This is a genomic window from Paraburkholderia sp. USG1 (assembly GCF_031570135.1).
GTDB classification, from domain to species: Bacteria; Pseudomonadota; Gammaproteobacteria; order Burkholderiales; family Burkholderiaceae; genus Paraburkholderia; species Paraburkholderia dioscoreae.
On the sequence record NZ_JAMWXW010000034.1, the window covers coordinates 57,672 to 98,678 of the forward strand.

The 41,007-nt window shown below is 64.7% G+C and carries 35 protein-coding genes (1 of these 35 cut by a window edge); 15 read left to right on the top strand and 20 right to left on the bottom strand.

Annotated features, from left to right (window positions below; all coding sequences use genetic code 11):
* The 3 genes from NE850_RS32745 to NE850_RS32755 form a co-directional block, all read right to left on the bottom strand.
* A protein-coding gene (locus NE850_RS32745; RefSeq protein ID WP_165187451.1) for an ImpA family type VI secretion system protein crosses the window boundary here: on the bottom strand, positions 1-348 show its 5' end (the start). The gene continues 681 nt to the left of window position 1, outside the view; 348 of the gene's 1,029 nt are visible here — the first part of the coding sequence; its start codon is at positions 346-348; its stop codon lies off the left edge, out of view.
* Positions 349-479: 131 nt separating this feature from the next.
* On the bottom strand, positions 480-1,025 hold the full coding sequence (tssE, locus tag NE850_RS32750) for a type VI secretion system baseplate subunit TssE (RefSeq protein WP_051059016.1): 546 nt from the start codon (positions 1,023-1,025) through the stop codon (positions 480-482).
* An 81-nt stretch (positions 1,026-1,106) separates the two neighbouring features.
* Positions 1,107-1,754 carry a TagK domain-containing protein gene (locus NE850_RS32755; protein WP_310699875.1) on the bottom strand — a complete coding sequence of 216 codons (648 nt, stop codon included), beginning with the start codon at positions 1,752-1,754 and terminating at the stop codon, positions 1,107-1,109.
* A gap of 572 nt (positions 1,755-2,326) precedes the next feature.
* On the opposite strand from NE850_RS32755, the gene tssH reads away from it, so the two are divergent.
* The 10 genes from tssH (at position 2,327) to tssM (ending at position 16,315) form a co-directional block, all read left to right on the top strand.
* Complete coding sequence (tssH, locus tag NE850_RS32760) at positions 2,327-5,077, top strand: type VI secretion system ATPase TssH (RefSeq protein ID WP_165186049.1); 2,751 nt, start codon at positions 2,327-2,329, stop codon at positions 5,075-5,077.
* 39 nt (positions 5,078-5,116) lie between these two features.
* On the top strand, positions 5,117-5,665 hold the full coding sequence (tssB, locus tag NE850_RS32765; RefSeq protein WP_007181816.1) for a type VI secretion system contractile sheath small subunit: 549 nt from the start codon (positions 5,117-5,119) through the stop codon (positions 5,663-5,665).
* 33 nt (positions 5,666-5,698) lie between these two features.
* On the top strand, positions 5,699-7,192 hold the full coding sequence (gene tssC, locus NE850_RS32770; protein WP_007181815.1) for a type VI secretion system contractile sheath large subunit: 1,494 nt from the start codon (positions 5,699-5,701) through the stop codon (positions 7,190-7,192).
* Between the two features lie 27 nt (positions 7,193-7,219).
* Positions 7,220-7,771, top strand: coding sequence for a hypothetical protein (locus tag NE850_RS32775; protein ID WP_232064168.1), 552 nt, complete (start codon positions 7,220-7,222; stop codon positions 7,769-7,771).
* 50 nt (positions 7,772-7,821) lie between these two features.
* Positions 7,822-8,259 (top strand): DUF3828 domain-containing protein, encoded by a 438-nt coding sequence (locus tag NE850_RS32780; RefSeq protein WP_232064169.1) that lies wholly within the window; start codon positions 7,822-7,824, stop codon positions 8,257-8,259.
* Between the two features lie 43 nt (positions 8,260-8,302).
* Positions 8,303-8,785 carry a type VI secretion system tube protein Hcp gene (locus NE850_RS32785; protein WP_011488490.1) on the top strand — a complete coding sequence of 161 codons (483 nt, stop codon included), beginning with the start codon at positions 8,303-8,305 and terminating at the stop codon, positions 8,783-8,785.
* A gap of 104 nt (positions 8,786-8,889) precedes the next feature.
* Entirely contained in the window at positions 8,890-9,390 is a 501-nt protein-coding gene (gene tssJ, locus NE850_RS32790; RefSeq protein WP_007181811.1) for a type VI secretion system lipoprotein TssJ, read from the top strand.
* A 12-nt stretch (positions 9,391-9,402) separates the two neighbouring features.
* The gene (gene tssK, locus NE850_RS32795; protein ID WP_310699876.1) at positions 9,403-10,749 is read left to right on the top strand and encodes a type VI secretion system baseplate subunit TssK; all 1,347 of its coding nucleotides are present in this window, start codon (positions 9,403-9,405) and stop codon (positions 10,747-10,749) included.
* A gap of 85 nt (positions 10,750-10,834) precedes the next feature.
* Entirely contained in the window at positions 10,835-12,166 is a 1,332-nt protein-coding gene (gene tssL, locus NE850_RS32800; RefSeq protein WP_007181809.1) for a type VI secretion system protein TssL, long form, read from the top strand.
* Positions 12,167-12,268: 102 nt separating this feature from the next.
* Positions 12,269-16,315: a type VI secretion system membrane subunit TssM gene (tssM, locus tag NE850_RS32805; RefSeq protein WP_007181808.1), complete on the top strand. Its 4,047-nt coding sequence runs from the start codon at positions 12,269-12,271 to the stop codon at positions 16,313-16,315.
* Between the two features lie 64 nt (positions 16,316-16,379).
* On the opposite strand, the gene NE850_RS32810 is transcribed toward tssM, so the two are convergent.
* The 3 genes from NE850_RS32810 to NE850_RS32820 all read right to left on the bottom strand — a co-directional run bounded on the left by NE850_RS32810 (position 16,380) and on the right by NE850_RS32820 (position 18,261).
* Positions 16,380-16,778: a copper resistance protein CopC gene (locus NE850_RS32810; protein ID WP_007181807.1), complete on the bottom strand. Its 399-nt coding sequence runs from the start codon at positions 16,776-16,778 to the stop codon at positions 16,380-16,382.
* 16 nt (positions 16,779-16,794) lie between these two features.
* Entirely contained in the window at positions 16,795-17,691 is an 897-nt protein-coding gene (locus NE850_RS32815) for a hypothetical protein (RefSeq protein ID WP_310699877.1), read from the bottom strand.
* A 108-nt stretch (positions 17,692-17,799) separates the two neighbouring features.
* Positions 17,800-18,261 (bottom strand): DUF2946 domain-containing protein, encoded by a 462-nt coding sequence (locus NE850_RS32820; RefSeq protein WP_007181805.1) that lies wholly within the window; start codon positions 18,259-18,261, stop codon positions 17,800-17,802.
* A 301-nt stretch (positions 18,262-18,562) separates the two neighbouring features.
* Between NE850_RS32820 and NE850_RS32825 the strand changes: the two genes are divergently transcribed.
* Positions 18,563-19,915: a TAXI family TRAP transporter solute-binding subunit gene (locus NE850_RS32825; protein WP_007181804.1), complete on the top strand. Its 1,353-nt coding sequence runs from the start codon at positions 18,563-18,565 to the stop codon at positions 19,913-19,915.
* 17 nt (positions 19,916-19,932) lie between these two features.
* On the opposite strand, the gene NE850_RS32830 is transcribed toward NE850_RS32825, so the two are convergent.
* Complete coding sequence (locus tag NE850_RS32830) at positions 19,933-20,754, bottom strand: ProQ/FinO family protein (RefSeq protein ID WP_007181803.1); 822 nt, start codon at positions 20,752-20,754, stop codon at positions 19,933-19,935.
* Between the two features lie 156 nt (positions 20,755-20,910).
* Here NE850_RS32830 and NE850_RS32835 point away from each other — a divergent pair, with 156 nt between their 5' ends.
* The gene (locus NE850_RS32835; RefSeq protein ID WP_007181802.1) at positions 20,911-21,822 is read left to right on the top strand and encodes a LysR family transcriptional regulator; all 912 of its coding nucleotides are present in this window, start codon (positions 20,911-20,913) and stop codon (positions 21,820-21,822) included.
* A 28-nt stretch (positions 21,823-21,850) separates the two neighbouring features.
* Here NE850_RS32835 and NE850_RS32840 read toward each other — a convergent pair whose 3' ends face one another.
* From NE850_RS32840 to NE850_RS32875, 8 genes are all read right to left on the bottom strand, one after another.
* Positions 21,851-23,227 carry an MFS transporter gene (locus NE850_RS32840; protein ID WP_007181801.1) on the bottom strand — a complete coding sequence of 459 codons (1,377 nt, stop codon included), beginning with the start codon at positions 23,225-23,227 and terminating at the stop codon, positions 21,851-21,853.
* A 123-nt stretch (positions 23,228-23,350) separates the two neighbouring features.
* A complete protein-coding gene (locus tag NE850_RS32845) occupies positions 23,351-24,169 on the bottom strand; it encodes an enoyl-CoA hydratase/isomerase family protein (protein ID WP_007181800.1) in 819 nt (272 codons plus the stop codon).
* A 4-nt stretch (positions 24,170-24,173) separates the two neighbouring features.
* Positions 24,174-25,751 carry an AMP-binding protein gene (locus NE850_RS32850; protein WP_165186064.1) on the bottom strand — a complete coding sequence of 526 codons (1,578 nt, stop codon included), beginning with the start codon at positions 25,749-25,751 and terminating at the stop codon, positions 24,174-24,176.
* On the bottom strand, positions 25,744-26,265 hold the full coding sequence (locus NE850_RS32855; protein WP_232064260.1) for a (2Fe-2S)-binding protein: 522 nt from the start codon (positions 26,263-26,265) through the stop codon (positions 25,744-25,746). The genes NE850_RS32850 and NE850_RS32855 overlap by 8 nt, the downstream gene beginning before the upstream one ends.
* A gap of 32 nt (positions 26,266-26,297) precedes the next feature.
* Positions 26,298-27,119 (bottom strand): xanthine dehydrogenase family protein subunit M, encoded by an 822-nt coding sequence (locus NE850_RS32860; RefSeq protein WP_007181797.1) that lies wholly within the window; start codon positions 27,117-27,119, stop codon positions 26,298-26,300.
* Complete coding sequence (locus NE850_RS32865) at positions 27,116-30,154, bottom strand: molybdopterin cofactor-binding domain-containing protein (protein WP_007181796.1); 3,039 nt, start codon at positions 30,152-30,154, stop codon at positions 27,116-27,118. Before NE850_RS32865 ends, NE850_RS32860 begins: the two co-directional genes overlap by 4 nt.
* Positions 30,151-30,795 carry a UbiX family flavin prenyltransferase gene (locus tag NE850_RS32870; RefSeq protein WP_007181795.1) on the bottom strand — a complete coding sequence of 215 codons (645 nt, stop codon included), beginning with the start codon at positions 30,793-30,795 and terminating at the stop codon, positions 30,151-30,153. Before NE850_RS32870 ends, NE850_RS32865 begins: the two co-directional genes overlap by 4 nt.
* Entirely contained in the window at positions 30,788-32,272 is a 1,485-nt protein-coding gene (locus tag NE850_RS32875; protein ID WP_007181794.1) for a UbiD family decarboxylase, read from the bottom strand. Before NE850_RS32875 ends, NE850_RS32870 begins: the two co-directional genes overlap by 8 nt.
* A gap of 305 nt (positions 32,273-32,577) precedes the next feature.
* Between NE850_RS32875 and NE850_RS32880 the strand changes: the two genes are divergently transcribed.
* Positions 32,578-33,564 carry a LysR family transcriptional regulator gene (locus tag NE850_RS32880; protein ID WP_007181793.1) on the top strand — a complete coding sequence of 329 codons (987 nt, stop codon included), beginning with the start codon at positions 32,578-32,580 and terminating at the stop codon, positions 33,562-33,564.
* 91 nt (positions 33,565-33,655) lie between these two features.
* On the opposite strand, the gene hpnK is transcribed toward NE850_RS32880, so the two are convergent.
* Genes hpnK through NE850_RS32895 form a run of 3 tightly spaced genes read right to left on the bottom strand, consistent with a single transcriptional unit; the run spans position 33,656 to position 36,107 of the window.
* Positions 33,656-34,480 (bottom strand): hopanoid biosynthesis-associated protein HpnK, encoded by an 825-nt coding sequence (gene hpnK / locus NE850_RS32885; protein ID WP_310699878.1) that lies wholly within the window; start codon positions 34,478-34,480, stop codon positions 33,656-33,658.
* On the bottom strand, positions 34,470-35,744 hold the full coding sequence (hpnI, locus tag NE850_RS32890) for a bacteriohopanetetrol glucosamine biosynthesis glycosyltransferase HpnI (protein ID WP_007181791.1): 1,275 nt from the start codon (positions 35,742-35,744) through the stop codon (positions 34,470-34,472). Before hpnI (NE850_RS32890) ends, hpnK begins: the two co-directional genes overlap by 11 nt.
* Positions 35,745-35,756: 12 nt before the next feature.
* Positions 35,757-36,107 carry a hypothetical protein gene (locus NE850_RS32895; RefSeq protein ID WP_007181790.1) on the bottom strand — a complete coding sequence of 117 codons (351 nt, stop codon included), beginning with the start codon at positions 36,105-36,107 and terminating at the stop codon, positions 35,757-35,759.
* Between the two features lie 330 nt (positions 36,108-36,437).
* On the opposite strand from NE850_RS32895, the gene NE850_RS32900 reads away from it, so the two are divergent.
* Together NE850_RS32900 and NE850_RS32905 are read left to right on the top strand one after the other, a co-directional pair.
* Entirely contained in the window at positions 36,438-37,097 is a 660-nt protein-coding gene (locus NE850_RS32900) for a response regulator transcription factor (protein WP_007181789.1), read from the top strand.
* A complete protein-coding gene (locus tag NE850_RS32905; RefSeq protein WP_035518604.1) occupies positions 37,094-38,497 on the top strand; it encodes an ATP-binding protein in 1,404 nt (467 codons plus the stop codon). The genes NE850_RS32900 and NE850_RS32905 overlap by 4 nt, the downstream gene beginning before the upstream one ends.
* Positions 38,498-38,625: 128 nt before the next feature.
* Here NE850_RS32905 and NE850_RS32910 read toward each other — a convergent pair whose 3' ends face one another.
* Positions 38,626-39,621: a flippase-like domain-containing protein gene (locus tag NE850_RS32910; protein ID WP_007181787.1), complete on the bottom strand. Its 996-nt coding sequence runs from the start codon at positions 39,619-39,621 to the stop codon at positions 38,626-38,628.
* Between the two features lie 102 nt (positions 39,622-39,723).
* Entirely contained in the window at positions 39,724-40,884 is a 1,161-nt protein-coding gene (gene hpnI / locus NE850_RS32915; protein ID WP_007181786.1) for a bacteriohopanetetrol glucosamine biosynthesis glycosyltransferase HpnI, read from the bottom strand.
* Between the last annotated feature and the right edge of the window lie 123 nt (positions 40,885-41,007).

The window sequence follows — 41,007 nt, forward strand, 5'->3', positions numbered from 1 at the left end:
TTCGAGCGCGGCCTCGCGATCCGCGTCGACGCCGGGTTGCGGGTGAATCTGATCGGGAAACGCAGCCAGCCACGCGGCCAGCAGACCCACGCCCTCGGCAAGACCCGCCGCGCCGCCGAGCCGGGTACGGCAGCGCGCAAACAGCACGGCGAGACGCATGTCCTTGCTGCGCGCCATCAAACGCCGGCAGTCGCGATCGACGTCGCTCCAGTTGACGGGTTCCGGCGACCCCACGAAATCGCCGTATTGCGCGTCCTGCCTGGCGGTCATTTTCGCCGCGAGAACGACGAATTCCGGGTCGTATTCGAGGTCGATCCCGCACGGTGCGGCAGCGTCGACCGGCGTCATCCAGTCCTGCGACGTGGCGGCCTTGATCCGTTCGGGTTTCTGGTGGGAGGGTTTTCTGCTATTGCTCATTGTTGACCTTCATTGACCTTCACACTGCGTGCCATCGGATTTTCCGCGCTACAGGACCGCGCTCAGCCCGCGCGCATTCCGGTGACGTTCAACTGACTCGTTTCCAGATCGAGCGAGCTCTGCACCATGAATTCGAGCGGATAAGGATCCATGCGGATCATGCCGCGCACCTCGAATGCCAGCACGTTGTAGTGAACGGCGGCATCCACGCCGGCAAGCGGCGCAATGCTGAGCGAATCCGATATCAGACGCGGCTCGAACTCCGTAATCGCGGACCGGATGATCTTTTCGATGTCGTCCCACTTGCGCGCCGCAGTGAAAGCGCCGGCAAGCGGCGGCACGCCGAAATTCACAGTTGACGAAGCCGCGTGCGGATGCCGCTTGCGATCGATCAGGTCTTCCATGCTGGTGGTGTTCAGCAGGAATGCCAGGTCGCGCTGAACGATGTCGCGCATCTGCGAACGGGTCACCGTGTATTCACTGGGCGCTTCGGTCAGTCTTTGCGGCGCATCGTCACGCAGACGGTCGAGCAGTGTCGGCAGCAGGTGCGCGTTTGCCCGCCGGGGCGTGGCGCCGCCCTCACGCGTCAAACGCACCTCGCGGCGCATGGCCCTGGACGCTTGGTTAAACCTGTCCATTTGTACCGTCCTGCTGCCATTCGGGTTTGTTGGCGCGGGATAGCTGCACGTTCATCGAGCCCCTTCGTGTATCACGGAATGTTGTGCCGGCAACGGGCTGTCGAGTCCCAGCGTATGGTGTTCGCGCCGCGCCAGCGCCGGCGGCAACACGCGTGCGCGCCGTGCGGCCGCGGCGAGATACTCCTGCGGTGCGAACAGAGCCAGAACTTCGGGGACTGGCTCCGGCGCCGCGAAGTCAGCCTCCTGGCCTGCCGCGAGCGGGCCAAAGAGATCCTCCATGAAACGCGCACCGGACAGGAATGCCTCGATCGAGCCGATATGCGGTGTCTGCGTGCCCGCAGGCGCTTCGTCGGGCGAAGCTGGATGCACGCCGGCCGAAAACTCCGGCTGTCCTTCCCAACCTGCGGCAAGCGAAGCATTGGGGTCGTCGAGCGCACGGCGATACTGCTCGTGCAGCGCCTCGATCAAATCGTCGGCGCCTTTCTCCGCGCCCTCGCGTTCCTGCCGCGACGCGTCGCTATCCGAGGCCCGCGCGGCGCCGATCAGGCCAAATATCGCGTTGCTGCCTCGCAGATCTTCATCAATGCCGTACTCGGGATCGTATTCGCGGACGCTCGGGTGATCGCCAACTGTTTCGCGGCGGTTCGCATTCCGTTTCTGTCGCGCCTGGTTCAATGCGAGCGGACGCCTTGACGTCACGCCTGATAAGTCTGCTTGCCCACATGTCATTACCCATGTCTTCCTGATTGGCGGGAGTCGCATTCTAAACACAACTCACGAGCACTCGCCATTCACTATGAATAAAATTTGATTTCCAATAAAACTCTTATTTTTTGGATAGAAATTTATTAGCGAATTCACGGGAGAGCGCCATTTTTAAAAAATTTCATAACTTTATCCCAATTTTCAGACAGAAAGCAAGTTAACAATTTCACATAAAAACAAGACCTTATTCCACTAGCATATGCAGAATAAGGTCTTGAAATGCGAAATATCCGAGTCTACTCATGAATTTTCCCAATGCTGGTCATTTGCAAGTTTTTTAGACCGACGTCAATTGACGGGCGATCCAGTTCATGTGCTTAATACAATCCTGACGATTTGATTGAATTCGAGAAATACGGTGGGTCATAATTAAAGTCCGATTCCATATTAATTGGGCTGAATAGCTCACGGGACTTATTCCAGGGCGAATTTGCGCAGATCAGCAATGACGTTGCCCAACACAGGTTGAAAGCAGAAAACCAATAACAATGTTTCAGAGAATCCACATGACGATTTCGCGTCAGGCGCTTTTCGGCAAGCTTGGCAACACGCTGTACAGAAGCATCGAGTCCGCCACCGGCTTCTGCAAGCTGCGCGGCAACCCCTATATCGAGCTTGTGCACTGGCTGCATCAGTTGCTGCAACAACCCGACTCGGACCTGCATCGGATCGCGCGGCATTGCGGTATCGAACGCGAAATGCTCGATCGCGACATGGCCCGCGCGTTGGCCGCGCTACCGGCGGGCGCGAGCTCGATCAGCGATTTCTCGCACCACGTCGAACTGGCAATCGAGCGGGCCTGGGTGCTCGCCACGTTGGGCTTCGGCGACCGGCGTATCCGCAGCGCCTGGCTCGTCGCCGCACTCGTACAGACGCCGGAATTGCGGCGCGTGCTGCTTGCCATTTCGTCGGGGTTCGGCAAGCTACCCGTCGAAGGTCTGAACGAGGCGCTTCTGGCATGCATCGACAGTTCGCCCGAAGCCGCTGAACCACCTTACGACAACAGCGAGTTTTCACCCGCCGTGCCAGGCGAGGCCTCTCATGTGCTGCCTGCGCAATCGAAAGCCGTGCCGCTCGAACAGTTCTGCACGGACCTGACTGCGCGTGCGCACAGCGGCGAAATCGATCCGGTGGTCGGCCGCGAACTGGAGATTCGCACCCTGATCGACGTGCTGCTGCGCCGGCGCCAGAACAATCCGTTGCTGACCGGCGAGGCGGGTGTCGGCAAGACCGCTGTCGTCGAAGGGCTGGCGTGCGCCATCGCCGCCGGCAACGTGCCGCCCAGGCTGCTGGGCGTACGGCTCCTGAGTCTCGACGTGGGCGCGCTGCTGGCCGGTGCCAGCATGAAGGGCGAATTCGAGTCGCGTCTGAGAGGCGTGCTGGAAGCCGCGCTGAAATCAGCCGTACCGGTGATCCTGTTCGTCGACGAAATCCACACGCTGATCGGCGCAGGCGGCCAGGCCGGCACCGGCGACGCGGCCAATCTGCTGAAACCCGCACTCGCGCGCGGGGCGATCCGCACGATCGGGGCAACCACATGGGCGGAGTACAAACGGCACATCGAAAAAGACGCTGCGCTCACACGGCGCTTCCAGGTCCTGCAGGTGCCGCAGCCGCAGGAACCGGCGGCGATCGACATGGTGCGCGGCCTCGCGAACACGTTCTCGCGGCATCACGGCGTGGTCGTGCGCGACCAGGCGGTCCGCGCGGCGGTGAGGCTGTCGCATCGCTACATCCCTTCACGTCAGTTGCCGGACAAGGCAATCAGTCTTCTCGACACGGCGTGCGCGCGAGTCGCGCTTTCGCAGCATGCGCCGCCGCGAGAATTGCAGGACGCGCGTCAACGCGTGCTGGCCGCGCGCGTCGAAAGCGAGTTGCTGGTCGCGGAATCGCGCATCGGGCTCGATACCGCGGGCGCACTGGCGGCGGCCCGAACGCGCATCGGCGAACTCGTCGCAGTCGAAGAGCGCATCGAAGCGCGCTGGAAAGCACAACTCGCGGCGGCGCAGGCCTTGCTCGCCGCTCGTGATGCGGCGCTCGGGGCCGCTCACAGCGCGCCGCACACCGGCACGAACGGTGAGGTACGCGCATCGCCTGATTCGCTCAAAGATCTGGAGCGCGCACTCACGCAATTGCAGGGCGATGCGCCGCTGGTGTTTCCGGAGGTGAGCGAAGCAATCGTCGCCGAAGTGGTATCGGATTGGACCGGCATCCCCGTGGGCCGCATGGTCACCGACGAAGTGGCTGCCGTGCAGTCGCTGCCGATCACGCTCGAAGCGCGCGTGATCGGCCAGCCCGATGCATTGCGTCAGATCGGCGAGCGGGTGCAAACCGCACGCGCCGGACTAACGGATCCGAAGAAGCCTCTCGGCGTATTCCTGCTCGCGGGCCCCTCCGGTGTGGGCAAGACCGAGACGGCGCTCGCACTCGCGGAGGCGCTCTACGGCGGCGAGCAGAACCTGATCACCGTCAATATGAGCGAGTACCAGGAGGCTCATACCGTTTCCGGATTGAAAGGCGCCCCGCCCGGCTATGTCGGTTACGGCGAGGGAGGTGTGCTCACGGAGGCGGTGCGGCGGCGCCCCTATTCCGTGGTGCTGCTTGACGAAATCGAGAAAGCCCATCGCGACGTGCACGAAATGTTCTTCCAGGTCTTCGACAAGGGCTATATGGAAGACGGCGACGGCCGCTACATCGATTTCCGCAACACCACGATCCTGCTCACGAGCAACGCCGGCTCGGAACTGACCGCGAGCCTGTGCGCCGACGCGTCGCTCCCGCCCGATACCGACAGCTTGCGCGAAGCCCTCACGCCCGTGTTGCTCAACGTATTTCCCGCGGCATTTCTCGGCCGCGTCACCGTGGTGCCGTACCGGCCGCTCGCCCATGAATCGCTTGCGCGCATCGTGCGGCTGCATCTGGACCGCGTTGTCACACGCATGGCGGACGTTCACGACATTGCTCTTGCCTACAGCGGGCAAGTGGTCGACTACATCGTCGGCAGGTGCCTTGTTCAGGAAACCGGAGCCCGCGTGCTGATCGGCTTCATCGAACAACACGTGCTGCCGCGTCTTTCCGCGTTATGGCTCGACGCATTGGCGTCGAAGCGGCCCATCGCGCGTATCGAAATCGGCGTAGTCGACGCGAGCGCGCCACCCACTGCTGCACTTGCTTTCCCATGCGCGTATGCGCATGCCACGGCAATGCCGGCGGCAGCCGCAACGTCGCCCACCTTTTCCGTCGCGCAGGTTGACTGAACGCTGCCGACTCTTCACCACCCGTTCCCGGAGACCTCCATGTCCGTTCCCAGCAGTTCGCAGAAATTCATCGCGCTCAATCGGGCGCCACGTGTGCAGATCGAGTACGACGTCGAAGTCTACGGCTCCGAGAAGAAGGTCGAATTGCCGTTCGTCATGGGCGTGCTGTCCGACCTCTCCGGCAAGCCCGTCGAAGCGCTGCCGCCGGTCGCCGAGCGCGGTTTCCTCGATATCGATATCGACAATTTCGACGAACGGATGAAGGCAATCGGGCCGCGCGTCGCATTCGCCGTGCCGAACACGCTTTCGGGCGACGGACAGATGGTGGTCGATATGAGCTTCGAGAGCATTGAAGACTTCTCGCCGGCAGCCGTCGCCCGCAAGGTCGATTCGCTGCGGCAACTGCTCGAAGCGCGCACACAGCTCGCCAACCTGCAAACGTATATGGACGGCAAGTCCGGTGCGGAATCGCTCGTCAACAGGCTGCTGCAGGATCCGGCGTTGCTGAAATCGCTGGCGGCCACACCGAAGCCGCAGGTCGCGCACGCCGCCGGCAACGCAGTGGAGCCCGCGGACGCGAACAGCTGATCGAGCGGACAGAACAGATTCAGAGGACACAACATGGCAAAACAGCAAACACACGCGGCCGCGGCTGACGTACATACCCAATCCGACTTCGGCCATCTGCTCAACCAGGAATTCAGGCCGAAAACCGACCAGGCTCGCGAGGCTGTCGAACACGCCGTGCAGACACTTGCGGAACAGGCCTTGCTGCAATCGGCCACGATCAGCGACGACGCGTACAAGAGCATCGAGGCGATCATCGCGCAGATCGACTGCAAGCTCTCCGAGCAGATCAACCTGATTCTGCACCATGACGAATTCCAGAAACTGGAGTCCGCCTGGCGCGGCATGCATCATCTGGTCTCCAACACCGAAACCGACGAGCGCCTGAAGATCCGCTTCATGGATGTGTCGAAAGACGAGTTGCGGCGCACGATGAAACGCTACAAAGGCATCGCGTGGGATCAGAGCCCGCTCTTCAAGCAGATCTACGAAGAAGAGTACGGCCAGCTCGGCGGCGAGCCTTATGGGTGCCTCGTGGCCGACTACTATTTCGACCATACGCCGCCCGACGTCGATCTGCTCGGCTCGATCGCCAAAGTGGCCGCGGCGGCGCACACGCCGTTCATTTCCGGCGCGTCGCCTTCGGTCCTGCAGATGGAATCGTGGCAGGAGCTCGCCAATCCGCGCGACCTGACCAAGATCTTCACGCAGAACCTCGAATACGCTCCTTGGAACTCGTTGCGCAATAGCGAAGACGCGCGCTATGTCGGCCTCGCCATGCCGCGTTTCCTCGCCCGCCTGCCCTACGGCGCGAGAACCAATCCCGTCGAAGAATTCGATTTCGAGGAGCACACCAACGGCTCCGACCACCGCCGCTATGCATGGGCCAACGCGGCCTATGCAATGGGTGTGAATATCAATCGTTCGTTCAAGCTGTATGGCTGGTGCTCGCTGATCCGCGGCGTCGAATCGGGCGGCACGGTCGAGAACCTGCCGTGCCATTCATTCCCCACCGACGACGGCGGCGTCGACATGAAATGCCCGACCGAGATCGCCATCTCGGACCGGCGCGAGGCCGAGTTGTCGAAGAACGGTTTCATCCCGTTGATCCACCGCAAGAACACCGATCACGCCACTTTTATCGGTGCGCAGTCCTTGCAGAAGCCGGCCGAATACTACGACGCGGACGCCACCGCGAACGCGAATCTGTCCGCGCGTCTGCCGTATCTGTTTGCCTGTTCGCGCTTCGCGCATTACCTCAAGTGCATCGTGCGCGACAAGATCGGCGCATTCAAGGAACGCGAGGAAATGCAGCGCTGGCTGAACGAGTGGGTCATGCATTACGTCGACGCGGACCCCGCCAACTCGTCGCAGGAAACCAAGGCACGGCGGCCGCTCGCCGCCGCCGAAGTGGTAGTGGACGAAGTGGAAGGCAACCCCGGCTACTACCAGGCGAAGTTCTTTCTGCGCCCGCACTTCCAGCTCGAAGGGCTGACGGTGTCGTTGCGCCTCGTCGCGAAACTGCCGTCCATCAAGGAAGCCGCCTGACTGACCCGGCCGGGAGCGGGCTCCTGGATGCAGACCCTGCTGGCTTTCCGAAAACAGGTGGCCATTCGGGTGTCGCCCCGCTTTCCGTTCTTGATTTTTCACCGATTGCGATCTAGTTGCAGCCCGGTTGCAATCCCGATCGCAACCCCGATCGCAATCCCGATTCGAGGCGTTGATATGTCCGATGAAAATTACGATGTCGATGCAGCCGTCACGCATCTGAATGCTCACGCACATGCGGATTCCAATGGCCGATGCGCGGCCTACGTGAGGCAGGCGCTGGCGGCCGGCGGAATCGTCATTCCCCAAGGGCCGGCCGTCAATTACGCCAAAAATTACGGCCCGGTTCTGCGCGAGCATGGATTTATCGAGGTATCGGCGAGTGAGCTGATTACGCCGCGCAAAGGGGACACCGCCGTTATCCAGCCTTACCCCGGCGGCAACGTCGCCGGTCATATCACCATGTACAACGGCCAGCGGTGGGTCTCGGATTTTCGCCAGAACGACATGTGGGGCGGTCCGGGCTATCGTCAGAACAAGCCTGCGTACAAGGTGTATCGGTGGCAGGGGGCGCAATGACGCGATGGCGAGCCTGCGCATGCGCGGCGATTGCATGGGCTGTTCTCGGCATGCATCCGGCGCTTGCACAAAACGTCGATTCGGCCAGGCGGTTTCTGCAAGGCGTCTATGGCGCCTATACGTTCAATGGCGATCCTCCCGGTATTGAAGCGTCCGGCTCTCACGCCATTGCCTCGCCGTCGCTCCTGCAGTTGATCAGGAAAGATCGGCGCGCCTTGAAAGGAGAGGCCGGCTATCTGGACATGGATCCGCTGTGCCGTTGCCAGGACTTCGACGTGAAAACGACCGGCATCGAGGTCAGGGTGGAGACGCACCACAAGGCAACGGCCGTCGTGGCGTTTACGAACTTCAAGGAGCCGCGGAAGGTGGAGTTAGATCTGCTTTGGGTTCGTGGCAGATGGCTGATCGACGATATCAGGGGCAGCGACGATCGGCGCAGTCTTCGCGCGGTCCTACAGACAGAGATTGCCGATCTGGCCGGAAAGTAGCGGAAATCAGGCTGTAGATATTTAACATCAAGGAGCTTTCTAGATGGCACAAGATATTTTTCTCAAGATCAACGGTATCGACGGAGAATCGCCGGATGCCGCGCACAAGAACGAGATCGAGGTGAAGAGCTGGGGTTGGCGCGTATCCCAGCAAGCGAACATGCATGCCGGCTCCGGCGGCGGCGCGGGAAAGGCCACCGTCGACGACCTCGAGTTCGAGCATCTCGTGGACCGGGCAAGCCCGAACCTGATGAAATACTGCCTGACGGGCAAGCACGTCGACCAGGCTGTGCTGGTGGTACGCAAAGCCGGCGGCAATCCGCTCGAATTTCTGAAGATCACCATGAGCGACGTGATCGTCACCCAGGTTCATCCGTCCGGCAGCAACGGCGACGACGGTATTCGCGAGCACGTTCGCCTTTCGTTTGCGAAGGTCAGGCAGGAATACGTCGTTCAGAACGCACAAGGCGGTAGCGGCGGCGCCGTGACGGCCGGGTACGACATCAAGGGCAACAAGGAGGCTTAAGCCGACTTGCCGCCCTTCGTCCAGGCAGGCGTCCCGGCCCGCCTGGACCTTTCCGGTTTGCTGCCCTGCTGCCGTTTCTATCGCGCCTCATTTTGCGTTGCCCAATGCGCCTGTTCACCCATGTTATTGCCCTCGCTTTGGCATCCGCGCTGACCGCGTGCGCCAGCAGCGATCCAAAGACAGCGAAGGAACCCATCAAGCTCGAACTGTCCGTTGTGGCGTCCACGGGCGTCAATCCGGACGACCAGAAACGTGCGGCGCCGATCGTCGTACGCGTTTATGAATTGAGAACCGACGGCGCATTCAATTCCGCCGACTTTTTTTCATTGCAGGACAAGGACAAGACCGCCCTCGCGGAGGATCTGGTGACGCGAGCGCAATTCCAGTTGCGGCCGGGCGAGAGCAAATCGATCCGCACGAGAGCCGATCCCGCGACGACCGTCGTCGGGATACTGGCAGCCTACCGGGATCTGCCCAACTCGGTATGGCGCGCGGCCTATCCGCTGCCGCCGGCGCCGGATGCCGCCTGGTATCGCCGCGCGCCCAAACTGAAACTGATCATCAATCTTGAAGCGAACGCAATCAGGATTACCGAGACTAAATAGTGGAATGAACGCATGAGCTGGCACAACAAGGTCGTCTGGAGCGAGGGGCTTTTTCTGCGCCCACAGCTTTTCCAGCAACAGGAGCGATATCTCGAACATTACGCGCATAGACGCGCGGCCACCCTCTCGCCGTTTTTCTTCGGCTTCAGTCATTACAGCCTCGATAGCGAGGCACTGGCGCTCGGCAAGGTGATCGTGAAGTCGGCCAGCGGCGTGTTCGCGGACGGCACGCCGTTCGATACGCCCGGCAGTACGCCACCGTCCGCGCCGCTCACCGTCCGCGCGGAACACCTCGACCAGTTGATCTATCTCGCCGTGCCCGTGCGCGTGCCGAACGGCGAAGAGACGACGTTCGACAACGCCGCCGACTCGCTTGCCCGCAACTTCGTGTTCGACGCCGAGTTGCGCGATACGAATTCGATCGGACAAGGTTCGAAGACCGTGCAGTTGTCGAATCTGCGACTGCGGCTCGTGCCCGAGAAGGAACTGACCGACGCATGGATCGGACTTGCGCTGACGCGCGTCAAGACGATTCACGCGGACAGCAGCATCGTTCTGGACGATACATTGATTCCGCCGGTGGCGGGCTTCGGCGCAAGCGAGCTGCTCACGAGCTGGCTCGCGAAGATTCACGAGCTCACACGCCTGCGTGCAAACTCGCTCGCCACCCGGCTGACCGGCGCCAACGGCAATGCCGGCACCACGGCGGAAGTCTCCGACTATCTGCTGTTGCAAACGCTCAACCGTTACGAGCCTTTGCTTCAGCATCTGCGCCGGGTGCCGACCACCTCGCCGGCCGATCTGTATGCGCTGCTGCTCAGCATGGCGGGAGAACTGTCGACCTATGTGCGCACCGACAGCCGGCGGCCGCTCGACTCCCATCCGGCCTACCAGCACACCACGCCGCATCTTTGTCTGAAGCCCCTGGTGGATGACACGCACATGCTGCTCAATGCGGTACTGGTGCGCAGCGCGCAGCGCATCGAACTGAAGGAGCTGGGGCATGGCATGCGCAACGCGGTGGTCGATCCCGTCGACGTGCGCGGCTTCACCGCAGTGGTGCTAGCGGTGCACGCCGCGATGCCGCCCGACCTGCTCCAGCAACAGTTTGCCGCCCAGGCGAAGGCCGGCCCTTCTGAGCGGCTCCCGGACCTCGTGCGCGGACATCTGCCGGGCATCGCGCTCCAGGCGCTGCCGGTGCCGCCACGACAGATTCCGTTCAACGCGGGCTTCGTCTATTACGAGCTCGCTCGAAACGGTCCGTTGTGGGACGAAGTGGCGCGGCACGGCGGACTCGCCCTGCACGTCGCCGGCGAATTTCCGTCGCTGAAACTCGAACTGTGGGGCGTGCGCGGCTAGCGCATGAGCCGGCAGCAGGCCGCGCGAACTGCGCGTGCCTCGAATCGGCAAGAGCAACGAAAATCCAGAGAATAAAGGTCAGCCAGTGAACTCAGAAGCAGCGAACCGTTCAGGCGAGCTTGACCCGTGGTCCGGCGACCAGGGCGGCATATCGGCTCCCGTCTCGCGTGCCGCGCCCGGTGGAGCGTCTACCCGAAACGCGAAGGCGGCGGCGCCTGCCCCGTCTCCTGATCGGGAGATACCGCCGGGCGAATCGACTGCGGAGCGCCTTGCGGCCATCAGGGCCGCGCGCAACCCGCTGCTCGAAGCAGCTCGCCCTCTGTTGCGAGCGCTGGCGGATCTGCCCGTGCAGTTGAAACAGAACGAGACGGAACAGTTGCGAATCCTGCTGGAGCAGGAAGTGCGCATGTTCCAGAAACTCTGCGACCAGATCGGCATTCGCCGCGATCATATGCTCGGCGCACGCTATTGCCTGTGCACGGCACTCGACGAAGCCGCGATGCAAACGGTATGGGGCAAAGGCGGACAAACCGGCGTCGAATGGAATACCCAAGGACTGGCCACGCTTTTCCACGAAGATCGGCAAGGCGGCACCAAAGTCTATCTGCTGATTGGGCGGCTGATGAGCGATTCGCACGAACATCTCGACCTGCTCGAACTCATTTACCGGATTCTTAGCCTGGGCTTCGAAGGCCGCTACCGCTACGAGGCCGATGGGCGACGCAAACATGAAACCGTGCGTCAGCGGCTCTACAACGAGATCATGACGCGGCGCGGGAGTCTGGCCGTTGCGCTGTCACCGCACTGGCAATCGCAGGTGAAGGGCAAGCGCGTGTCGTTCTTCGACTTCCCGGTGTGGGTCACGCTTGCCGTTCTATCCGTCGTCCTGATCGGTCTGTTCGGCTATTTCAAATACGAGCTGCTGAACCGGAGCGCGGAGGTCCGCAAACAGATCGCCGACATCGGGCGCATGACGCCGCCTGCCACGCGCGCACTGCACCTCAAGGAACTGTTGAAGAACGAGATCGCCGCAGGCACGGTGAGCGTCGACGAAGACGCGCATCACAGCTCGGTGACGTTCCGCGGAGATTCGATGTTCCCGCCGGGAGCCGCGGCGGTGAAGACCTCGATGACGCCGTTGATCACGAAGATCGCAGGCGAAATTGCCAAGGTATCGGGCAAGGTATCGGTGTTGGGGTACACCGATAACGTGCCGATAAAAAGCCGTCAGTTCGCGTCGAACGCCGCGCTCTCCGAAGAGCGCGCCACGCAGATCATGCAGATGCTTCAGACAGCGGGCGTGCCGGCGGTCCGACTCGAAGCGGTGGGCAGGGGCGACGCCGATCCGGTCGGGGATAACACGACCGTGCAGGGCCGTGCGCAGAATCGCCGCGTCGAAATCACGGTCGCGCAATAGCCGCCAAGCAACAGCCGCCACACAATAACCATCAAGCAACGACCGCCACGCAACAACCGTCAAGCAATAGCGGATCAAAAAGGCCACTCGGGAAATTCAAGCATGAAGAAGTTGTCGTTTCTGGTATCGCGCCAGTTCCTCGCTCTCGCCGCGTTGCTGGTTGTCGCGCTGGTGATCTGGTTTGTCGGTCCGCTCGTGGCGTTCGGCGGTCTGAAGCCGCTCGCAACCGTCGGCATGCGTGTGCTGGTGATCGCGCTCATGCTGGGCGGCGTGCTGCTATGGCTGGCCGGTTGGTCCCCCAGTGTGTTCTTCGTGGCGCTACTGTGTCTGCTGATCTGGCAGGCCTCGCCGCTCCTTGCGTTCGGCCATGAACAACCGTTCATGCCCGCGTCGGCGCGTCTGATCGCGATTGCACTCGTACTGGCGATATTCGTCGTGTACTGGGCGTTCCGGCTCTGGCAGAAAATGCGCACCGACGCGCAATTCCTCAAAAGTCTGCTCGAATTCGGCGGCAAGAAGAAGGTCTCGCCCGCGGCGGAGCAACTGGATAACGTGCATGCGATCGTATCGGGCGCGCTGGCACGCCTGAAGGCAATGCGCACGGGAGCGCGTGGAATCGGGCGGCTGTTTCAGGGCAAACGCTACCTGTATGAACTGCCGTGGTACATCACGCTCGGCTCGCGGGGCTCCGGCAAAACAACCGCCCTGCTCAATGCAGGACTGCCGTTTCCCGTCGCGGCGCAGATGCAGCGCACCATCGGCGCTCTCGCCGGCACCGAGTCCGTCGACTGGTGGCTGACCAACGACGCGGTACTGATCGATACCGCGGGCCACTATACGCGGCATGGCACCTCGCAGCACGAGCGGCTATCGTCGGCGCTCGCTACTGCGACGACACAATCCGCCGACAAGGCGAAGCCTGCGTCGAAAAATGAAAACGCGAGCGACAAGGACAAAACGGTGGTGGCTCTCGCCGCGCAACCCGGCGCGGCGACAAGCTCCAGTACCATTCATCCCGACGCGGCCCGGTTGCGCGAGAAAACGGACGCGGATGAATGGTTCGGCTTTCTCGCGATGCTGCGCAAGCACCGGCCTCGCGCGCCGATCAACGGCACGATACTGACCCTCGAACTCGCCGTGCTGACCGGACTGGACGAGAACGCGCGCATGGCCGAAGCGGCCGCGTTGCGCGGACGTCTCGCGGAGCTGCGCGAAACGCTCGGCATCCGCTTTCCCGTCTATCTCGTCGTGACCAAAATGGACCGGCTGAGCGGCTTCAACGAATACTTCGCTTCATTGACGGCCGAGGGGAGGGCCCAGTCCTGGGGTTTTACGCTGCCCTACGGCAAGGAGACCATTGCGGCCCAAGGCGTGCGGACTCGCTGCGACGAGGAACTCAGCCTATTGACGACCCGTCTGGCCGACGGCGTCAACACGCGTTTGCAGGACGAATTCGATGCCACCCGACGCCGCCAGCTCGTCGCGCTATCCGAGGAGTTTGCTGCGCTGTCGCAACCGCTAGGCGAGTTGATCGAACGCGTGTTCCTCGACTCGCGTTACGACGACACGCAGCTTCACGCCACCCTGCGCGGCGTCTATTTCACGAGCGCGATTCAGGCAGGCGAGGCGCTGGTCGCCGAGCGGCGGACAATCGCCCAGCGGCTGTCGGCGTCGCCCGATCGGGCGGCGGGCACGCGTGCGTCCAGACCGGCCGGCAATCAGAGCTACTTCCTGCACGACCTGCTTACCAAAGTCGTGTTCGCCGAATCACAGCTCGTGCGGCCGAACCTGCGCTGGGAATTCCGTTTCCGTCTGCTGCGGTTCGTCGGCCATACTCTCGCCGTGCTCCTTTTCGCATGGCTGGCAATTGGCCTGCGGCTCAGCTTCGGCCACAACGGCGATTATCTTTCCCTGATCGATCGCAAAACGCAGGCGCTGAGCGCAAAGGTCGCGCAACTGTACAAGGAGCCGAAAGCCGAAGCGATCCCCGATACGCTCACCGAGGCGCGCTATCTGCCGACCTTCCCGGGGCTCGACCTGTCGGACCCGGATAGCGCGTACCGCTTCGGTCTTTACACGGCGCCTGACGTCGTCACTGAAAGCAGCCGCACGTACGACATGCTTGAGGACAATCTTCTGCTGCCGCAGATCGTCCGGCGTGTAGAGGACGTCGTCTCGCAGGCGGTGGCAAACAGGGATTCGAAGGCGGCCTACGACGCGCTGCGCGTCTACCTGATGCTTTACGACAAGGCCAAATTCAACGCCGAAGACGTGAAAACCTGGGTGCTCAACGACTGGGCGAACACGGATAGCGCGACGGCTTTCGGCGGCCGCGCCTCGATGATCGGGCACGTTCAGCAGCTCTTTTCAGGCAGTCGTGTGGTCCAGTCACCATTGATCCGCAACGATTCACTGGTGCAGCAGGCACGCTCGTTTCTCGATGGCAGCAACGCCACGGAACGTCTGTACGAACGCGCGAGGACGGCGATGCAAAGAGAAGCGCCCGACGAATTCACGCTGATCCGCGCGGTCGGACCGCAAGCCGGACTCGTCTTCACGCGGGCGAGCGGCGCGCCGCTGTCGCGCGGCGTGCCGGGACTCTTCACCTTCGACGGATACCGGCAGCTGTTCGACAAGCGCCTGCCCGAGTTCGTCGAGGCCGCGCGGGACGACGACGCCTGGGTGATGGGCCGCTCCTATCTCGGCGAGGCTCAAAAAAAAACGGCTGAATTCGCCAGCACGGCGACCGGCGCCGACGACTCTTTGACCGACGCCATCCGCCGGCAATATCTGACGGAATACGCACGACAGTGGGACGCGTTTCTTGGCGATATCCGCACGGTCAGCGGAACCAGTCTGCAGTTCAACCTGCAGGTGCTGCGCAGCTTCGCGGCGCCGGATTCACCGCTGGCACGGCTCGCACGCGCGGCGGTGCGCGAGACCACGCTGACGCCGCCCGTCACGGCGGCGGACGGTTCCCTCTTGCAAAAGGCGGCGGACCAACTGAGCCAGAAAGCGGACAAGACACTCGGAATCCGGGCCTCGGAAATCGTCGAACGCGAGCTGGTCGATAGTCGCTTCGCCGCGCTGCGCGAGGTGGTCACGGGCAACGCGGATGCCCAGGCGGCCACCGCGCAAGCCGGCAAGACCGGTCTGGACGGCGTGACGAACCTGCTGAACGACTACTACACCGCGTTGACGGTTGCCGACAACGCGCTCGCCAACAACAGCATGCCGCCGGCGAGCGACGCGGCGGCCAGGCTCAAGATGACCGCCAATACGATGCCGCCTCCGTTTCGCGCCGTGCTGCTGGCGCTAGCCGGCGACGGCTCGCGCGAGGTGAATCAGGGTATCGGCCAATTGCTGTCACGACAGATGCAGGCGGTGGTGGGCGACACCTGCCGTCTCACGATCGAAGGCAACTATCCGTTCGCCGCCGACAGCAGGCGCGAGGTCCGGATCGACGACTTCACGCGCGTCTTCGCGCAGGGCGGCGTCATCGACGACTTCTTCACGAAGACGCTCTCGACATTCGTGGACACGTCGGCGAAACCCTGGCGCTACAGGACGCTGGCCGGCGCCACCGAGCCTGTCCAGGGTCCGGACCTCGAACCCTTCCAGCACGCCAAGGCGATTCGCGAGATCTTCTTTGCCGACCCGGACCAGAAGCAGTTGTCCTGGAAGGCGGAGATCCGGATTCCCGAGCTCGATCCGACGATCACCGGCCTGATGATCGATATCGACGGTCAGACGACGCTCTATCAGCATGGGCCGGTTACGTCGTTCCCGGTGACGTGGCCGGGCACACGCGGCGGGGTGCGCGCGGAGCTGACGGCCGAGCCGCGCATCCGGCCGGAGACTTCGACGCTTGCGGCGGACGGGCCGTGGGCGCTGCTGCGGCTGGTCCAGAAAGGACAGGTGGTCGAGACCACGATACCCGGGCGCACACGGGTCGCCTTCGACTTCGACGGTCGCAAGGCCGTGCTCGATATCGCGGGTGTGGGCAGCGTCGCCAATCCGCTAACGAGCGATGTGCTGAAAACGTTCAGATGCCCGAGTTCGATGCCGATGCTCACCCTCACCGACAGCGGGCCGCCGCCCGGCTTGCCGCAGGCGGCAGCGCCCGCGGCGCCGGGCGTGCGCGATTGAACTCGCGTGCTATGACCGGAAATGCGCGTCGCCCGATGAAGCCCGACGGACGGCGCAGTTCCGGTTACTTCACATTGAACGCGTAGTCGCCGTGGGTGCGGTGTCCGTCTGACGCGACGGCCACCCAATGCACCGTGTAGCGGCCCGCCGCGAGCGGCGGCAGCGGCACGGCGATCAGCGCCGGTTGATGCTCGTCGACCGCGGCTTTCTGCGCGTTGACCTGCTTGCCGCTCGCATCGGTCACTGTCAGCGAACTGAACGCCGCTTCGAGCGGCCCGTCGAAAATCACCCGCACCTGCGCGGGCGAGGCCACCGTCGCGCCCGCTCCCGGCTCCTGCTTCTGCGGGAATACATGCGCGAAGGCCATGCCCGCCATTGCGAGACCGGCGAGCGACGCCGCCAGTTTCGCTGCTGCGCGCAGGCCGCTGCGGCGACGGCTCCCGATCATGCTATTCATATTCATCATGACTCTCCTGCTTTTACTGGAATAGAGGTTTGCCGATCGTCGTCGGCGCGACATCGTCGAAGAAGATATGCGCCTGGACCAGAATGCCCACGTGCGAGCCGCTCGCACGATTGATCGGCACTTGCGCCTCCACGCCGAACTGCCCGTAGCGGTTGATCCAGATAAAGCCCGGATTGACCGTGCCGGTGGTCTGCCCCTGGCTGCGCGACAACGGAATCTCGACCAGCGGAATCAGATTCGCGAACGGCTGCGGCAGACCGACATCGCGCACGTGCTGCTGCAGATACGGCAAGCTGTATTGCACCGTGAAACCGTAGTTGAATGCGTCCGGCTGTCCCGCGCCGGTGGTCAGTGCCGGTCCCGCTTCGCCCGTGATCGCGAGCGGACGCAGATACGCCAGCGAATCGGGCAGATCGCCCATCCCCTTGCCGGCGTATACGGTCGGCGAGATCGTCGAGAAGTTGTCGGCGATCGCGCGGCTGCCCGTGCCGCCGAGTTCGGCATCCACGCCGATCGAGGTCATGAATTCGTGCGCGTCGTTGACGTACAGCAGGTACTTCAGGCCCACGCCGAAGTTGTCGAAGCCGCGCGCCCGCGGATTGTTCTGCATCGCATAGGTGCCGTCCACGGACACGGCGAGCCGCGGCGTGATCAGCTTGTCGTACTCGAAGTCGAAGGTGTTGATGCTCTGGTCGCCGTTGTCGCCCGGCACGCGTTGATGGCCGAACTCGAGGTTGGCTTCGTCGCCCACGCCGGGGTCGTCCACGGCCATCGTCGACGGAAAGATGCGATTGCCCGCAATCGCGTGGGCACTAACGGGTGAAGGCACGCACAACAGTGCGCCGGCGGCGGCCGCGACAAGCGACGCCGCGCGCAGCGGTGTCCCGCTGCGCGTTGTCTGGGTAAGCATGATCGATCCTGTTTCATGGGTCGTGACAAAGCTGGCGCGCACAGTCGCGAGGGACGTGCGTCGGCAGCCGCGATGCACTCGATGCATCGCGCGTGATGAGTCGTCGAATCAGGATGCGAACGGAGGGGCGCGGGGCTGCGCGAAGGTGAGCGGTTCGACGCGGCGCACGCTGTCGAAGCGGGTCGCGGCGGTGTGCTGCAAAGCACGGACGGTGACGACGAACAGTCCCTCGACGCTCGGCACGACGGGCATGTGGGCGAGCAGGCTGCAATAGCCGCAGGCATCGCCGTCGGACATGGCGGTGTGCTGGGTGTGATCGTTGCCCGGCTGATCGGGCGTAGAGGATGCGACCGATGACGCCTCCGGCGCGTCGTCCCGCATCGCGTCCATTGAAGGCATCGAGTCCATCGAACCCGTGGACGCCATCGACGGCATATCGCAATGCTCGCCCGACATGGCGCTTTCATCGCTGCGGGCGGCGAGCGTATGCGAGATCGTCGGAGCGAGCGTGGCCATCAGGATCGCGAACAATCCCAGCCAACTGCCGATCTTCCGATAGAAACGACTCACGATGCGCCCGGCGACACGATGGGAAGCTGTCGCGGATTATGCCACGGCTACCCGCGCATTCCGCCTGCCGAGGCACACGTTACGGCGGGCATTTCATCGAGCCGCCAGGCACGCGCCGCGCCACGCCACGCCACATCTTCGAACGTCGGATGTCGGCCGCCCGCTCTCCTGCCAGCCCCGTTTGCGTCGCCGCACGGCGAAAACTTTGCCCGCCCCGGGGTCAATAGAGCAAACTGCCGACGGCAAACGCGCCACGGACAGTGGACAATGCGATCATCCCGGCTCCCGGCACGGAGTATCCATGAAAGCGCAGCGCCCGCGTCCCCCACACTTCAATGGCGAACAGCCGCATGCCGAGTGGCGCGATCACACGTTGCCTTATATCGTCGTGGCCGTGGTCATCGTGCTCGTGGTTACGCTGATCGTCTGGCTGATCGATCCGGCGCCGCCCAAAACGATCACCATGAGCGCCGGTCCGCACGACAGCTCATTTCTCGTCGCCGCGGAACAGTACCGGAAAATCCTTGCCCGCAACGGCATCACGCTGAACGTGCTGGAGTCCGACGGCTCCGTGCAGAACCTGCACCGTCTGCTGGATCCGAAGCAGCATGTCGATATCGCCTTCGTGCAGGGTGGCGTAGCCGACGGCCTCAACACTTCGTCGCTGATGTCGCTCGGCAGCGTCTTCTATATTCCGGTGGTGGTGTTCTATCGCGGCGCGGGCCTGAGCCAGCTTTCGCAACTGGAAGGCAAACGGATCGCGGTGGGCCGCGAAGGCAGCGGCACGCGACTGCTGGCGCTCAAACTGCTGGATGCCAACGGTATCGAGCCGGGCGGCAACACCGCACTGGTGCCGAGCGACGGCTTGCAGGCCGCCACCCAGCTCGTGGCGGGTGAAGTGGACGCGGCAATCCTGAGCGGCGACTCCGCAACCCGTGGCCTGATGCTGCGCCTGCTCAAGGTGCCGGGCGTTTCGGTCATGAACTTCGCCGAAGCGAGCGCCTATACGCGCCTCTTTCCCTATCTGGACGAAATCGACCTGCCGGTCGGCGTGCTGGATCTGAAGCGCACCATTCCGCCCGAAACGGTGCATCTGATCAGCCCGACGGTCGAACTGGTGGCCCGCAACACACTGCATCCGGCCATCTCCGACCTGCTGATCGAAGCGGCGCAGGAAGTGCACGGCATGCCGGGGTTATTGCAGCGCGCGGGGCAATTCCCGAGTCCGGTGGTGCGTGAATATCAGATCAGCGAGGACGCGCAGCGCTACTACAAGACGGGCAAGAGCTTTCTCTACCGCACGCTGCCGTTCTGGCTGGCGAGCATCGGCGACCGCACGCTGGTTCTGCTGCTGCCGGTGGCCGTGCTGCTGTTTCCGGCCATGCGCCTGATTCCGGCGCTGTACCGCTGGCGGGTGCGCTCACGCATCTATCGCTATTATGGTTCGCTGATTGCGATCGAACGCGGCGCGCTCGCCGATTCGACCGACGAGGAGCGCAAGCGGCTCTTCGCGGAACTGGATCAGATCGAGGATTCGTTGAACCGGCTGCGCATGCCGCTCGCTTACGCCGACGCGTTCTATGTGCTGCGCGAACACGTCGGGTTCGTGCGCAGCCGGCTAGGGGCTGCGTCGCGGCAAGGCAGCCACCCCTAGGGGGGTGGCGGTTTTTTTCAGGCTTCGCGGGTGGCTGGCGTGCTGACCGGCTCAGCGGCAACCTGGTGAGCCGGTTGCTGCGCGACTTCCTGCACGGTTTCGCGATCAGCCGGCGCATCCGTCGCACCGGCCTGCGGCTTGCCCGCTTCGACGGCTTGCGAGACCGCAGCGGCCGCCGAGACACTCGCTGTCCCGGCCGGCGCTCCCGCTGCCTCCGCGGTGGCTTGCACGCCCACTTCCGTGGCTGCTCCGGCGGTCGCGCCTGCATCCGCGCTCCCCGCGCCGGCCGCCGCCTTCGGCGCGCCCTTGCCGGCCCGATGTGCCTGCAGACGCTGCGCGCCGGCGGCTTCCTGCGCCGTGACCTTGCCCGCCTCGGCGCCCGTCAGATCGACGCGCGCCGCGCCTTCGACGAGACTTTTCCAGTAGCGGCTGCCACGGCACCATGTCTTGATCGCGTCGCGCAATTCGGCTTCGCTCAACGACAGTTCCTTCGCATGCGCGACGAGATCTTCAAAAATACCGACCTTCAGCGGCAGCTTGGGCGCCGGATTCTTGGGAAAAGCAATGGGGAAGCGTTTCTGCAGCCGCCCGATCGATTTCACCACCGGGTCCACCGGCTTCGCCTCCACCGCCGGCCTGCCGCCGGATTCGGCAGCGGGCGCGGCACGGCGCGGCGGCGCGGGCTTGCGGGCAGGCCTCGCGCCCGGCTTGGACCCGTCCTTGGCAGCAGGCCTGGCGTCCTTCGAAGCAGGCTTGGCGCCGGACTTGGCGGCGGGCGCAGCCTCGCCGCGGGCCGCGGCCAATTGCTTCTTCAGTTCAGCGAGTTGTTCGAAACCCATAGCGCACAATCGATCGAGAAAGACGAGATTGTAGCAGCGTAAGGAGACACGCTCGCGACGATGCCGCAAGGCAGGCTGCGCCGGCCGGCGTGATGGCCCGGCGCGCTACGGTTAGACTCGGTGTTTTCCGCTCTCCACGGCCACTTCCGGCGTTTCATGGACCTTAGGCAAATTCAGTATTTCATCGCGCTTTTCGAAGACGGCTCCGTCACGCGGGCGGCGAAACGGCTCAATATCGTGCAACCCGCGCTCAGCATGCAGATTGCGAAGCTCGAAACCGAATTGCGCCAGCAACTCTTCGAGCGCGGGCCGCACGGCATGACGCCGACCGACGCGGCGCGCCAGATGTACCGTCTCTACACGCCGATCATGCGCGACATCGACCGGGCCCGCGACCAGTTGAGCCGCCAGGACGCGATCGTCACGGGGCGCGTGTCGCTCGGCATGGTGTCGTCGGAGGCGGAAAGCGTGCTGCCGGAGTCGCTCGCCAGGTTCAACGCGCTGTTCCCGCAGGTGGAGGTGTCAGTCGCCGACGGCTTCAGCGCGCAGCTGATCGACGCGGTCGAAGCGGGCCGGCTGGATGCGGCCGTCATCAACAAGCCGCGCGGGCGCCTCGCGCTCGACGTGGTGCCCCTGCTCGACGAGGAGATGGTGCTGGTGACGAGCGCCGCGCTCGGCCCCGACCTGCCGCCCGCCATCGATCTCGCGACGCTGACCGGCATCGAGCTGGTCCTGCCCACGCGCCGCAACGGCCTGCGCGGCGTGCTGGACGCGGCGCTGCTGGCCGCGGACGTGGTCATCAAGCCGAAGTTCGAAATCGACCTGCTGAACACCATCGTGCAGTTCGTCGAGCAGAGCGCCGTTGCGACGATCCTGCCGCGCGTGGTGGTGCAGCGCAAAGTGGACGAAAGCGTGCTGCGCGCGCGCACCATCGCCTCACCGCCGATCGTGCGGCACATCATCCTCGTGAGCCATCCCAAGCGGCCGATCGGGCCCGCGGCGCGCGCGCTGATCGACATCATCGGCGAAGAGATCCGGCGCGTGACGACGGGCACGCCCGCCGCGTGAAACGCGCGGCAAGCCGCCTGGCCGCGAGCTAGACCGCGTCGCGCATCGCGACCTGATCGAGCCTGCCGCGCGTTTCCGGCACGACGAACGCGCCGGTCAGGAAGATCACGCTGATCGCACCGACGAAGATGGCCAGCGTTACCGGCAATTCGCTCGCGTCTTTCGCCACCAGCGAGACGGCGGTCGGCATCATGCCGCCGATCGCAAAGCCGATGTTCCATGAAAGCCCCGTGCCGGTCGCGCGAATCGCGGTGGGAAACCGTTCGTTCAGGAAGATCAGGACCGGCGCGTAGCCCGCGCTGCCGAGCGCGCTGAGAATCACCGCATAGACGCCGATCATCGTGATGCTCTGCGCCGTGGGCAGCAGCAGGAAGAGCGCGGGCAACGCGAACAGGCGAATCACGCCGAGCCAGATAAAAGCGCTCCTGCGCCCAATGAAGGTGCTCAGATGCCCCGCCGCGACCGAGGCGATCACCACCGCCACGCTGCAGATCAGCAGGATCGCCGCCGCGGCGCCGTTCGGCGCGTGGCTCACCACCTTGAGGAAAGTCGGCAGATAGCCCGAGGTCAGGTAATAGCCGCTACCGCCGCCAATGGTGAGCAGCAGGTTGACCAGCAGGATCGAGCGATAGTCGCTGGAAAACAGCGTGCGCAGCGGCGAGCGCACCGCCTCGACCGGCGCGTCGAGCTTCTGCGCGGCGGCCTTGGCGGCCTTCTCGGCGGCGAGCTTTTTCCACAGCGGCGATTCCTCGAGACTGCTGAAAACGAACAGCCCGAGCACCGAGCTGATGATGCCGGTGAAGAACATGCAGCGCCAGCCCCACACCTCGAACGCCGCGCCGGGAAAGAGCGCCGACATCGCCAGATACGTGAGCGAGGCAATCAGCGCGCCGAGCCCCGCTCCGCCTCCGCCGATCAGGCCCGACACCGCGCCGCGATATTTCGGCGCGACCGATTCGGTGCCGATGGTATGCGTGGATGCCACCACCCCGCCGACAAACACGCCCTGCACCAGCCGCAGCACCAGAAACAGGATCGGCGCAACGAGGCCGACTTGCGTGACGGTCGGCAGTGCGCCGAACGCGGCCGTGGAAAGGCCCACGCCGACCACGGCGATGATCATCGCGCCCTTGCGGCCGTGGCGGTCCGCATAAGAGCCGAACCAGGCCGAGCCGAGCGGGCGCATCAGCAGGGTCACGGCAAACGACGCATACACCGCGGCGAGCGAGAGCATGGCGTGTTCCGACGGGAAGAACAGCCTCCCGACCACCGGCGCGACGAACAGCAATACGAACAGATCGAACAGATCCAGTGCCCAACCGAGGCACGAGGCCGCGACCGCACCCATCACCTGCCGCTGGTCTGCCGCGGGCAAGGCGGCGCCATTTTGCGCTGCTACGGACATTGTCATCTCCTTGACTATTGACGGGCCGTCTTTCGACCGTCCCCGTTTCGAGGCACGTTCTTTTCGCGTGCTCTTCTGGTGGTTATCTGGCGCCGGCAGCCGCCCGCGGGGGCGGCGCTCGCGCTAGCTGCCGCGGAACACCGGCTTGCGTTTGCCGTGAAAGGCCTCGACACCTTCGCGGAAATCGTCGGAAGTACGCAGACGGCTATAGCAGTGCCCTTCGAGTTCGATCGCGATCGACAACGGCGCGTCTTCGGTGTCGTTGAGGAGCTTTTTCGCGGTGCGCTGGGCGAGCGGCGAGAACGCGCGCAGTTCGTCCACCAGCGCATCGGTCGTCGCTTCGAGCGCGGAGTCGGCCACGCATTCGACCGCGATGCCCCACTCGTAAGCCTGCTTGCCCGGAATGCGGCGCGAGCGCATCACGATGTCCTTGGTGCGGCCGATGCCGACCATCTGCTGCAAACGCGCCGAGCCGCCCGAGCCCGGAATCTGGCCGAGTTTCTGTTCCGGCAGCGCGTAGAAGGTGGTGTCGGTGGCAATGCGGAAGTCGCACGCGAGCGACAGTTCGAAGCCCACACCGAAGCAGAAGCCGCGATTGGCGGCGATCACCGGCTTCGAGCAGCGCGCGGGCGCGGCGATATTCCAGGCGAGCTTCGACACATGTTCCGGCGACGCTTCGAGAAAGCCCTTGATGTCGCCGCCGCTCGAAAAATGCTCGCCCTGGGCGCGCACCACGATCACGCGCACGCGCGGGTCGTCGTCGAGTGCTTCGAAGGCGGCGCGCAACTGGTCGCGCGCATGCATCGAAATCACGTTCAGCGGCGGCCTGTGCAGGACGATGTCGGCCCGCTCGCGCGCGGCGTCGATCTCGATGGAAAAGCCGTCGGGTTCCTGCAGCAGGCTCTGGCCGTGATGGCGCAGGTCGGTCGTGAGTTCCGTCATAGAGTTACTCCTTGGTGGTTTCGGTGTGGTGTGCATGGGATTCGCCGCGCCGGTCGGGCTCGTATTCGCCCGCCGACAGCTTGCGGCGCAGAATCTTGCCGACCGGCGATTTCGGTATGTCGTCGACGAACACGTATTCGCGCGGACGCTTGAAGTTGACGAGGTCGGACGTGCGGCAATACGCGTCGAGCGTATCGGCGTCGACATATTCCCGGCGCTTGACGAAGGCGACCACGCGCTGGCCCCAGCGCTCGTCCTTCACGCCGGCCACCGCGACCTCGTCGACGGCGGGATGCAGCGACAGCACCGACTCGATATCGACCGGTGAAATGTTCTCGCCGCCGCTGATGATCATGTCGTCGACGCGGCCCGACACGTACAGGTCGCCTTGCGCGTCGAAGAAACCGGTATCGCCCGTGAAGTACCAGCCGTCGCGCAACGATTTCGCGTTCGCGTCGGGACGGTTCCAGTAGCCTTCGAAGGCCTCGTCGCCGAGCAGATCGGCAATGATCTGCCCTTCTTCTCCCACTTGCGCCAGATCCTCGGGCGTGTGGGCTTCGAGCCTGACGACGCGCAGGCGCGTGTTGATGCCCGCGCGCCCCGCGCTGCCCGGCTTCTTCGTGGCGTCCTGGTCGACGCTGAAGGTGTAGACCTCGGACGAACCGTAGTGATTGACGAACAGCTCCGGTTTGAACGCTGCCGAGAGGCGCTTGAGCAGACCGTCGTTCATCGGCGCGCCGGCAAAGCCGAGCTTTTTTACCGTCGAGGTATCCGTCGACGCGAAAGCCGCGTCGGCGAGCAGATCGTGGTACAGCGTCGGCACCAGATAGAGGCAGGTGAGCTTGTGCTGCGCGATCGCATCGAGTGCGAAGCGCGCATTCCAGCGGCGCACGCAGACGAACAGGCCGTCCACCAGCGCCATCGAGAGCAGCGAGCGCACGCCCATCGTGTGATAGAGCGGCATCACGCCGAGCGTGCGTTCGCCGTGGCCGTACAGATTCTGCGCGACGTGTGCGAGCGCGGCGGCGCGTTCGTGACGGTGCCGGCGCGGCACGCCTTTGGCCTTGCCGGTGGTGCCGGAGGTGTAGAGAATCAGCGAGTAGTCGTCGGCATTCGCGCAGGTGCGCCCGGCGTTCGGCGCGTCGGACTCGCGCTGCGTCATGAGCGTGTCGAAGTTTGCGGTGCGGCCTTGCGCGTCGTCGAGACCGATCCGCGGCAGACGCTGCGCCGCGACACTTTGCGCGACGGCTTCAGCGCAAACCGGCTCGTATACGATGGCCTTCACGCCCGCGTCGGTCACGCAGTATTCGAGCTCCTCCGGTTTCGCGCGCCAGTTCAACGGCACGATCACCACGCCGGCGAACTGGCAGGCCCAATGCAAGGTCGCCATTTCCCAGCGGTTTTGCAGCACCACCAGCAAGCGGTCGCCCTGCGCGAGACCCAGACCGCGCAGACCTTCGGCGACCTTCACGATCAGCCGGTGCCACTGCGCGTAAGTCAGCGCCAGTTCGCCGTCCACCAGCGCCAGCGCATTGGGGCTGCGTTCCACGCTTTGCAGAAAGGTTCGGCCGAGGTCAAGCATGAGCGGCCTCCACGGTCTCGCCGGACACGTTGCCTTGTCCGCGCCGCGCCGCCACGTCGAGCACCGCGGCGACGATCGGCGTATAGCCCGTACAGCGGCACAGATGGCCGGAGAGCATGTCGCGCACCTGCGCTTCGCTCGGATCGGGCACGCGCCGCAGATAGTCCGCGCACGACATCAGGATGCCGGCCGTGCAGAAGCCGCACTGCAACGCATGATGACGCTGGAACGCCTGCTGCAGATCGCCCAGTTGCATGTCGGGCGCGAGTCCCTCCACGGTATCGATGCGGCGTCCCTGCGCCTGCACCGCGAGCATCAGGCACGAGCGCCCCGCTACACCCTCAACGTGCACCGTGCACGCGCCGCACACGCCGTGCTCGCAGCCGACGTGGGTGCCGGTCGCGCCCAGTTCGTGACGGATGAAATCCGACAGCAGTTCGCGCGGCTCGCAATAGCCGCTGCATTCACGGCCATTGAGCGTCAGCGTGACGCGCTGCTGCTCGCCTTGCCGCATGACATGCACGACGTTGCCGTTCGATGTGTTGCTCACTTCGCCTCCTCGATCACGCGCCATCCGAGTTGCCGGACCAGATGCCGGCGATAGGTCGCGCTGACATGCGCGTCGTCCTGCGCGCCCAGCTTCCAGCTCAAATCGTTCAATGCGCTGCGCAGATCTTCGTCACGCAGACGCGGCCACTGCTCGACCACCGGCCGGTCCGCCACGCCGCCCACGGCGAGGCGGATCGAATCGTCCGTCACCACGGCCGCGCAGGCCACCATCGCGAAGTCGCCGTGGCGCGCGGAGAATTCCGTGAAGCCATACCGTTCGCCCGGCCGCCTGAGCGGAAAGCGCACGGCTTCGACCAGTTCGTCCGGCTCGCGCGCCGTCATCAACATGCCTTGAAAAAATTCGCCGGCCGGCAGCACACGGTGTTTCTTCTTCGAGCGCAGCATTACGTCGCCGCCGAGCGCCGCCAGCACCAGTGGCAATTCCGCGCTCGGGTCGGCATGCGCCACCGAGCCGCACACCGTGCCGCGATTGCGAATCTGGAAGTGCGAGATATGCGGGAACGCCATTGCCAGCAACGGCACTTCGTCGCGCAGCGATTCGCGCCACTCCACGCTGCCTTGCGTCGCCGCCGCGCCCACTATCAGCAGGCCGGCCTTGTGATCGACGCGCACCGAGTTCAACTCGTCGGTGCGCGAGATGTCGATCAGCATGCGCGGTTGCGCGAGCCGCATGTTCAACACCGCCATCAGCGACTGGCCGCCTGCGAGCACACGCGCATCCTCGGCGTATTGCGCGAGGGCGTCGAGCGCATGCTGCGTGGTCATGGCGCGCAGATAATCGAACGGCGCGGGTTTCATGCCTGTCTCCTGAAACGGGCCAGCAGGCGCGAGAACCACGAGCCGCCCGCGTGGACCGGTTTGCCTGCCGCCTGCCGGCCCAGCGATTCAAACAGTTGCCGCAGCACGACCTTGGCCGCGCCTTCGAGCATGCGTCCGCCCACCGCCGCGACCTTGCCCGACACCTGGGCTTCGTAGTCGTAGGAAAGACGCGTGCCCTTGTCGATCGGCGCCAGTTCGACGAGGCCGCTGCCACGCGCGCTGCCGAGCGACGACATGCCCGCACCTGCCAAACGCAGCCGATGCGGCGCGTCGATTTCCGACAGGCCGATCTTCGCCTCGAAGCGCGCCTTGATCATGCCCACGCCGACTGTCACGTCGGCGCGATACTGGTTCGCGCCTTCGGCTTCGAGCGCATGGCAGCCGGGAATCACTCTGGCGAGCGCGACCGGATCGAGCAGCACGGCGAAAATCGCTTCCGGCGACGCGGGCAGATCGACGCTGCCCTGCGCGGTGAGCGCCTTGCCGCCGCCCGGCATCGCCGGTTTGGCCGCGGACGCTTCACGCAACTCGGGACGCGACGGCGCGGGGTCGTCCATGCCCACGAGCGCCATCACTTTGGAAGGTGTCAAAGGCAAACGGATATCGTCGACGCCGAGCGCGTCCGCCACCGCATTCGCGATGCAAGGCGGCGTGCTCATGTTGTTGCCCTCGCCGAGTCCTTTCGCGCCCAACGGCGTGAACGGCGACGGCGTTTCCAGATGGACGATCACCGGATCGGGCACTTCGCAGGTAGTCGGCATCAGATAGTCGGCGAGCGTGCCGGACTGGAAGCTGCCGTCAGCGCCGTAGCGGAATTCCTCCATCAACGCCGCGCCGAGCCCTTGCGCGAAGGCGCCGCGAATCTGGCCGTCGGCGAGCGCGGGATTGAGCAGCGTGCCGGCGTCGTGCGCGGTCACGTAGCGGTCGATCCGCACGCGGCCGGTAGCGCGATCCACTTCGATCCCGCACATGTCGAACGCAAACCCGTAAGCCGCCGATGTGTTGATGCGATCGTTCCCGTCCGGCGCGGCCATGTTCGGCGGATTCCAGAACACAGTCTCGCGCAGGCCCGGCTCTTCGCCTTCGGGCAACAGCGCGGGTGCCCAATGCGGCGCATTGGCGGCGACGCGGCCGAACGGCTGCGCGCGATCCTCGGCGCCCTTTGCATAGATGCGGCCTTCTTCGAAACGGATGTCGTCCGGCGCGCACCCCAACTGCTTCGACACGATGCGCGCGATCTTGTCGCGCACGCGCACGGCAGCCAGATGCACCGTGCCCGCCACCGCCCCGGCGAAGCGGCTCGAATAATTGCCCGCCGCCACCGACCACGCGTCCTTGTGCGTATCGAATTCGACATTGACGACCACGTCCTGCGGCGCGACACCGAGCACATCCGCGACCACCTGCGCGCACACCGTCATATGCCCCTGGCCCGCGGGCGTCGACGCAATCGTCACCACCACGCCGCCGAGCAGATCGACGCTCACCGTCGCGCTAGCGATCGCGCCGCTCTTCGGTCCGGCTTTCCTGCGCGCGTCGGCGGGCATCACGGTCGTGATGTAGCCCATGTTCGATACGGACGGTTCGACGATCGCCGCGAAGCCGATGCCGTACAGCCGCCCTTCCTTGCGCGCCGCCTCGCGGCGCGCAAGCAGTTCGTCATGACCGCCTTCGGCCAGCGCGCGGCGCAGCGCTTCCTGATAGTTGCCGGAGTCGAGCAGCGCGCCGGCCGCGGCGCGATACGGGAATGCATCGGCGGCGACGAAATTGCGGCGGTACACGTCGAGCACATCGAGCTTCAATTCGAGCGCGATACGCTGGATCAACCGTTCGAGCGCGAAATACACCTGCGGTCCGCCGAAGCCGCGTACCAGACCCGTCGGCGTCTTGTTGGTCAGCACGACGCGATTGCGCACCAGCAGATTGTCGATCGCGTACGCGCCGGTCAGGCAGCCATGCATGCGATAGAACGTGGCGGGTTCCGGCGCGCGCAGGTAGCCGCCGCAATCTTCGAGTTGATCGTAGGCGAGCGCCGTAATACGGCCGTCGCTTTCCACGGCCGCTTCGAGCGTCGAGACGCGCGCGGTCGCGGAGGTCGCCGCGCTCAGATGTTCGAGCCGGTCCTCGACCCATTTCACCGGCGCGCCCGCCTTGCGGGACGCGAGGCACATCAGCACGACATACGGAAACACCGCCTGCTTCACGCCGAAGCTGCCGCCCGAATCGCGCGGCGCCTTGTGGCGCAGACGGTTGGCGGGCACGTTCAGCGCCATTGCCATCACCGCATGCAGCGAGAACGGGCCCATGAAATTCGACGTGACGTCGTAGCCTTCGTCGCCCGCCAGATACTCCGCGATCACCACGCCGCATTCGATCGGCGCGCAGCTGTTGCGCGGATAATGCGCGACCAGTTTCACGCGATGCGGCGCCCTCTCGAACGCGGCTTCCGGCTCGCCGTAGCGGAAGTGCCGGTCGCTGATCACGTTGCTGCCCACTTTCTCGTGCAATACCGGCGACTGGTCGCTCGCCGCCTGTTCGATCGACGTGACCGGATCGAGTGTCGCGTACTCCACCTTGAGCAGATCGAGCGCGTCTTCGGCGATGGCGCGCGATTGCGCCAGCACCACGGCCACTGGTTCGCCCACGTAGCGCACGCGGTCCATCGCCAGCGCCCACTGTTCCATCGGCGATTTCACGCCGACCACGAAGGGCCGCGACCAGGCGCGCAGATCGTCGCGTGTCAGGATCGCGCGCACGCCGGGCAGTTTCGCGGCGGCGTCCGTGTCGATCGACACCAGCTCCGCGTGCGCGTGCGGCGAGCGCAGGATCGCGGCGTGCAGCGTGCCGGGCCGCACGCCGATATCGTCGCCATAGCGGCCGCGTCCGGTGAGAATGGCGGGATCTTCCAGACGTTGCATCGGGCGGCCGAGGTGCCGCTGCAGGCGTTTCTCCAACGCCGTGTCGCGTTCCTGCGTCGCGGTGTCGCCTGCATGGAGCATGTCGCGTTGATTCATTGATCTACTCCCGCGCGGCGCTCACCGAATTCATCGGCGAGTCCGCTCCAGCGCCGGGCGATCTCGCGATGCTCGATACCGAACAGATCCAGAATGCGCCCCACGGTGTGATCGACCACATCCTCGATCGTCCTGGGGTGCGCGTAGAACGCGGGCACCGGCGGCATGACGATCGCGCCCATCTCGGTGGCGAGCGTCATATTGCGCAGATGCGCGAGGTTGAGCGGCGTTTCGCGCGCGACCAGCACGAGCCGGCGGCGCTCCTTGAGTATCACGTCCGCAGCACGCGTGAGCAGGTTGTCGGCGAAACCGTTGGCCACGCCGGCGAGCGTCTTCATCGAGCACGGCGCGATCACCATGCCCGCCGTGATGAACGAACCGCTGGCTACGGCCGCGCCGATGTCGCGCACGTTGTAGACCACATCGGCGAGGCGCTCCAGGTCGCCGCGCGTCATGCCGAGTTCCTGGGCCGCGGTGAGCGCGCCGGAGGCCGACACGATCAGGTGCGTTTCGTGCGTGCCGAGGCGCCGCAACGCGGCGAGCAGACGCACGCCGATCATCGCGCCGCTCGCGCCGGAAAGGCCCACCACGATACGCTCGCGCGTCTGCTCACGCTTGTGCTCGCGCTCCTGCTCAGCCATGAGCGTCATCCAGATATGCGTCGAACGCGGTGTTGTCAGCGGCGACGAGCGCGTCCAGATCCACCGTGTCCTGCCCCGGAATACGCACACGCGTGAACACGTGCGACGCGTACACCACCGGCCGCGTGGCGTCGAGGCCCATCTTCGCGCTCACGCCCTGCAAGTGCGGCGGCGCGTCTTCCGGCTGGCCGACGGTGGTCGACGGATCGAGCAGCGAGCCTTGCGCGCCTTCGATCACGACCAGATCGCGGTCGGCCTGAAAGCGCGTGGCGACGGCCCATTCGATTTCAGCCGGATCGTGTACGTCCACGTCGGTATCGACCACGACGACCTGCTTGATGTCGTAGTGCGCGCCGAACGCGCACAGAATCACGTTCTTCGCTTCGCCTTCGCGCTTCTTGTCGAACTGCACCCACAGGTGGTAGCGGCACACGCCGCCCACGGACAGATGCACGTCCTTCACACCCGGATGACTGCGTTGCAGGTGCGCGAGCAAGCTCGCCTCGCGCGGAATCGCGCCGAGCAGCAGATGCTCCATTTCCGCCGGCACGATCGTATGAAAGATCGGCTTCTCGCGATGCGTCACCGCCGTGACTTCGATCACTTCGCGCGCTTCCTGAGCGCTGTAGTACTTCGGAAATTCGCCGAACGGGCCTTCCAGTTCACGCACGTTGGGCAGGATGCGGCCTTCTATCACGATCTCGGCGAAGGCCGGCACGTTCACGCCGTGGCTCACGCATCTGACGACGGGCAGCGGCGCGCCGTGCAGCGCACCGGCAATTTCCAGCTCGTCGGAGTCGATCGGGGAAATGGCTTGCGAGGCGAGCATCGTCAACGGATCGACGCCGATGGCAATCGCGACGTCGAGCGCCTCGCCCGCCTCTTCAGCAGTCTTCTGAAAGGCGTGCAGGTGACGCGGCAGCAGCAGGATCGCCATGCGATCGGGCCCATGCACCTGAATACGGTTGATCGAAACGTTCTGCACGCCGGTACGCGGATTGCGTGCAATCACGAGGCCCGCGGTAAGGTACGGGCCGTTGTCGTGCTCGCTATGGGTCGGAATCGGCAGCAGTGCGTGCAGGTCGATGCCGCTGGTATGCACGACCTGCTGGCAGGCCGCCTCGGCACGCGGGATTTCCTGCGAGGGAAGCGGCCGCCCGGCCGCGTCGCGAAAGCGCGCCAGCAGATCGGCCTCGGCTACGCCCATCGCTTCCGCGATCCAGGCGCGGCGCGACATGAACCCGCTGACCACCGGCACCTCGTGACCGCCCGGCTGCGTGAAGAACGCGGCTTGCGTGCCGTCCAGGCGCTTGGCGATCGCGGCGAGTTCGTGTTCGAGCGCCACCGGCCGGTCGATCGTGGCGACCCGGCCCGTGCGCGCCAGATGCGCCAGCCAGTCGCGCAGCGTGAGCGCGCCGGACGGGCGGCTCCACGCCAGGTGAAAAGTGCCGTGCGATGCGGCATCGCGAGTGTTCATCCACGTCTCCATCAATGCCTGGCTTGAGGTCCGGAGCGGACCGCCAGTCGATGACGAAAGCGTAACGAGATCGGCTTATAACTTCTAATATTGATTATTGATGCTTCGAATCATTCCTGATGATATGCGTGTTAGCACCAATGACAGCCTTTTGTAGGCAGGATACCAATAGCTATTGCACGAGGCAGCGGTGCTTCCGGCGAACCGGCGAGCCGCGCCGAAGCGTTCGTGACGTACCGTTCGGGCCTTCATCTGATACGGCGCGGCATGCTCATTACGTTTGCTGATGTTTTATTCATTCCCACATGGACCTCCGGCAAATCCAGTATTTCATCGCGCTTTTCGAAGACGGTTCGGTCACGCGGGCAGCGAAACGCCTGAACATCGTGCAGCCCGCGCTCAGCATGCAGATCGCCAAACTCGAGGACGAACTGCATCAGCAGCTATTCGAGCGCAACGCCCACGGCATGGCGCCGACGGCGGCCGGCCGGCTCATGTACCGGCTCTTTCTGCCGATCATGCGCGACCTCGCGCACGCGCGCCAGCAACTCGTGCAGCGCGACGAGGTGGTGACCGGCCATGTGTCGATCGGGCTCATTGCCTCGGTGACGGAGAGCGTGCTGGCCGATGCGCTGTCACGCTTTCACGCGCGCTATCCCCATGTGGAGGTGACCGTGGCGGACGGCTACAGCGCGACGTTCATCGACTGGGTGGCGGGCGGGCAACTCGACGCGGCCCTGATCAACAAGCCGCGCGCGCGCCTTTCGCTCGACTCGCAGCCCTTGCTCGACGAGGAAATGGTGCTGGTGACGAGCGCCACGCACGGCCCGGAACTGCCGCATGCAATCGAACTCGCGCAACTGCCGGAACTGGAACTGGTGCTGCCGACCAAGCGCCACGGCTTGCGCGGCGTGCTCGATACGGCTGCGCAGCATGAAGACGTGCTGCTCGCGCCGCGCTTCGAGATCGACGTGTTGAGCACGATCGTGAAACTGGTGGAAAGCACGCACTTTGCGACCATTCTGCCGCGCATCGCCGTGCAGCGCGCGGTGCACCAGGGCACCTTGCGTGCCTATCCGATTCTCGCGCCGCGCATTGTGCGGCATATCGTGTGCGTGAGCCATCCGCGGCGCCCGTTGAGCGCGGCGGCGGATGCACTGGTGTCGATCATCGCCGACGAATTGCGCCAGGTGTCGAGCGAATCGGAACTGGATGCGACCGTGACGGGCTCATCCGCCGATGCGTCGGGTGAATCGCGGTCAACGCCTGTTTCCAGAGAACGTTCCGCGTGAACGGCGGGTGATTGCGATCGCAAAGAAGGTGGGCCAAAACTTTTTATATTATTCGGATACCCAGGCAGTTTTTGGCCGGTGGGGATCTTCTTCAGGGAGCCAGCACGTCGCCAAACCCACCGACCCGCACACCTGCCAAGCGAATCGCCATCGCGACCCTGGCCGATAGAAGCGCTTGCAGTTCCGCTTCGTGCCGGTAATCCCGCATGCCGTCGCTCAACGCCCGCTCCCCCGCCACGGCGGGATGGCAATAAATCTCCCCCACCCCGTGCGGCAGATCGGCGAGCGCCGCAAGCCACGCCGCTTCATCCATCCGCCCGCTATCGGCGATTCCCACCGCATAATCGTTATGCGCGATGCCGGCGCGATCCAGACGCGCCTTGACCTGCGCGATCCACGGCCGCAACCACAGCGGCGCATTCGCTTCGAACGGCAGGCGCATGGCCTTCATACCGTACTCGCGGCCAATCTCCAGAATCAGTCCGAGCACCGTCGGGTGCAAATGAAAATGCTTGTGCGTGTTGACGTGATCGAGCGTCAGACCGGTTTTTGCAAACGCTTCGAACTGCGCGCGAATCTCACACGCAAGCTGCTTGCGCACATGCGGCAAGCAGAAAAACCGCGCGCCGTCCCACACCATGTTGCTGCCGAAGCGGCCATGCTCGTCGACCAGGGCGGCAACGCGCTCGCGCGGTGCAGTCGCGTCGCCGTCGGCCAGTACCAGATGCAGGCCAACCCCCAGTTGCGGCAATGCGCGGGCGCGTGTCACCGCGTCGGCGGCGGCCGGCGCACCGACCATCAGACTCGCGGCGCTCAGCACGCCTTCGCGATGCGCGCGCTCGACCGCCTCGTTGACTCGCGCGTGCAGGCCGAAATCGTCGGCGGTGACGATCAGTCCGCGTGGCTCAGTTGCCATCGGACGCCTCCACTACGTCCATTACGTTCAGCGCGCCCTTGTGCGCGGCCATCGGCGTGGAACTGCCGACTGGCACGCGCGCCCCGCGCCACACCACATGCGAGCCGAACGCGCCGGCCAGCCATTGCAACGCCAGCAATGCATCGCGCAACGGCACCAGCGGCAGATCACGCCAGAAAGTGCGTTCATGGCGCGCGGCACGCAGATGCATCAGCAGGCGGGCCGCCAACCCGGTCGCCGTGCCGGTTGCGCTCGTGAGCGCGGCCCACGCGTGGAGCGCATCGGATGCGCTCGCTGCGAGGCCTGCGGTGAGCCACGCGCCGGTCAACAGCCAGGGCGTGGGGAACGTGATGAAGAGGAACGCGAAGCCCAGCGGATTCACCGAGCGGATCGTGCGCAGCCAGCGCGTTTCGCGCTGCCACAAGGCGTAAAACGTCGGCTCGATCACATCGGTGGCGACCATCACGCGCGACAGCACGGTTCGCAGTCCGAGGGCACGTACGTGTTCGGCCAGCCAGTAATCGTCCGCGAGACAATTTTTCAGCGCCTCGAAACCGCCGATGCGCTCGAGCGTTGCGCGCCGCAACGCGAGCGTCGCACCGAAGCCGAAGCGGCGCGAGCCGGCCGCATGCGCGACGCGCACCGACGGCGCGAACCACTCGTTGATGAAGAGCGCGCCCACGCGCGGCCAGAAGCCGCCGACGCCTTGCGCCACGTAAAGACACGTGACCACGCCCACGCGCGGATCCGCGAGCGGCGCGGCCACGCTGTCGAGATAGTCGGCTTCGACGGCGATGTCGCTGTCGGCAATCACGATCACCTCATGGCGGGCCCGCTCCGCCATGTTGATCAGGTTGCTGACCTTGAGGTTGCTGCCGTGCACGCGCGTGTCGATCGCGAGTTCGATGTCGTGCGTCGGATAGGCCGCCTGCAAACGGCGCACCACGGCAATAGCCGGATCGTCGGGCGACGATACGCCTAGCACGAGCTGGAAATATCCATGACGCTGTTCGCAGAAGGTTCGCAGATTTTCGTAGAGACGCGGCTCGGCGCCGCACAGCGGCTTGAGCACGCTGACGCCGACATATGCGAACGGATACAGCGCAGACGAGGCGCGCAACGCGTCTTGAGCGGGACTGGCCGCAACGCTGCGGCGCGAGGCATAAAACGGCATTGCGACCGCCGCCAGCATTGCGTAAAGCGATGCGCCGGTGCAGCCGGCTAGAAGAACCCACTGGCATGCCGTCAGTACGTGTGCCGCCATTGTCCGGTTCCGTCAGCGCTCAGCCAGCACGAACGGTCTACCCGTCAGGCGCAGATGAAGAATCACGAGCCAGCGCCGCGGGCAGTTCGAGGCAATCGCGAAAGGCCGCGCGGGCCGGCCTGCGCCCGTTGCGTAATGCCCCTCGCGCGCGAGTTCGAAGGCTGCGTGCGCGAACTGGCGCGTCACGATCACGCCGCTGACGATCACCGCAATGGCCAGCAAGCGGAACGGTGTGGAATTGAAGGCGTGCTGGGAAACCGGCAACAGCAGCAGCCCGAGGCACACGAGCACCTCGGTGCCCATGGCCGTGAGCGAAGCCACCAACAGGTGGGCGCGCAGCATGTCGACGGTGACTGGCTTCATGACTGGGTCTCGTGGCCCGACGAAATGCACGGCGCCATGTATTGACGCAACTTGCCGGCGTGGAAAATCGCCGGTCGTCCATCTCATCGATGTGCTTACGATTGAACTGCAATGACGTGGCAACAGAGCCGCCGCCGCATGGCCGCAATCACGCCGCGGCAGTGACCTGTTGAGGGGCGATAGTAGCGAGTCAAGCTGAAGGAAACCTTAAGGAATAAGGCGTATAAAGCGGGTGATGAACAGGATGGTTAAACTTCGGGTTACGGTTCGGCGCCTGTCTGACCATGCCGGCCGCCATGCAAGAAAACATCGAATGGAATGAATGGACTCATGCGCGTACTCCTCGTAGAAGACGACGATCTGATCGGCTGCGGTATCGAAGCGGGGCTGCGTCAAGCGGGCTTCACGGTCGACTGGGCCCGCGACGGCCATAAGGCCGGACTCGCGCTCGACACCACCGTGTACGCGCTGGTGGTGCTCGATCTCGGCTTGCCTCGCGTATCGGGCATGGAACTGCTGAAACGGCTGCGCGATTCGGGTAAGGACGTGCCGGTGCTGGTGCTGACCGCGCGGAGCACGGTGCTCGACCGTGTCGGCGGCCTCGAAGCCGGCGCCGACGACTACCTCGGCAAGCCCTTCGATCTGACCGAACTGATCGCCCGTTGCCGGGCCTTGTTGCGCCGTGCGCAAGGCCGCAGCGTCGAGCAGATCCGCTATCTGGACCTGACGGTCAATCCGGCCGCGCAAACCGTCGAAGTGGGCACGAGGCGCGTGCCACTCACCTCGCGCGAATGGGCGATCCTGCTGCAGTTGCTGACCAATCAGGGGATCCCGCAATCGCGCTCACGTCTCGAAGAGAGCCTGTACGGCTGGCAGGAGGAAATCGAGAGCAACGCGATCGAAGTGCACGTGTCCAATCTGCGCAAGAAGCTCGGCGCGAAGCTGATCAAGACGGTGCGCAATATCGGTTACGTGATGGAGAAAGAATAATGGGCGCGTCGATTCGCCGGCGCCTCGCGTTGCTGGTGCTCGCCAGCATCGTACTGATGTGGGGCATCGCGCTCGTGTCCAGCTATCGTCAGGCCACGCGCGAAGTCGGCGAATGGGAAGATGCGCGGCTCGCCGAACTCGCGCAGATTCTCGCCCTGCTCGATCAGCGCAATCTGAGCACGCTCGCCAACGCGCGCATCGACGTGCGCGAAGAGGAAAGGCACGGCGAGCCCGGCGCCAACGACAACGACGACGACGACTCGCTGCCTCGCGACGCACTATTCCAGGTGCGCGGCCGGAGCGGCGAAGTGCTGGCGGGCAGCCCGCAATTGCGCGAACTCGGCGCATGGGATCTGCCCGTGCCGGTCGCGAGCGGTGCGCGCGACATCACGCTCGGCGGCCAGATGTATCACTCGTTCACTTTGCGCGACACCCTGCTCGGCCACACGGTGCGCGTCTTCGAACTGGCCAACACGCGCAGCGACCTGGTGAGCGGCGTCGCGAGCCGGATCGCCCGCCCCACGCTGATCGCGCTGCCGGTGCTGGCGGTGCTGGTATGGTTCAGCATCGGCTGGAGTCTGGCGCCGCTCAGGGTGCTGTCGGGCGCGATTCGCGCGCGCGACGTGAACCGGCTGGAGCCGGTCGATATCGGCCGCGCGCCGACCGAGGTGCGCCCGCTCGTCGATGCGATCAATCTGCTCCTGTCGCGTTTGCTGCACTCGCTGGAGCGCGAACGCGCGTTTACCGCCGACGCCGCCCATGAACTGAAAACGCCGCTTGCCGCGATCAAGGTGCAGGCGCAGGTGGCCCTGGCCGAAACGGATAAGGCGCGGCAGCGGCTCGCCATGGAACGCGTGGTGCAAGGCGTGGATCGCAGCGCGCGCCTCGCGGAGCAGTTGCTGCTGCTCGCGCGTCTGGACGTGCACGAAAAGATGACGGCGGCGCCGCTCAAACCCGCCGTGGTCGCAAAGAACGCGCTGCTCGCCAACGAGCGCAGCGCACAGCAGAAAAACATTCACGTGACGCTGACGGGCGACATGCGCGCCGAGATCAACGCGGAGCCCGTGCTGATCGGCATCCTGCTCGACAATCTGCTCGATAACGCGATCAAGTACGGGCGCGCCGGCGGCAGCATCGAAGTGGCGGTGCAGCACGCCGAAGACCGCATACAGGTGACCGTGCGCGACGACGGCCCCGGCGTCGCGCCAGGCGATCTCGACCGTCTGACGAATCGTTTTTTCCGGGCGACCGGCAATCAGGCCACCGGCAGCGGGCTGGGCCTTTCGATCGTCGCGCGGATTGCGGAACATTTCGGCGCGAGCCTGCGTCTCGGCAAAGGCATCGGCGAACGGGGACTCGCGGTCGAGGTGTCGTTTCCCGCTTATACGCAGGCGAGTTGAGGAGAAAGCAGAAGCGGGCCTCGCATCGACGCATCTCGCTTGTGAGGGTGCGCTTTCCCGCGTCCACGCGCCCCATGTGCTGCGAACCGTTGTGCCTTGGTGATCCTGCGGCGCGCGCCGTTCGGTCTCTAAGGCGCGCGCTCGAACGCTCGCTGCGGCGCCCGATTCGACGACTCCGCGAACTGCCACGCAATCAGCCCCGGCACGAATATCACGAGATCGCGAATCCGGCGCGCACCGGCCAGCGCGAGACAGATGGAAGGATCGAGGCCGAGCGCGCCGCCGATCAGAATGAAGCCGCCCTCCTGCACGCCCAGGCCGCCCGGCACGAAGAACGCCGCGCTGCTGATCGCCTGGATCAGCGATTCGATCACCGCCGCTTCGACGAGCGTGACGTGCACGCCGAGAAAGTACAGCGCCAGCCAGATTTCCAGCGACGTGAGAAAGCACTGCAGCGGTTGCCAGAAAAACAGATAGCGCAGCACCACGCCACGCCGCCGCCAGATCAGCTTGATGGCCTGATCGATCTGCGCCGACTGGCCGACCAGCGCGGCAAGCTTGCCGCTCGTCATATGATTGAGTGCGCGCGTGATGCGTTCGAACGGACTCGCGTGCTGCACGAGCGCGAACAGCACGAGGAGCGGCGTGAGCACCACCACGCCCCAGGCCAGTTGCCCGGCAAGCCTGAGCGTGTCGGAATGCGCATGCGCGAACAGAAAGCCGATGCCGACCATCGTGAAGAGCAACTGGCTGATCACCGTAAGCTGCATGTCGACGATGATGCTGCCCACCGCCGTGGACGGCCGCACGCCCCAGCGCCGCAGCATGCGGAACGACACCACTTCGCCGCCGATGCGCGCCACCGGCAGCATGCTGTTGACCGATTCGCGCACCCACGCGAGGTGCAGCATGTTGAAGATGCCGGGACGGTTCGCGCCGCGAATCAGCGAACGCCAGTCGCAGGCATTGGCGAGCATCGGCAGCACGTGCGCGAGCGCGGCTAGCAGCAGTCCCGCGCCGGCCGCGCGCAGTGCGCCGAGCACGGCGCCGGGATTGTCGTGCCAGACGAGCCAGAGCGACGCCAGCAGGCCGGCTAGCGCGGCCACGCGGCCGAGATGCTTCATCACGCGCCCACCTCGTGCGCGCGCTTCCGGCGCGTTGCCCTGCGTTCAGAAGCTGCTTCGAAAAAACGATCCATCATGCCAATCCACGCTGCCCTTCGTCCGTCATTCGTCCTGCGCCGCCGACAACAGGCCGTCGCCGTCCACCTTGAAGCTGAAGCCTCGCCAGATCACGCGCGACGAGCAGAAGCTCGCGACGAAAATCGCAAACGATACGATATCCCATAACGGCAGCAGCCACAGGTCGCGATGCGCCTGCTTCAACGCACGATCGGACAGCAGTTTCAACGCGAGCCGCGCGCACATGGCGGCCAGCGCGAGCGACCATGCCCACCATGCGCCGCCCGAGAAGACGAGCGCAAGCAGCGCGAACGCGAACGGATGAATCAGCGCCGAGCCGAGATGGCCGAGCGGATCGATGCGGCGGATCGTGCGGCTCCAGCGCAGCTCATGCGCGATCAGTTGCGCCGCACTCGATTCCACGCACGCATGCGAGATCGTGAACGGCGGGATCGCCACTTTCTCGCCGGTCATGCGCACCGCTTCGCCGATGGCGTGGTCTTCCGCGAGATGCCGCACGAACGGCGTCAGGCCGCCGATTTTTTCGAGCGTATTGCGCCGCATCGCAATGGTCTGGCCGAAGCACGGGCGCGCGAGCCCAAGCGCGAGACCGGTCACGACGCCGGGCAGGAACTGATAGTTGGTCGCCTTGGCCGACAGACGCGGCCAGAAGCCAGGATCGGGCTGTCCGCGATACGCGCAGGTGACGAGCCCCACGCCGGGTTTCTGCAATTCGCCAATCACATTGCGCAGATAGTCCGGCTCGACGCTCACGTCGCTGTCGGCGAAGACGAACACGTCGTGCTGTGCTTGCGGCAGCATATTGAGGATGTTGCTGATCTTGCGGTTCGGCCCGTAGAGACGCGCATCGGCCACCACGGTGATGTGCGCGTCGGGATAGAGGCGCCGCAGTTCGTCGACGGTTTGCAGCGCGGGATCGGCCGAATCGTGCACGCCGAACAGAAACTGCACGGGCCCCGGATAGTCCTGCCGGCAGAAGCTGGAGAGATTGTCGAGCAGCGCCCACTCGTTGCCGTGCAGCGGTTTGACGATCGTGACCGGCACGAACTCGGTCGGCTCGGACACCGCCCGCTCGAAGAACCGTCCGATCAGCGCACCGGCAAGCACGGTGTAGCCAATGCCGAGGACCGCGGCCGCCGCGCTGGCGCAGGCCAGCGTGACGGCGACCAGATGCGCGGCGCTCACGCCTCGTGGGCGCGCAGGAAACGGAAGAATTCGACGCCCTCGCGCAGGCGCCGTTTCATCATGTCCCAGCTCGTCAGCATCTCCCGCAGGATTTCCCAGATCTTCGACGGCCGGAAATAGAAA

Coding starts and splice junctions, on each gene's coding strand:
- NE850_RS32910 (WP_007181787.1), bottom strand. CDS start 39,621: ATGAAGCATCTCGGCCGCGTGGCCGCGCTAGCCGGCCTGCTGGCGTCG.
- NE850_RS32875 (WP_007181794.1), bottom strand. CDS start 32,272: ATGAACACTCGCGATGCCGCATCGCACGGCACTTTTCACCTGGCGTGG.
- NE850_RS32845 (WP_007181800.1), bottom strand. CDS start 24,169: ATGACGGAACTCACGACCGACCTGCGCCATCACGGCCAGAGCCTGCTG.
- NE850_RS32810 (WP_007181807.1), bottom strand. CDS start 16,778: ATGAATATGAATAGCATGATCGGGAGCCGTCGCCGCAGCGGCCTGCGC.
- tssJ (WP_007181811.1), top strand. CDS start 8,890: ATGCGCCTGTTCACCCATGTTATTGCCCTCGCTTTGGCATCCGCGCTG.
- NE850_RS32840 (WP_007181801.1), bottom strand. CDS start 23,227: ATGTCCGTAGCAGCGCAAAATGGCGCCGCCTTGCCCGCGGCAGACCAG.
- NE850_RS32835 (WP_007181802.1), top strand. CDS start 20,911: ATGGACCTTAGGCAAATTCAGTATTTCATCGCGCTTTTCGAAGACGGC.
- NE850_RS32870 (WP_007181795.1), bottom strand. CDS start 30,795: ATGGCTGAGCAGGAGCGCGAGCACAAGCGTGAGCAGACGCGCGAGCGT.
- hpnK (WP_310699878.1), bottom strand. CDS start 34,480: ATGGCAACTGAGCCACGCGGACTGATCGTCACCGCCGACGATTTCGGC.
- NE850_RS32775 (WP_232064168.1), top strand. CDS start 7,220: ATGCAGACCCTGCTGGCTTTCCGAAAACAGGTGGCCATTCGGGTGTCG.
- NE850_RS32865 (WP_007181796.1), bottom strand. CDS start 30,154: ATGAATCAACGCGACATGCTCCATGCAGGCGACACCGCGACGCAGGAA.
- NE850_RS32780 (WP_232064169.1), top strand. CDS start 7,822: ATGCATCCGGCGCTTGCACAAAACGTCGATTCGGCCAGGCGGTTTCTG.
- tssE (WP_051059016.1), bottom strand. CDS start 1,025: ATGCGCCGCGAGGTGCGTTTGACGCGTGAGGGCGGCGCCACGCCCCGG.
- NE850_RS32815 (WP_310699877.1), bottom strand. CDS start 17,691: ATGCTTACCCAGACAACGCGCAGCGGGACACCGCTGCGCGCGGCGTCG.
- NE850_RS32830 (WP_007181803.1), bottom strand. CDS start 20,754: ATGGGTTTCGAACAACTCGCTGAACTGAAGAAGCAATTGGCCGCGGCC.
- NE850_RS32895 (WP_007181790.1), bottom strand. CDS start 36,107: ATGAAGCCAGTCACCGTCGACATGCTGCGCGCCCACCTGTTGGTGGCT.
- NE850_RS32825 (WP_007181804.1), top strand. CDS start 18,563: ATGAAAGCGCAGCGCCCGCGTCCCCCACACTTCAATGGCGAACAGCCG.
- NE850_RS32785 (WP_011488490.1), top strand. CDS start 8,303: ATGGCACAAGATATTTTTCTCAAGATCAACGGTATCGACGGAGAATCG.
- NE850_RS32860 (WP_007181797.1), bottom strand. CDS start 27,119: ATGAAACCCGCGCCGTTCGATTATCTGCGCGCCATGACCACGCAGCAT.
- tssM (WP_007181808.1), top strand. CDS start 12,269: ATGAAGAAGTTGTCGTTTCTGGTATCGCGCCAGTTCCTCGCTCTCGCC.
- tssB (WP_007181816.1), top strand. CDS start 5,117: ATGTCCGTTCCCAGCAGTTCGCAGAAATTCATCGCGCTCAATCGGGCG.
- NE850_RS32850 (WP_165186064.1), bottom strand. CDS start 25,751: ATGCTTGACCTCGGCCGAACCTTTCTGCAAAGCGTGGAACGCAGCCCC.
- tssH (WP_165186049.1), top strand. CDS start 2,327: ATGACGATTTCGCGTCAGGCGCTTTTCGGCAAGCTTGGCAACACGCTG.
- tssC (WP_007181815.1), top strand. CDS start 5,699: ATGGCAAAACAGCAAACACACGCGGCCGCGGCTGACGTACATACCCAA.
- NE850_RS32855 (WP_232064260.1), bottom strand. CDS start 26,265: ATGCGGCAAGGCGAGCAGCAGCGCGTCACGCTGACGCTCAATGGCCGT.
- NE850_RS32900 (WP_007181789.1), top strand. CDS start 36,438: ATGCGCGTACTCCTCGTAGAAGACGACGATCTGATCGGCTGCGGTATC.
- NE850_RS32880 (WP_007181793.1), top strand. CDS start 32,578: ATGGACCTCCGGCAAATCCAGTATTTCATCGCGCTTTTCGAAGACGGT.
- tssK (WP_310699876.1), top strand. CDS start 9,403: ATGAGCTGGCACAACAAGGTCGTCTGGAGCGAGGGGCTTTTTCTGCGC.
- hpnI (WP_007181791.1), bottom strand. CDS start 35,744: ATGGCGGCACACGTACTGACGGCATGCCAGTGGGTTCTTCTAGCCGGC.